General features: G+C 38.2%; 64 protein-coding genes (1 of these 64 cut by a window edge). 11 read left to right on the top strand and 53 right to left on the bottom strand.

The window, feature by feature from the left end; genetic code table 11:
* On the top strand, positions 1-267 hold the 3' portion of the coding sequence (locus FEDK69T_RS10200) for a hypothetical protein (RefSeq protein WP_023574085.1). It extends 183 nt beyond the left edge of the window; the window shows 267 of its 450 coding nt (coding positions 184-450); its start codon lies off the left edge, out of view; it ends in the stop codon at positions 265-267.
* 62 nt (positions 268-329) lie between these two features.
* Here the strand turns inward: FEDK69T_RS10200 and FEDK69T_RS10195 are convergent, their stop codons facing one another.
* The 36 genes from FEDK69T_RS10195 to rpsL all read right to left on the bottom strand — a co-directional run bounded on the left by FEDK69T_RS10195 (position 330) and on the right by rpsL (position 23,482).
* On the bottom strand, positions 330-1,613 hold the full coding sequence (locus FEDK69T_RS10195; protein ID WP_023574084.1) for a citrate synthase: 1,284 nt from the start codon (positions 1,611-1,613) through the stop codon (positions 330-332).
* 260 nt (positions 1,614-1,873) lie between these two features.
* Positions 1,874-3,211, bottom strand: a complete 1,338-nt coding sequence (locus tag FEDK69T_RS10190) for a peptide-N-glycosidase F-related protein (RefSeq protein ID WP_023574083.1) — start codon at positions 3,209-3,211, stop codon at positions 1,874-1,876.
* Between the two features lie 434 nt (positions 3,212-3,645).
* Positions 3,646-4,941, bottom strand: a complete 1,296-nt coding sequence (gene eno / locus FEDK69T_RS10185; RefSeq protein WP_023574082.1) for a phosphopyruvate hydratase — start codon at positions 4,939-4,941, stop codon at positions 3,646-3,648.
* A gap of 38 nt (positions 4,942-4,979) precedes the next feature.
* A complete protein-coding gene (carA, locus tag FEDK69T_RS10180) occupies positions 4,980-6,086 on the bottom strand; it encodes a glutamine-hydrolyzing carbamoyl-phosphate synthase small subunit (RefSeq protein WP_023574081.1) in 1,107 nt (368 codons plus the stop codon).
* Positions 6,087-6,409: 323 nt separating this feature from the next.
* Positions 6,410-6,895, bottom strand: coding sequence for a 50S ribosomal protein L17 (gene rplQ / locus FEDK69T_RS10170; RefSeq protein WP_023574079.1), 486 nt, complete (start codon positions 6,893-6,895; stop codon positions 6,410-6,412).
* A gap of 62 nt (positions 6,896-6,957) precedes the next feature.
* Positions 6,958-7,950 carry a DNA-directed RNA polymerase subunit alpha gene (locus FEDK69T_RS10165; protein WP_035656363.1) on the bottom strand — a complete coding sequence of 331 codons (993 nt, stop codon included), beginning with the start codon at positions 7,948-7,950 and terminating at the stop codon, positions 6,958-6,960.
* A gap of 25 nt (positions 7,951-7,975) precedes the next feature.
* Complete coding sequence (rpsD, locus tag FEDK69T_RS10160) at positions 7,976-8,581, bottom strand: 30S ribosomal protein S4 (protein ID WP_023574077.1); 606 nt, start codon at positions 8,579-8,581, stop codon at positions 7,976-7,978.
* An 86-nt stretch (positions 8,582-8,667) separates the two neighbouring features.
* Complete coding sequence (rpsK, locus tag FEDK69T_RS10155; protein ID WP_023574076.1) at positions 8,668-9,051, bottom strand: 30S ribosomal protein S11; 384 nt, start codon at positions 9,049-9,051, stop codon at positions 8,668-8,670.
* Between the two features lie 11 nt (positions 9,052-9,062).
* Positions 9,063-9,437 carry a 30S ribosomal protein S13 gene (gene rpsM, locus FEDK69T_RS10150; protein WP_023574075.1) on the bottom strand — a complete coding sequence of 125 codons (375 nt, stop codon included), beginning with the start codon at positions 9,435-9,437 and terminating at the stop codon, positions 9,063-9,065.
* Positions 9,438-9,439: 2 nt separating this feature from the next.
* Positions 9,440-9,556 (bottom strand): type B 50S ribosomal protein L36, encoded by a 117-nt coding sequence (gene ykgO, locus FEDK69T_RS15720; RefSeq protein WP_002987490.1) that lies wholly within the window; start codon positions 9,554-9,556, stop codon positions 9,440-9,442.
* Positions 9,557-9,567: 11 nt separating this feature from the next.
* A complete protein-coding gene (gene infA, locus FEDK69T_RS10145) occupies positions 9,568-9,783 on the bottom strand; it encodes a translation initiation factor IF-1 (protein WP_007136545.1) in 216 nt (71 codons plus the stop codon).
* A 5-nt stretch (positions 9,784-9,788) separates the two neighbouring features.
* Positions 9,789-11,135, bottom strand: coding sequence for a preprotein translocase subunit SecY (secY, locus tag FEDK69T_RS10140; RefSeq protein WP_023574074.1), 1,347 nt, complete (start codon positions 11,133-11,135; stop codon positions 9,789-9,791).
* A gap of 14 nt (positions 11,136-11,149) precedes the next feature.
* Positions 11,150-11,602 carry a 50S ribosomal protein L15 gene (gene rplO / locus FEDK69T_RS10135; protein WP_023574073.1) on the bottom strand — a complete coding sequence of 151 codons (453 nt, stop codon included), beginning with the start codon at positions 11,600-11,602 and terminating at the stop codon, positions 11,150-11,152.
* An 11-nt stretch (positions 11,603-11,613) separates the two neighbouring features.
* A complete protein-coding gene (rpmD, locus tag FEDK69T_RS10130; protein ID WP_023574072.1) occupies positions 11,614-11,796 on the bottom strand; it encodes a 50S ribosomal protein L30 in 183 nt (60 codons plus the stop codon).
* 12 nt (positions 11,797-11,808) lie between these two features.
* Positions 11,809-12,333: a 30S ribosomal protein S5 gene (gene rpsE / locus FEDK69T_RS10125; RefSeq protein ID WP_023574071.1), complete on the bottom strand. Its 525-nt coding sequence runs from the start codon at positions 12,331-12,333 to the stop codon at positions 11,809-11,811.
* 5 nt (positions 12,334-12,338) lie between these two features.
* Positions 12,339-12,689: a 50S ribosomal protein L18 gene (rplR, locus tag FEDK69T_RS10120; RefSeq protein WP_023574070.1), complete on the bottom strand. Its 351-nt coding sequence runs from the start codon at positions 12,687-12,689 to the stop codon at positions 12,339-12,341.
* Between the two features lie 11 nt (positions 12,690-12,700).
* On the bottom strand, positions 12,701-13,243 hold the full coding sequence (gene rplF / locus FEDK69T_RS10115) for a 50S ribosomal protein L6 (RefSeq protein ID WP_023574069.1): 543 nt from the start codon (positions 13,241-13,243) through the stop codon (positions 12,701-12,703).
* A gap of 15 nt (positions 13,244-13,258) precedes the next feature.
* On the bottom strand, positions 13,259-13,657 hold the full coding sequence (gene rpsH, locus FEDK69T_RS10110) for a 30S ribosomal protein S8 (RefSeq protein WP_035629579.1): 399 nt from the start codon (positions 13,655-13,657) through the stop codon (positions 13,259-13,261).
* A 77-nt stretch (positions 13,658-13,734) separates the two neighbouring features.
* Positions 13,735-14,004: a 30S ribosomal protein S14 gene (gene rpsN, locus FEDK69T_RS10105; protein ID WP_023574067.1), complete on the bottom strand. Its 270-nt coding sequence runs from the start codon at positions 14,002-14,004 to the stop codon at positions 13,735-13,737.
* A gap of 3 nt (positions 14,005-14,007) precedes the next feature.
* Positions 14,008-14,559 (bottom strand): 50S ribosomal protein L5, encoded by a 552-nt coding sequence (gene rplE / locus FEDK69T_RS10100; RefSeq protein ID WP_035629576.1) that lies wholly within the window; start codon positions 14,557-14,559, stop codon positions 14,008-14,010.
* A 2-nt stretch (positions 14,560-14,561) separates the two neighbouring features.
* Entirely contained in the window at positions 14,562-14,876 is a 315-nt protein-coding gene (gene rplX, locus FEDK69T_RS10095) for a 50S ribosomal protein L24 (RefSeq protein ID WP_023574065.1), read from the bottom strand.
* Between the two features lie 12 nt (positions 14,877-14,888).
* Complete coding sequence (gene rplN, locus FEDK69T_RS10090) at positions 14,889-15,257, bottom strand: 50S ribosomal protein L14 (RefSeq protein ID WP_007803649.1); 369 nt, start codon at positions 15,255-15,257, stop codon at positions 14,889-14,891.
* A gap of 2 nt (positions 15,258-15,259) precedes the next feature.
* Complete coding sequence (rpsQ, locus tag FEDK69T_RS10085; RefSeq protein ID WP_023570336.1) at positions 15,260-15,517, bottom strand: 30S ribosomal protein S17; 258 nt, start codon at positions 15,515-15,517, stop codon at positions 15,260-15,262.
* A 17-nt stretch (positions 15,518-15,534) separates the two neighbouring features.
* A complete protein-coding gene (rpmC, locus tag FEDK69T_RS10080) occupies positions 15,535-15,726 on the bottom strand; it encodes a 50S ribosomal protein L29 (RefSeq protein ID WP_023574064.1) in 192 nt (63 codons plus the stop codon).
* 11 nt (positions 15,727-15,737) lie between these two features.
* The gene (gene rplP, locus FEDK69T_RS10075) at positions 15,738-16,157 is read right to left on the bottom strand and encodes a 50S ribosomal protein L16 (RefSeq protein WP_035629573.1); all 420 of its coding nucleotides are present in this window, start codon (positions 16,155-16,157) and stop codon (positions 15,738-15,740) included.
* A gap of 19 nt (positions 16,158-16,176) precedes the next feature.
* Positions 16,177-16,911, bottom strand: a complete 735-nt coding sequence (gene rpsC / locus FEDK69T_RS10070) for a 30S ribosomal protein S3 (protein WP_023574062.1) — start codon at positions 16,909-16,911, stop codon at positions 16,177-16,179.
* 8 nt (positions 16,912-16,919) lie between these two features.
* Positions 16,920-17,330 carry a 50S ribosomal protein L22 gene (gene rplV, locus FEDK69T_RS10065; RefSeq protein ID WP_023574061.1) on the bottom strand — a complete coding sequence of 137 codons (411 nt, stop codon included), beginning with the start codon at positions 17,328-17,330 and terminating at the stop codon, positions 16,920-16,922.
* Between the two features lie 6 nt (positions 17,331-17,336).
* Entirely contained in the window at positions 17,337-17,615 is a 279-nt protein-coding gene (gene rpsS, locus FEDK69T_RS10060; RefSeq protein WP_023570340.1) for a 30S ribosomal protein S19, read from the bottom strand.
* Between the two features lie 9 nt (positions 17,616-17,624).
* A complete protein-coding gene (gene rplB, locus FEDK69T_RS10055; protein ID WP_023574060.1) occupies positions 17,625-18,449 on the bottom strand; it encodes a 50S ribosomal protein L2 in 825 nt (274 codons plus the stop codon).
* A 6-nt stretch (positions 18,450-18,455) separates the two neighbouring features.
* On the bottom strand, positions 18,456-18,746 hold the full coding sequence (gene rplW, locus FEDK69T_RS10050) for a 50S ribosomal protein L23 (RefSeq protein WP_023574059.1): 291 nt from the start codon (positions 18,744-18,746) through the stop codon (positions 18,456-18,458).
* Between the two features lie 7 nt (positions 18,747-18,753).
* Positions 18,754-19,383, bottom strand: coding sequence for a 50S ribosomal protein L4 (gene rplD, locus FEDK69T_RS10045; protein ID WP_035629569.1), 630 nt, complete (start codon positions 19,381-19,383; stop codon positions 18,754-18,756).
* Complete coding sequence (rplC, locus tag FEDK69T_RS10040; protein WP_035629567.1) at positions 19,383-20,000, bottom strand: 50S ribosomal protein L3; 618 nt, start codon at positions 19,998-20,000, stop codon at positions 19,383-19,385. The genes rplD and rplC overlap by 1 nt, the downstream gene beginning before the upstream one ends.
* Before the next feature lie 113 nt (positions 20,001-20,113).
* A complete protein-coding gene (rpsJ, locus tag FEDK69T_RS10035) occupies positions 20,114-20,419 on the bottom strand; it encodes a 30S ribosomal protein S10 (RefSeq protein WP_023579610.1) in 306 nt (101 codons plus the stop codon).
* An 11-nt stretch (positions 20,420-20,430) separates the two neighbouring features.
* Positions 20,431-22,587, bottom strand: a complete 2,157-nt coding sequence (fusA, locus tag FEDK69T_RS10030; protein WP_023574056.1) for an elongation factor G — start codon at positions 22,585-22,587, stop codon at positions 20,431-20,433.
* A 10-nt stretch (positions 22,588-22,597) separates the two neighbouring features.
* Positions 22,598-23,074: a 30S ribosomal protein S7 gene (gene rpsG / locus FEDK69T_RS10025; protein ID WP_023574055.1), complete on the bottom strand. Its 477-nt coding sequence runs from the start codon at positions 23,072-23,074 to the stop codon at positions 22,598-22,600.
* A gap of 24 nt (positions 23,075-23,098) precedes the next feature.
* A complete protein-coding gene (gene rpsL / locus FEDK69T_RS10020) occupies positions 23,099-23,482 on the bottom strand; it encodes a 30S ribosomal protein S12 (RefSeq protein WP_007136570.1) in 384 nt (127 codons plus the stop codon).
* Positions 23,483-23,661: 179 nt separating this feature from the next.
* Here rpsL and FEDK69T_RS10015 point away from each other — a divergent pair, with 179 nt between their 5' ends.
* Entirely contained in the window at positions 23,662-25,326 is a 1,665-nt protein-coding gene (locus tag FEDK69T_RS10015; protein WP_023574053.1) for a BamA/TamA family outer membrane protein, read from the top strand.
* Positions 25,327-25,448: 122 nt separating this feature from the next.
* Positions 25,449-26,183 (top strand): 23S rRNA (guanosine(2251)-2'-O)-methyltransferase RlmB, encoded by a 735-nt coding sequence (gene rlmB, locus FEDK69T_RS10010; protein ID WP_023574052.1) that lies wholly within the window; start codon positions 25,449-25,451, stop codon positions 26,181-26,183.
* A gap of 241 nt (positions 26,184-26,424) precedes the next feature.
* On the opposite strand, the gene FEDK69T_RS10005 is transcribed toward rlmB, so the two are convergent.
* Positions 26,425-27,114: an alpha/beta fold hydrolase gene (locus FEDK69T_RS10005; RefSeq protein WP_035629563.1), complete on the bottom strand. Its 690-nt coding sequence runs from the start codon at positions 27,112-27,114 to the stop codon at positions 26,425-26,427.
* 60 nt (positions 27,115-27,174) lie between these two features.
* The gene (locus FEDK69T_RS10000) at positions 27,175-27,975 is read right to left on the bottom strand and encodes a rhomboid family intramembrane serine protease (RefSeq protein ID WP_035629560.1); all 801 of its coding nucleotides are present in this window, start codon (positions 27,973-27,975) and stop codon (positions 27,175-27,177) included.
* A 214-nt stretch (positions 27,976-28,189) separates the two neighbouring features.
* Here FEDK69T_RS10000 and FEDK69T_RS09995 point away from each other — a divergent pair, with 214 nt between their 5' ends.
* Positions 28,190-29,467, top strand: coding sequence for a replication-associated recombination protein A (locus FEDK69T_RS09995; RefSeq protein WP_023574048.1), 1,278 nt, complete (start codon positions 28,190-28,192; stop codon positions 29,465-29,467).
* Between the two features lie 10 nt (positions 29,468-29,477).
* Here FEDK69T_RS09995 and FEDK69T_RS09990 read toward each other — a convergent pair whose 3' ends face one another.
* The 8 genes from FEDK69T_RS09990 to FEDK69T_RS09955 all read right to left on the bottom strand — a co-directional run bounded on the left by FEDK69T_RS09990 (position 29,478) and on the right by FEDK69T_RS09955 (position 36,345).
* Entirely contained in the window at positions 29,478-30,176 is a 699-nt protein-coding gene (locus FEDK69T_RS09990) for a hypothetical protein (protein ID WP_023574047.1), read from the bottom strand.
* A gap of 2 nt (positions 30,177-30,178) precedes the next feature.
* Positions 30,179-30,868: a YjjG family noncanonical pyrimidine nucleotidase gene (locus tag FEDK69T_RS09985; protein WP_023574046.1), complete on the bottom strand. Its 690-nt coding sequence runs from the start codon at positions 30,866-30,868 to the stop codon at positions 30,179-30,181.
* 82 nt (positions 30,869-30,950) lie between these two features.
* Entirely contained in the window at positions 30,951-31,487 is a 537-nt protein-coding gene (locus tag FEDK69T_RS09980; RefSeq protein ID WP_240473153.1) for a hypothetical protein, read from the bottom strand.
* Positions 31,480-32,694: an ABC transporter permease gene (locus FEDK69T_RS09975; protein ID WP_035629557.1), complete on the bottom strand. Its 1,215-nt coding sequence runs from the start codon at positions 32,692-32,694 to the stop codon at positions 31,480-31,482. Before FEDK69T_RS09975 ends, FEDK69T_RS09980 begins: the two co-directional genes overlap by 8 nt.
* Complete coding sequence (locus FEDK69T_RS09970) at positions 32,691-33,320, bottom strand: ABC transporter ATP-binding protein (protein ID WP_035629725.1); 630 nt, start codon at positions 33,318-33,320, stop codon at positions 32,691-32,693. The genes FEDK69T_RS09975 and FEDK69T_RS09970 overlap by 4 nt, the downstream gene beginning before the upstream one ends.
* A gap of 87 nt (positions 33,321-33,407) precedes the next feature.
* On the bottom strand, positions 33,408-34,100 hold the full coding sequence (radC, locus tag FEDK69T_RS09965; RefSeq protein WP_023574041.1) for a RadC family protein: 693 nt from the start codon (positions 34,098-34,100) through the stop codon (positions 33,408-33,410).
* A gap of 186 nt (positions 34,101-34,286) precedes the next feature.
* Complete coding sequence (locus tag FEDK69T_RS09960; RefSeq protein ID WP_023574040.1) at positions 34,287-35,642, bottom strand: UDP-N-acetylmuramate--L-alanine ligase; 1,356 nt, start codon at positions 35,640-35,642, stop codon at positions 34,287-34,289.
* A 19-nt stretch (positions 35,643-35,661) separates the two neighbouring features.
* Positions 35,662-36,345 (bottom strand): tetratricopeptide repeat protein, encoded by a 684-nt coding sequence (locus FEDK69T_RS09955; protein ID WP_035629554.1) that lies wholly within the window; start codon positions 36,343-36,345, stop codon positions 35,662-35,664.
* A gap of 83 nt (positions 36,346-36,428) precedes the next feature.
* Between FEDK69T_RS09955 and FEDK69T_RS09950 the strand changes: the two genes are divergently transcribed.
* Positions 36,429-37,619 carry a carboxypeptidase-like regulatory domain-containing protein gene (locus FEDK69T_RS09950; protein ID WP_023574038.1) on the top strand — a complete coding sequence of 397 codons (1,191 nt, stop codon included), beginning with the start codon at positions 36,429-36,431 and terminating at the stop codon, positions 37,617-37,619.
* A gap of 202 nt (positions 37,620-37,821) precedes the next feature.
* Here the strand turns inward: FEDK69T_RS09950 and FEDK69T_RS09945 are convergent, their stop codons facing one another.
* Complete coding sequence (locus tag FEDK69T_RS09945; RefSeq protein ID WP_023574037.1) at positions 37,822-39,972, bottom strand: S46 family peptidase; 2,151 nt, start codon at positions 39,970-39,972, stop codon at positions 37,822-37,824.
* A gap of 666 nt (positions 39,973-40,638) precedes the next feature.
* Here FEDK69T_RS09945 and FEDK69T_RS09940 point away from each other — a divergent pair.
* Complete coding sequence (locus FEDK69T_RS09940) at positions 40,639-41,379, top strand: DUF6261 family protein (RefSeq protein ID WP_131494722.1); 741 nt, start codon at positions 40,639-40,641, stop codon at positions 41,377-41,379.
* Positions 41,380-41,493: 114 nt separating this feature from the next.
* On the opposite strand, the gene obgE is transcribed toward FEDK69T_RS09940, so the two are convergent.
* The 4 genes from obgE to FEDK69T_RS09920 form a co-directional block, all read right to left on the bottom strand.
* Positions 41,494-42,501, bottom strand: a complete 1,008-nt coding sequence (gene obgE, locus FEDK69T_RS09935; RefSeq protein WP_023574035.1) for a GTPase ObgE — start codon at positions 42,499-42,501, stop codon at positions 41,494-41,496.
* A gap of 147 nt (positions 42,502-42,648) precedes the next feature.
* A complete protein-coding gene (locus FEDK69T_RS09930; protein ID WP_035629551.1) occupies positions 42,649-43,878 on the bottom strand; it encodes a hemolysin family protein in 1,230 nt (409 codons plus the stop codon).
* A 65-nt stretch (positions 43,879-43,943) separates the two neighbouring features.
* Positions 43,944-44,516: an adenylate kinase gene (locus FEDK69T_RS09925; protein ID WP_023574033.1), complete on the bottom strand. Its 573-nt coding sequence runs from the start codon at positions 44,514-44,516 to the stop codon at positions 43,944-43,946.
* A gap of 66 nt (positions 44,517-44,582) precedes the next feature.
* The gene (locus FEDK69T_RS09920; protein WP_023574032.1) at positions 44,583-45,113 is read right to left on the bottom strand and encodes a phosphoribosyltransferase; all 531 of its coding nucleotides are present in this window, start codon (positions 45,111-45,113) and stop codon (positions 44,583-44,585) included.
* Positions 45,114-45,291: 178 nt separating this feature from the next.
* On the opposite strand from FEDK69T_RS09920, the gene FEDK69T_RS09915 reads away from it, so the two are divergent.
* Positions 45,292-45,825 (top strand): hypothetical protein, encoded by a 534-nt coding sequence (locus FEDK69T_RS09915; RefSeq protein ID WP_023574031.1) that lies wholly within the window; start codon positions 45,292-45,294, stop codon positions 45,823-45,825.
* A 36-nt stretch (positions 45,826-45,861) separates the two neighbouring features.
* On the opposite strand, the gene FEDK69T_RS09910 is transcribed toward FEDK69T_RS09915, so the two are convergent.
* Positions 45,862-49,239, bottom strand: a complete 3,378-nt coding sequence (locus FEDK69T_RS09910) for an SBBP repeat-containing protein (protein ID WP_023574030.1) — start codon at positions 49,237-49,239, stop codon at positions 45,862-45,864.
* 249 nt (positions 49,240-49,488) lie between these two features.
* Between FEDK69T_RS09910 and FEDK69T_RS09905 the strand changes: the two genes are divergently transcribed.
* The 4 genes from FEDK69T_RS09905 to FEDK69T_RS15500 all read left to right on the top strand — a co-directional run bounded on the left by FEDK69T_RS09905 (position 49,489) and on the right by FEDK69T_RS15500 (position 55,407).
* On the top strand, positions 49,489-50,646 hold the full coding sequence (locus tag FEDK69T_RS09905) for a 5-(carboxyamino)imidazole ribonucleotide synthase (RefSeq protein WP_023574029.1): 1,158 nt from the start codon (positions 49,489-49,491) through the stop codon (positions 50,644-50,646).
* 81 nt (positions 50,647-50,727) lie between these two features.
* The gene (purE, locus tag FEDK69T_RS09900; RefSeq protein WP_023574028.1) at positions 50,728-51,213 is read left to right on the top strand and encodes a 5-(carboxyamino)imidazole ribonucleotide mutase; all 486 of its coding nucleotides are present in this window, start codon (positions 50,728-50,730) and stop codon (positions 51,211-51,213) included.
* Between the two features lie 171 nt (positions 51,214-51,384).
* Complete coding sequence (locus FEDK69T_RS09895; RefSeq protein WP_023574027.1) at positions 51,385-53,412, top strand: M3 family metallopeptidase; 2,028 nt, start codon at positions 51,385-51,387, stop codon at positions 53,410-53,412.
* Positions 53,413-53,883: 471 nt separating this feature from the next.
* On the top strand, positions 53,884-55,407 hold the full coding sequence (locus FEDK69T_RS15500) for a T9SS type A sorting domain-containing protein (protein WP_023574026.1): 1,524 nt from the start codon (positions 53,884-53,886) through the stop codon (positions 55,405-55,407).
* Positions 55,408-55,531: 124 nt separating this feature from the next.
* On the opposite strand, the gene FEDK69T_RS09885 is transcribed toward FEDK69T_RS15500, so the two are convergent.
* Positions 55,532-56,368 (bottom strand): T9SS type A sorting domain-containing protein (locus FEDK69T_RS09885; RefSeq protein ID WP_035656361.1); only part of this gene is annotated, 837 nt, incomplete at its 5' end.

Genomic DNA, 56,368 nt, shown 5'->3' with positions numbered 1-56,368 from the left:
GATATTCCGGACAGAATGGATAATTTCATTGATGCAGCAAAAGAAAAAGCTTCACATGCTGCTGACTGGGTTGAAGACAAAGCACACGATGCGAAAGAAGTTTTATCAGGTGTAGTGGATAAAGCCGAAGACACTATTAGCAATTTAACCGGCAATTCCAATTCCTCTCAAGAAACTAAAGATACAGTTTCTAACACAGAGGAAATCAAGGAAAAGCAAGTTGAAGAAGCCAATAAAAAACCGGATGATGAAGAAAAAACAATTTAACATCATTTATATTAATAAAAAAGTCCCGATTGCTCGGGACTTTTCAATTATAATACTAAATATTATCTTTCATTCATTTCCTTAAAAGGACGTAAAGCATATCCTGTATACACCTGACGCGGACGACCAATCGGCTCTTTGTTCACGCGCATTTCTTTCCACTGTGCAATCCACCCCGGAAGACGTCCGATAGCAAATAATACTGTAAACATATCTGTTGGAATTCCTAAAGCACGGTAAATAATACCTGAATAGAAATCTACGTTAGGATATAAGTTTCTTGATTTGAAATACTCATCCTGCAATGCAGATTCTTCTAATTTTTTAGCAATATTAAGAATCGGATCATTAACGCCTAATTCAGCCAACACTTCGTCTGCCGCTTTTTTGATAATTTTAGCTCTTGGATCGAAGTTTTTGTATACACGGTGTCCGAAGCCCATCAAACGGAACGGATCGTTTTTATCTTTAGCTTTAGCAAGGAACTTATCAGCATCTCCTCCATCTTTCTGAATTTCTTCCAACATTTCCAACACTGCCTGATTAGCTCCGCCATGGAGTGGTCCCCAAAGCGCAGAAACACCTGCTGAAATTGATGCAAACAAACCTGCATGAGAAGAACCAACTATTCTTACTGTCGAAGTAGAACAGTTTTGCTCATGATCAGCATGTAAGATGAATAATTTATCCAATGCATTCACTACAACTGGATTAACTTTGTATGGCCCTGTCGGCAACTCAAACATTAAACGCAAGAAGTTGTCAACATACCCTTTAGTATTATCGTAATAATTCAAAGGATATCCCATACATTTTCTGTAAGTCCACGTTGCAATCACAAGGAATTTACCCATTGTCTTGCAAACCGCCTCATACATTTCTTTCTCATTCTCAACATTTACCACTTTAGGATTGAATGCTGTTAAGGCACTTGTCAGTGAAGACAACACGCCCATTGGGTGGGCCGTTTTAGGAAAACCATCAATGATGTTTTTCATTTCCTCATTCACCAACGTGTATTTACGAATATCATTCTCAAACTGCTCTAATTGTTGTTTGGTTGGCAATTCTCCAAAAATCACCAAATAAGATACTTCCAAAAAACCAGCTTTCTCAGCTAAATCCTCGATAGCATACCCCCTGTAACGAAGGATTCCTTCTTCTCCGTCAAGGAAAGTGATTTGACTTTGGCATGAGCCTGAATTTTTATATCCCGGGTCTAATGTGATAGCGCCGGTTGCAGCACGTAATTTTTCAATATCGATAGCAACCTCATTCTCACTTCCCACGATAACTGGAAACTCATATTTGTTGCCATCAATTTCTAATATTGCAGTTTTAGACATGTTGTATTAGGAATTAAATGTAATTGTTTTTTGTTGAAGGCGAATTTAAGAAATTACATTCTAATTAAAAAGAAAATATCGACATGAAATTAATTAATTATTTCTGAAATAAAAAAATGAGATTCATAAAAATTAGCAACAACATAACTGTCATTTCTACTACAGCACTCCAAATTAAAAAACCCACGAAACAATTTTCGTGGGTTTTTTAATTTGTTTAAAATAGAGAATATTCAACAATTTTTAAAATTGAAAAAAAATTACTCTTTAATTATTTTTTCAGAAAACACTCCGTTTTCAGCTTCAATTCTCAAAAAATACACACCTTTCGAGTTATTCGAAATATCAATTTTAGAATTAAGGTCATTGACAACTTTAGAATCAATTAGCCTTCCTTGAGCATCAAACAATTGTAATGTTTTTATAGTATTGTTGCAATTTATATTGACAATTCCCTTAGTAGGGTTTGGAAAAACATCATACGACACAACATCGTGATCTACCACACCTAACGTAGCACCCTCTCCCTGCAAATACACAGAAACAGGAATATAACCTTGACCATCAACAAAAACGGCAGTGGGGACAGAAATTTTAAACGAGTGCGAACCTGCGGCTAAATTACCCAAATCAACTGTTCTGATAGGAATAACTGCACCTGGACACCAATTGCTAAAAGATTGCCAAACAGCATTAGTCCTTGGAGAGGGGCCATAGATACCATTTCCCTGCGTGTTATAAATCCTATAAGGTTCACAAGTAGGCTCTCCTGGTAAATAATTCAAAATTTGATTATTATCTAAGTAGATATAATGCTGACGTCTGTTATATTCTTCTCCTCCATTATTAGCGCCATGATTTGATGTAATCAAGTGAAACTTTGAATTACGTATTGCAGATGACAGCGTAAAGTTTACTGTTCTTACGGTTTGACCAAGCACATCTGTAGCCGCAGCTTGATAATTATTCAAATCTTTTTTGAAATTCAAAGGCAGCAGAGACACATTATCTTCAACGAATGAAAACCCACTTGTGATAAAATTCACGGTACCAAAAAACACATCATTCCTGCCTGAGCAACCAGCAATTTGTGTTTGAGCAGCGTACGGAACTCCAAACAATTCAAATTCCACCCAGAAATCATACAACGCATTGAGAGAAGGATCCGTCAATATTTTAGCAACATTATCTACGTTAAAAGTATAAGGAACCATATTTGGAGCCACATTTTTATTCATAAAGGGAGTAATATACCTTCCTAATTCTAATCGTTTAGTAGTAGCCGGATTGTAGCTTGTTGCACCTTTTGGAACTAAGGCCAGATTCACATTGCCTATTCTATCGTAATTATCGCATGCCGCAGATATAGATACATTTATAGACAATGTGCTTCCTATCTGGGCCAATTCGCTTGCCGTCATTTTTCTGGTAAACAAATCATTTCTTAACCTAACAACACCCGCTGGTGTTGGTGCTGACACTAACCCCGCATAACCATCATAAAAAAGCACATTTGAATATATTGGAATTGTAGTTTGAGCCACTGAAGCAGAACTCCAACCTATAATCAAAAGAACTAATTGGTAAATTTTTTTCATAAATTAATAGTTTTTTATTAACCACAAATCTAAAATTAAATACAACCAAATCGTTTCTAAATCTGTCCCATGTTTTGTTTTTTAACGATTTTCTTTTTATTTGTTTATTTTTTTAACAACAACTTCCCAAGCTTCTTCACTATAAAATTCTTTGATAATATTCTGTTATTCGGCCTGATTGAGAGACAAACTTCTTTGATCTATAATTAAAGAATACCGCCAAATCGACAAACATATGCCCCCAATAACAAACCAAAGAGTGTAGCAAACATAAAATTCTTTCTCTCTTAGAATAAAAAAAAAAAAAAAAAACTTATTGCCTACAAAACTTATCTGATTAAAAAACAACCCGACAAAACACACAACCTGTTTGTTACCAACAAAAAAACCTGACAGGTTTCCCTATCAGGTTTAATACTTTTTATACTAAAAAACTATTTTTTTATTTTGAATGCTTTTTCTTTCGGAAAATAAGCCACTTCAGCTAATTCTTCCTCAATGCGCAACAGCTGATTGTATTTTGACATACGGTCAGAACGGGAAGCTGATCCGGTCTTGATTTGACCACAGTTTAAAGCCACTGCTAAATCAGCAATCGTATTATCCTCAGTTTCTCCGGAACGGTGAGACATTACCGAAGTATAACCAGCATTGTGTGCCATATTAACTGCTGCGATAGTTTCAGTCAGAGTTCCGATTTGGTTTACTTTAATTAGGATAGAATTTGCGATATTCTGCTCGATTCCCTGAGAAAGACGCTGTACATTGGTTACAAACAAATCATCCCCAACCAATTGCACTTTGTCTCCGATTTTCTCTGTCAAGTATTTCCAACCAGCCCAGTCATCTTCGTACATACCGTCCTCGATGGAAATAATTGGATATTTAGCACATAATTCAGCTAAATAATCAGCTTGCTCTTCTGATGTTCTGATTTTACCCGTTTCACCTTCAAATTTCGTGTAATCGTATTTACCGTTTACGTAGAATTCAGAAGCCGCACAGTCTAAAGCAATCTTAATATCATCACCAAAAGTGTAACCTGCATTTTCTACCGCCAATTTGATAGAATCCAAAGCATCTTCTGTTCCTCCAGCTAAGTTTGGCGCAAATCCACCTTCGTCTCCTACAGCTGTAGAAAGGTTTCTATCGTGTAATACTTTTTTAAGGTTATGGAAGATTTCCGTACCCATTTGCATCGCATGTGTAAAATTCTGAGCTTTCACCGGCATGATCATAAACTCCTGGAACGCGATAGGCGCATCAGAGTGTGAACCTCCATTGATAATGTTCATCATTGGAACCGGAAGCGTGTTAGCAGAAACACCACCTACGTAACGGTACAATGGCAATCCTAATTCGTTAGCAGCAGCTTTTGCCACAGCCAATGACACTCCAAGAATTGCATTCGCACCCAAATTGGATTTGTTCGGCGTACCATCCAATTCGATCATCATTTTATCAATCGCATTTTGCTCAAAAACCGACATTCCAACCAATTCCGATGCAATAGTCATATTCACGTTCTCAACAGCTTTCAAAACCCCTTTACCCATGAACGCTTTTCCGCCGTCGCGTAATTCTACCGCTTCATGTTCTCCGGTTGATGCACCTGATGGTACAGCGGCTCTTCCTAAAATGCCGTTTTCTGTAATAACATCCACTTCAACCGTTGGATTTCCTCTTGAATCTAATATTTGTCTTGCGTGAACTTTGATAATCATGCTCATAATACTGTCTTTTATTTTGCTATCGCTAATGCGAATTATTATTTACTTTCTTTGATATTGTCTACAAACTGATCGAATAAATAACGGGCATCGTGTGGTCCCGGACTTGCTTCAGGGTGATACTGCACCGAGAAAACCGCTTTGTTTTTCATGCGCATACCGGCAACTGTTCCATCATTTAAATGCAAATGCGTGATTTCGAAATCAGGGTGTTGTTCCAACTCTTCTCTGTTTACCGCGAAACCGTGGTTTTGAGAAGTGATTTCACCTCTGTTAGTGATTACATTCATCACCGGGTGGTTGATACCGCGGTGACCGTTGAACATTTTATAGGTTGAAATCCCGTTTGCCAAAGCTAATGTTTGGTGCCCTAGACAAATCCCGAAAACCGGTTTGTTTTCCGCGATGATTTGAAGCGCAACCTGTTGTACACCTTTCAATGGTTCCGGATCACCAGGACCGTTCGACAAGAAGTAACCATCAGGATTGAAAGCTTTCAACTCTTCAAATGTCGCGTTGTACGGGAATACTTTAATATAACAGTCTCTTTCTGCCAAACAACGAAGGATGTTGGTTTTGATCCCTAAATCCAAAGCTGCTACTTTATACGTTGCGTTTTCGTTACCGAAGAAATAAGCCTCTTTCGTTGAAACGGCAGATGCCAATTCCAAACCTTTCATGTTTGGCACATCGGCCAATAATTTTTTCAATTCTTCAACCGGAGTTCCGTCAGTACAGATTACGGCGTTTTGAGCACCATGGTCACGGATATAAGAAACCAAAGCTCTGGTATCTACATCGGAAATAGCAACCAGGTTTACTTTTTCGAAGTATTCCATCAAACTTCCTTCCGCGTCTGGTCTTGAATAGTTAAAACTGAAGTTTTTACAAACCAAACCTGAAATTTTGATACTGTCTGAATCGGTTTCATCGGCATGTACACCGTAGTTTCCAATGTGTGCGTTGGTCGCCACCATGATCTGACCGAAGTAAGAAGGATCGGTAAAGATTTCCTGATATCCTGTCATCCCGGTGTTGAAGCATACTTCTCCGAATGTTTTCCCTTCGATTCCGATAGATTTTCCGTAAAAAACCGTTCCGTCATTTAACAAAAGAAGTGCTTGATTTCGATTTGAATATTTCATCTCTGTAGTTGTGTTGTAAAAAGTTGTGCAAATTTAATTCAAATTCTGCCGTTAAAAAAATTTCGTTTAAAAGAAGCCGAAAGTTTTTCTTTAGCCTCGATGGGAGCGGCATCTTTTCTGTCAGGCAGGTTCTACAAAACCTGCCTGACAGAAAAATACAGCGGACAGCGGGAACATGGCAAAAAAAATGCCCAAAGTCGCGCTCCAAATGGACCCGACCTTACTAGGCACTCCCCTCAAAAAGGAGAAAAATTGGCAAAAAAAAAGGACAAACTCTAAAAAGTTCATCCTTAATTTTTATTGAAAAATCAATTGTTTCATGATTATTCAGTAGCTTCAGTGTTTTCCGTAGCCTCAGCTGCAGGAGCTTCTGGAGTAGCTTCAGTTTTTTTAGCTCTACCACGACGAGTAGTTGCTTTTTTAACTTCTTTTTTACCTCCGTTGTACAATTCGTTGAAGTCTACTAATTCGATCATTGCCATATCAGCGTTATCCCCAAGACGGTTTCCTAACTTGATGATACGAGTATATCCACCTGGACGGTCTCCTACTTTCGCAGCAACTTCTCTGAATAACTCAGTAACACCATATTTGTTTCTCAAGTAAGAGAAAACGATACGACGGTTGTGAGTTGTATCTTCTTTTGATTTTGTAATAAGTGGCTCTACGAATTGTTTTAAAGCTTTAGCTTTAGCAACTGTAGTATTAATACGCTTGTGCTCGATTAACGAACAAGCCATATTAGCAAGCATCGCCTTTCTGTGACCAGTTTGTCTGCTTAAATGATTTACTTTTTTTCCGTGTCTCATGACCTAGTTTTTTAACCTTCATCTTGCTTCAATCCTCTTGGGAGCGCAAAATATGAAGTAATTTATTCTTTATCTAATTTGTATTTAGCTAAATCCATTCCGAAATTCAAACCTTTAACAGCAACTAATTCGTCTAACTCTGTTAATGATTTTTTACCGAAGTTACGGAACTTCATTAAATCATTTTTGTTGAATGATACTAAATCACCAAGTGTTTCAACTTCAGCCGCTTTCAAACAATTTAATGCTCTTACCGACAAATCCATATCAACAAGCTTAGTTTTAAGCAATTGTCTCATGTGCAATGACTCTTCGTCATAGGATTCCGTTTGAGCAATTTCATCAGCCTCAAGCGTGATTCTTTCGTCAGAGAACAACATAAAGTGATGAATCAATGTTTTAGCTGCTTCTGTTAAGGCATCTTTAGGATGGATTGAACCGTCAGTGATGATTTCAAAAACCAATTTTTCATAATCGGTTTTTTGCTCTACACGGAAGTTTTCAATTGAATATTTTACATTCTTTACCGGTGTATAGATAGAGTCTGTAAAAATAGTTCCTATAGCTGCGTTTTGTTTTTTGTTTTCTTCTGCAGGAACATAACCACGACCTTTCTCGATAGTTAATTCCATGTTGATAGTGATTTTACTATCAAGGTTACAGATAACCAATTCCGGGTTCAACACCTGGAAACCTGAGATGAATTTTTGGAAATCACCTGCAGTTAATTGGTCTTTACCTGAGAAGGAGATAGATACAGATTCGTTATCGATATCCTCAATCTGACGCTTGAAACGTACTTGTTTAAGGTTAAGGATAATTTCCGTAACATCTTCAACCACCCCAGAAATAGTAGAGAATTCGTGTTCAACACCTTCTATACGTACTGAAGTAATTGCATAACCTTCCAAAGAAGAAAGCAAAACACGTCTTAATGCGTTACCAATAGTCAATCCATAACCCGGTTCTAAAGGTCTAAATTCAAGTTTACCTTCAAAATCGGTTGAATCGATCATGATAACTTTATCGGGCTTCTGAAAATTAAATATTGCCATATTTATTTCGACTGATGTCTAATTATTATTTGTTGTACAACTCTACGATTAACTGCTCTTTAATGTTTTCTGGAATCTGAAGTCTTTGAGGTACAGAAACAAAAGTACCTTCTTTAGTGTCATTATTCCAAGTAATCCATTCGTAAACAGCGCTAGAATTAGATAACGAACGTTCGATAGCCTCAAGAGATTTTGACTTTTCACGAACGGCAACTTTATCACCTGGTTTTAAGTGGTAAGACGAAATGTTTACTACCTCTCCATTTACAGTGATGTGTCTGTGACCAACGATTTGACGAGCCGCACGACGAGAAGGAGCAATACCCATTCTGTACACAACGTTGTCTAATCTTGCTTCACAAAGTTGTAAAAGGATTTCACCTGTTACCCCTTTAGACGCAGCTGCTTTTTCATATAAATTTCTGAATTGTTTTTCAAGAATACCGTAAGTGTACTTTGCTTTTTGCTTTTCCATTAACTGTACAGCGTACTCTGATTTTTTACCTCTCTTTTTGGCTAAACCATGTTGCCCTGGAGGGTAATTTCTTTTTTCGAAAGCTCTATCGTCTCCGAAGATTGCTTCGCCGAATTTACGAGCAATTTTTGTTTTTGGACCAGTATATCTTGCCATTGCTAAAAATTAAAAAAGGTAGGGATTATGAATTCAGGTCGCATCCTCCGATAATCTTTTACTCCTACCTTGGTTATACTATAAAATTAAACTCTTCTTCTTTTCGGAGGACGACATCCGTTGTGCGGCATTGGAGTTACGTCGATGATTTCAGTAACTTCAATTCCTCCGTTGTGAATAGATCTGATGGCAGATTCTCTACCATTTCCTGGACCTTTAACGTAAACTTTTACTTTTTTAAGACCAGCTTCTAACGCTACTTTGCTACAATCTTCTGCGGCCATCTGAGCTGCATATGGAGTGTTCTTTTTAGAACCTCTAAAGCCCATTTTACCAGCTGAAGACCAAGAAATAACTTCACCTTTCTTGTTAGTCAAAGAAATGATGATGTTGTTAAAAGTCGCATTAATATGTGCTTCGCCCGTTGATTCAACGATAACTTTACGTTTTTTTGTACTTGCCTTAGCCATACTACTACTTATTATTTAGTTGCTTTTTTCTTGTTAGCAACAGTTTTTCTTTTACCTTTTCTTGTTCTGGAATTGTTCTTAGTTCTTTGTCCTCTTAAAGGAAGACCAGCTCTGTGACGGATTCCTCTGTAACATCCGATATCCATTAAACGTTTGATGTTTAAAGAAACTTCAGAACGTAACTCTCCTTCAATTTTGTAATAAGAAACGGCATCACGGATAGCTCCGATCTCGTCGTCATTCCAATCTTGAACTTTTTTATCCTCGCTAACGTTAGCTTTTTCTAAGATATCTTTAGCTCTGCTGCTACCAATTCCGAAGATATAGGTTAGAGCAATAACTCCTCTTTTGTTTTTAGGTATATCTACCCCTGCTATTCTTGCCATAATTATCCTTGTCTTTGTTTAAATCTAGGATTCTTTTTGTTTATAACGTATAATCTTCCTTTTCTACGCACGATAATGCACTCGGCACTTCTTTTTTTAACTGATGCTCTTACTTTCATTTTAATAGCCTTTAGTATCTATAAGTAATTCTTGCTTTTGACAAATCGTAAGGGCTCATCTCCAGTTTCACTTTATCACCAGGTAATAATTTGATGTAATGCATTCGCATCTTCCCGGAAATATGAGCAATTACTATATGTCCATTTTCTAATTCTACACGGAACATCGCATTTGACAATGCTTCAATGATTGATCCGTCTTGTTCTATTGCTGATTGTTTTGCCATAAAAATTAAGCTACCGCTTTTCTATTTTTACCACTTTTCATCAATCCATCATAATGCTTATTCAATAAATAAGAATTTATTTGTTGAATAGTATCGATTGCAACTCCCACCATAATTAACAATGATGTTCCGCCATAAAACATAGCCCATCCTTGTTGAACACCGATCAAACTTACCGCAATAGCTGGGAACACAGCAATCAAAGCAAGGAATAACGAGCCCGGAAAGGTTAGCAATGACATGATTTTATCAAGATAATCACCTGTTTCCACACCTGGTTTGATACCCGGAATAAAACCGCCACTTCTCTTCAAGTCGTCAGCCATTTTATTTGTAGGTACCGTAATCGCGGTGTAAAAGTAAGTAAAAATTATGATTAACAAAGCAAAAACTAAATTATACTGCCATCCAAAGATATTTTGGAAGCTGGTAGTAATAGTCTGAGCGGCATCTGATGTAGATAAACCAGCTACTGCAGCAGGAATAAACATGATTGCCTGCGCAAAGATAATCGGCATAACTCCGGAAGCATTAAGCTTTAACGGAATCCATTGTCTGTTACCTCCCATTGCATCCTGTTCGAAATCTCCTGTTGCAGTTCGTCTTGCGTACTGAACCGGAATTTTTCTAACAGCCATGGTCAATAAGATACAGGCAATAATGATCAATAACCAAATAATTACCTCAAGAACAATTAACATTGGTCCACCGTTATTCTCAGTTACACGGGAAGAGAATTCCTGAATGAATGCCTGTGGCAAACGAGCCAAGATCCCTACCATGATCAATAACGAAATACCGTTTCCGATTCCTTTATCGGTGATTTTTTCTCCTAACCACATTGCGAATATCGTACCTGTTGTCAAGATGATAACAGATGAGAATATGAATGAGAAAGAGTTAAACCCTAATAAGAAAGCATCTGCCGGTAATTGTTTGTACAGGTTATAAATGTAACCCGGTCCTTGCAATAAAGTAATACCGATAGTTAACCATCTAGTGATTTGGTTAATTTTCTTCCTACCACTTTCTCCGTCTTTTTGAAGTTTTTGCAGGTAAGGGATAGCAATACCCATTAACTGCACAACGATAGACGCAGAAATATATGGCATGATACCCAATGCAAATACAGATGCTTGCGAAAACGCACCACCTGTAAACACATTGATTAACCATCCTATACCTTGATCAGTTTGAGTCGATAAATTTTGCAATTTAGTAGCATCAATACCTGGCAATGTTACTTGTGCACCAAAACGGTACACAACTAACATTCCTAAAGTAATTAAAATTTTATTTTTTAATTCTTCAATTTTCCAAACATTGACAAACGATTCTATAAACTTCTTCATCGTGGTATATTAGTTTATAAAGTTACAGCTTCTCCACCTGCAGCCTCGATAGCCGCTTTTGCAGTCGCAGTAAATTTGTGAGCAGTTACTTTTAATTTTGTTTTAAGCTCTCCTCCTCCTAATATCTTTACAAGCTCATTTTTGGTTGCCAAACGGTTTTCAACTAAAACTGCGAAATCCACAGTATCAGTAACAATTCCGTTATCAACAAGCAACTGTAATGTAGAAAGGTTTACGCCTTGATATGCTACACGGTTGATGTTTTTGAAACCAAACTTAGGTACACGTCTTTGAAGTGGCATCTGACCTCCTTCAAATCCAATCTTTTTAGAATAACCAGAACGAGATTTTGCTCCTTTGTGACCACGTGCAGCAGTACCACCTTTTCCAGAACCTTCTCCTCTACCTAATCTTTTATTCTGATTGTGAGTTGACCCTTCAGCCGGTTGTAAGTTACTTAAATTCATAACTATTAATGTTATTTAGTTTCTTCTACAGAAACCAAGTGTTTAACTTTATTTACCATTCCAAGGATAGCAGAATTTGCATCATGCTCCACAACTTGTCCTAATCTTTTAAGACCTAAAGCCTCAAGCGTTCTCTTTTGAGTAAGAGGACAGTTGATTTGACTTCTAACTTGTTTTACTATTATTTTTGCCATAATTTCCTTGAATTAACCTTTGAATACTTTTTCTAAAGACACTCCTCTTTGTTTTGCAACAGTGTGAGCGCTTCTCATTTGTAATAAAGCGTCAAAAGTAGCTTTAACAACATTGTGAGGGTTTGAAGAACCTTGAGATTTCGACAATACGTCGTGAATACCTACAGACTCCAATACTGAACGAACTGCACCACCGGCAATTACTCCAGTACCGTGAGAAGCTGGCATCAATAATACTCTTGCTCCACCAAATTTACCTTTTTGTTCGTGAGGCACAGACTGACCACTCAAAGGAATTCTCACTAGATTTTTCTTAGCATCTTCTACTGCTTTTGCAATAGCCTCAGAAACATCTTTAGATTTCCCTAAACCGTGACCAACTACACCGTTTTCATCACCTACCACTACAATAGCGGAGAAACCGAAAGCTCTACCCCCTTTTGTAACTTTAGTAACACGATTCACACTAACCAAACGATCTTTTAACTCAAGACCACTAGGTTTTACCAGTTCTACGTTTTTATAATTATGATACATAATTCTTAGAATTTAAGTCCGGCTTCTCTAGCGCCTTCAGCTAATGATTTAACACGTCCGTGGTATAAATTTCCACCTCTGTCAAAAGTGATGGTTTCGATACCTGCTTTTAAAGCCTTCTCCGCGATCAATTTTCCAACTGATGCAGCCGTTTCTATTTTAGTTCCTTTAGTTACACCAGCTTCTCTTGAAGAGGCAGCAGCTAAAGTTACACCGTTTACGTCATCTATGATTTGAGCATAGATTTCCTTGTTACTTCTGAATACAGACAAACGAGGTTTCGCAGCAGTTCCGCTAACGATCTTTCTGATTCTGTACTGTATTCTCTGTCTTCTATCCGATTTTGTTAATGACATAGTCTTAGTTTTTAAGCTGATTTACCTGCTTTTCTTCTTAATACTTCACCCACAAACTTAACTCCTTTTCCTTTGTACGGCTCTGGTTTACGGAAACCTCTGATTTTCGCAGCAACCTGACCTAAAAGTTGTTTGTCGTGTGAAGCTAGTTTAATGATTGGGTTTTTACCTTTCTCAGAAACTGTTTCTACTTTAACTTCCGGAACTACTTCAAGAACGATGTTGTGAGAAAAACCTAAAGCGATATCCAATTTTTGACCTTGGTTAGCTGCTCTATAACCTACTCCCACTAATTCTAATTCTTTAGTGAAACCTTCGGATACACCAACAATCATATTGTTGATTAAAGCTCTGTATAAACCGTGTTTAGAACGCTCATTTTTTTGATCTGAGGATCTTTCCACGATTACATTTCCTTCTTCAATTTTAACAGAAACATCTGAAAACTCTTGAGAAAGTTGACCTAATTTTCCTTTTACTGTAACTACACCTTCGTTAACTTCTACAGTTACACCCGCTGGAATTGCAATTGGACTTTTACCTATTCTTGACATTGTTGAATCTTTTTATTAGTATACGTAACAAATAACTTCTCCACCAACATTCAATTGCTTCGCCTGTTTCCCGGTCATTAAACCTTTTGAAGTAGAAACGATAGCAATACCTAAACCATTCAAGATTCTAGGTAGTTTAGCGGCACCTGCGTACTTACGTAAACCTGGTTTACTAATTCTTTGGATATCTTTAATTACAGACTCTTTAGTATCTTTGTCATACTTAAGAGCGATTTTGATAGTACCTTGAACTGTACTGTCATCGAATTTGTAACTTAAGATATATCCTTGGTCGAATAAAATCTTAGTGATTTCCTTTTTCAAATTAGAAGCAGGGATTTCAACCACTTTGTGGTTAGCACGCACTGCATTTCTGATTCTTGTCAAAAAATCTGCAATAGGATCTGTATACATATGTATAAAATTGCGATTGTGGTTTTCGATAGGCACACGCCTATCGAACCTTCAATCAATTAATAAACTTTTTTAAATTACCAGCTGGCTTTTTTAACCCCTGGAATCAATCCACTATTAGCCATTTCACGGAAAGTAACACGTGAAATACCGAATTGACGCATATACCCTCTTGGTCTTCCAGTTAATTTACAACGATTGTGTAAACGTACCGGAGAAGCATTTTTTGGCAGTTTTTGTAATCCTTCATAGTCTCCAGCTTCTAATAAAGCTTTTCTCTTTTCAGCATACTTTTCTACCAACGCTTGTCTTTTAACCTCGCGGGCTTTCATTGATTCTTTAGCCATGTCTTAATTCTTTTTAAAAGGTAAACCTAATTGAGCTAATAATGATTTTGCTTCTTTGTCTGTGTCTGCAGAAGTTACAAAAGTAATATCGAAACCAGCGATTTTGTTTACTTTATCAATATCAATTTCAGGGAAAATGATTTGCTCAAGTACACCTAAGTTGTAGTTTCCTCTTCCGTCAAAACCTGTAGCTTTGATACCACCGAAATCTCTTACACGTGGTAAAGCAGAAGTAATTAAACGATCCAAGAACTCATACATTCTTTCTCCACGTAAAGTTACTTTAGCCCCAATCGGCATACCTTTTCTCAATTTGAAAGACGCAACGTCCTTTTTAGAGATAGTAGCAACAGCTTTCTGACCAGTAATTTTTGTTAACTCTTCAACTGCGTGATCAACTAATTTCTTATCTGACACAGCAGCACCAACACCACGGCTGATAACGATTTTCTCAAGTTTAGGAACCTGCATCACGTTTTTGTAACCGTACTCCTCTGTAAGAGCAGCAATAACTCTGCTCTTATATTCTTCTTTTAGTCTAGGTATATAAGTCATGACTATAATACTTGATTAGATTTTTTAGAAATTCTCACTTTCTTATCTCCTTCAACTTTAACTCCTACTTTAGTCGCCGACTTAGTTTTAGGATCAATTAAAGCGATGTTAGAAATATGAATAGGAGCTTCTTTTTTAACGATACCACCTTGAGGGTTTTTAGCACTTGGTTTTGTATGTTTAGAAACCATGTTTACACCTTCAACTACCGCTTTATTTTTCTCGCGAAGAACACGTAAAACTTTACCTTCAGCACCTTTATGGTCACCTGCGATAACTTTTACCACGTCTCCAGATTTAATTTTTAGCTTTATCATTGTCTAAACGAATTAAAGCACTTCTGGTGCTAATGATACAATTTTCATGAATTGTTTTTCACGAAGTTCTCTTGCTACAGGACCAAAAACACGAGTTCCTCTCATTTCACCAGCAGCATTCAACAATACGCAAGCGTTATCGTCAAATCTGATGTATGAACCGTCGGCTCTTCTCACTTCTTTTTTGGTACGTACAACAACTGCAGTAGAAACAGCACCTTTCTTAACGTTTCCGTTTGGTGTTGCATCTTTAATAGATACTACAATTTTATCTCCAACAGAGGCATAACGACGTTTCGTTCCTCCTAAAACACGGATTGTCAAAACTTCTTTTGCTCCCGTGTTATCTGCTACTTTTAATCTCGATTCCTGTTGTACCATAATTACTTCGCTCTTTCAATGATTTCAACTAATCTCCAACATTTTGATTTAGATAAAGGTCTTGTTTCCATGATCTTTACTGTATCACCAATATTGCAATCGTTTGTTTCGTCGTGCGCAACGTATTTTTTAGTTTTTAACACGAACTTACCATATAATGGGTGTTTTACTCTTCTTGTTTCAGAAACAACAATAGATTTCTCCATTTTGTTGCTAGTAACCACACCAATTCTTTCTTTTCTTAAATTTCTTTTTTCCATCTTTCAGAAGAATACAATTATAGTAACTCTCTTTTAGTTAACTCAGTCGCTACTCTTGCAATTGATCTTCTTACAGCTCTTAACTGTAATGGGTTTTCAATTGGAGAAATTGCGTGAGCATTTTTTAGGTCGGCATATGTCTTCTTTAACTGACTAAGTTGTCCTTGTAACTCAGCTGCAGATAGATCTTTAATTTCTGATTGTTTCATAATAAAATTGATTATGCTTCGAAATCTCTAGCAACGATAAACTTAGTTTTAACAGGCATCTTTTGAGCCGCAAGACGTAATGCTTCTTTTGCAACCGCCAAAGGCACTCCGCCTACTTCAAACATAATTCTACCTGGTTTAACAACTGCAGCCCAGTATTCAACTGCACCTTTACCTTTACCCATACGTACTTCAAGAGGTTTCTTGGTGATAGGTTTGTCTGGAAATATTTTGATCCATAATTGTCCTTCACGTTTCATGTAACGAGTTGCAGCGATACGCGCAGCTTCGATTTGACGAGAAGTAATGAATGAATAATCTAAAGATTTGATACCAAACATTCCATTTGAAAGCTCGTGTCCTCTTTGAGAAACGCCTTTCATCTTACCTTTCTGTACCTTACGGTATTTTGTTCTTTTAGGCTGTAACATTTTTCTTTAGTTTAAATAATTACTTTCTTTTGCGTTGGTTTGGTTTACCACTTCCTTTAGAAGCACCAGAAGATCCTGAAGGTTTAGACTGTTTTTTGTCCATACCTACTAACGGAGAAAGATCTCTTTTTCCGTAAACTTCACCTTTCATGATCCACACTTTGATACCCATTCTACCATAAGTAGTATGAGCTTCACCTAGTGAGTAATCGATGTCAGCTCTGAAAGTTGATAGAGGAATACGTCCTTCTTTGAACATTTCTGAACGTGCCATTTCAGCACCGTTCAAACGACCAGAAATCATAACTTTGATACCTTCAGCGTTCATACGCATAGCGGCAGCAATAGCCATTTTGATTGCACGTCTGTAAGAAATACGACTTTCAATCTGACGAGCGATACTTGTAGCTACTAAATAAGCATCAAGTTCAGGTCTTTTGATTTCAAAGATGTTGATTTGAACCTCTTTGTCAGTAATTTTCTTAAGCTCCTCTTTCAACTTGTCTACCTCTTGACCACCTTTTCCGATAATGATACCAGGTCTAGCAGTAGTGATAGTAACGGTTACAAGTTTTAAAGTTCTCTCGATGATTACTTTAGATACACTAGCTTTTGATAAACGAGCATGGATATACTTACGGATTTTAGCATCTTCTGCTAATTTATCACCGTAGTCATTTCCACCGTACCAGTTTGAGTCCCATCCTCTGATGATCCCAAGGCGATTTCCGATTGGATTTGTCTTTTGTCCCATACTGCTTATTAATTGCTTTGTGTGTTATTAATATCTCCAATCACGATTGTAACGTGGTTAGAGCGTTTTCTGATTCTGTGAGCACGACCTTGTGGAGCTGGACGAAGTCTTTTCAACATCATACCACCATCTACTGTGATCGTTTTTACGAATAAACCTGCTTCCTCCATATTAGCATCTGCGTTTTTAGCTTGCCAGTTGGCGATAGCTGATAACAACAATTTCTCTAATTTACGAGAAGCTTCTTTAGAACTGAATCTTAAGATATTTAAAGCGTTTTCAACTTTCTGACCTCTTACCAAGTCTGCAACTAAGCGCATTTTTCTAGGTGAAGTAGGGCAGTTATTCAATTTTGCAAAAGCAATAGACTTATTAGCCTCTTTTCTTGCATCAGCTGTTTCTCTTTTACGAACTCCCATAGCTTCTTATTTTTTACCTTTATTTTTTGCACCGGCATGACCTCTAAAAGATCTTGTTGGTGAAAACTCTCCTAATTTATGACCTACCATGTTTTCTGTAACGTAAACTGGTACAAATTGACGACCATTGTGTACTGCGATAGTCTGTCCAACGAAATCTGGAGTAATCATTGAAGCCCTAGACCAAGTCTTAACAACTCCTTTGTTACCTTTTTCGATATTTTCCTGAACTTTCTTCTCTAATTTAAAGTGTACGAAAGGTCCTTTTTTTAATGAACGTGCCATATCTACTTATTATTTCTTTCTACGTTCTACGATATACTTATTACTCGGGTTAACTTTAGAACGAGTTCTATAGCCTTTAGCAGGTAAACCTTTTCTTGAACGTGGGTGACCTCCAGAAGAACGTCCTTCACCACCTCCCATTGGGTGATCAACAGGGTTCATTGCTACCGGTCTAGTTCTCGGTCTTCTACCTAACCATCTTGATCTACCAGCCTTACCTGATACAACCAACTGATGGTCTGAGTTAGAAACTGCTCCAATTGTTGCTGAACAAGTCAACAAGATCAATCTTGTCTCTCCTGAAGGCATTTTGATTGTAGCATATTTTCCGTCTCTTGCCATTAACTGAGCGAAAGTTCCAGCCGAACGAGCGATTACAGCTCCTTGACCTGGTCTTAATTCGATACAAGAAATAACAGTACCTAGAGGAATTTTGCTTAAAGGTAAAGTATTACCAATTTCCGGAGCTGATTCAGGACCAGAAACTACAGTTTGTCCTACTTGTAATCCATTCTGAGCGATGATATACGTTTTAGCACCATCTGCATAGTGCAATAACGAAATAAATGCTGAACGGTTTGGATCGTACTCGATTGTTTTCACTGTAGCAGGAACTCCTACTTTAGTTCTTTTAAAATCAACAACACGGTACTTTTGTTTGTGACCACCACCTGTGTAGCGCATGGTCATCTTTCCTTGACTATTTCTACCTCCAGAGTTTTTTTTCGGTGCGATCAAAGAACGCTCCGGCTTATCAGTTGTAATAGTGTCAAAGCTATTCACAACTCTAAAACGCTGACCCGGGGTAATAGGTTTTAATTTTCTAACTGACATTTTCTATTAGATATTAGTATAAAAATCTATTGTTTCTCCTTCTTGTACTTGAACTACTGCTTTTTTGTAAGCACTAGTCTTTCCACTGATTAAACCACTCTTAGTGTATTTAACCGATCTATCAGCTCTGTAATTCATTGTGTTCACAGCAACTACATTCACACCAAAAGCAGCTTCAACAGCATTTTTGATCTGGATTTTGTTTGCTCTTTTGTCAACAACAAAACCAAAGCGGTTGAAAGTTTCTCCCTCTTTGGTGATTTTTTCAGTAATGATAGGTTTAATTATGATACTCATAGCCCTATTATTTGCTTAAATTTTCTACAATTCCTTCTACTGAACCTTCTAAAAGCACTAAACTGTTTGCGTTTAAAATCGCATAAGTGCTTAATTCTGAAGAAGTTACAACGTTAGAAGCTTTTAAATTGCGTGCCGACAAATATACATTTTTATTTGATTCACCCAACACGAATAAAGATTTTTTGTTTTCTAACCCTAAAGCTTTCAATACGTTAATGAAATTTTTAGTGTTTGGAGTTTCAAAATTGAAGTCTTCAAGAACTACTAAATTTGATTCTTTTACTTTTAAAGAGAAAGCTGATTTACGAGCTAATCTTTTTAAAGCTTTATTCAATTTGAAAGAATAGCTTCTCGGTCTTGGACCAAAAACTGTACCTCCACCTTTAAACAAAGGATTCTTTACAGATCCAGCACGAGCTGTACCCGTACCTTTTTGTTTTTTAATCTTACGTGTACTTCCGGTTACTTCAGCTCTTTCTTTAGCTTTGTGAGTACCTTGTCTTTGATTTGCTAAGTATTGCTTAACATCAAGATATACAGCATGATTATTAGGCTCAATTGCGAATACAGAGTCAGCAAGTTGCACTTTACGACCTGTATCTTTTCCGTTGATATCTAATACTTTTACTTCCATTACTTCTGAATGATTACGTAAGAGTTTTTGTGTCCAGGAATCGCTCCTTTAACTACAAGTAGGTTCTTATCAGCCACTACTTTTAAAACTCTAAGGTTTTGAACTGTTACATTTTCTCCTCCTGTTCTTCCCGCCATACGCATTCCCTTGAATACTCTTGATGGATAAGACGATGCTCCAACAGAACCTGGCGCTCTTAAACGGTTGTGCTGACCATGAGTAGCTTGTCCAACCCCACCAAAACCGTGACGTTTAACAACCCCTTGGAAACCTTTACCTTTAGACACACCTTGTACATCTACAAATTCCCCTTCAGCAAAAACTTCAACAGTGATAACATCACCTAATTTATGCTCCGTTACGAAATCCTGGAATTCAACGACTTTCTTTTTTGCAGAAGTACCTGCTTTTTTAAAGTGACCTAAGTCAGCTTTTGTAGCATGTTTTTCTGTTTTGTCATCGAAACCAAGTTGCAACGCTTCATACCCGTCAACCTCATTGGTTCTGACTTGGGTAACGACACACGGACCAGCCTCAATTACAGTACAAGGAATGTTTTTCCCGTTCTCATCGAAGATACTAGTCATGCCGATTTTTTTTCCAATTAACCCAGACATATAAAACTAATTATTAATTATTTATTAAAACTTTTTGTTTTTAGAGTGCGCAAAAGTAAGCATTAAGTTTTGAATTACAAAACTTAATGCTTAAATACTTTTAAATGCGGTACTTATACTTTGATCTCTACTTCAACACCACTTGGCAACTCTAACTTCATTAGAGCGTCGATAGTTTTTGAAGAGGAAGAGTAGATATCTAATAATCTTTTGTATGAACTTACCTCAAACTGCTCTCTAGATTTTTTGTTTACGTGCGGAGAACGCAATACAGTGAAAATCTTTTTGTGAGTTGGCAACGGAATAGGACCAGTTACAACAGCTCCTGTACTTTTTACAGTTTTTACGATTTTTTCTGCTGATTTATCAACCAACATATGATCGTATGATTTTAATTTTATTCTGATTTTTTGACTCATTTTCTTTAGAATTAAGCGTTTCCTTTTGCTTTTTTGATAACTGCTTCTGAAATATTAGAAGGCGTTTCAGCATAGTGTGAAAACTCCATTGTTGAAGTTGCTCTACCTGATGACAATGTTCTTAATGTAGTTACATAACCGAACATTTCAGATAATGGCACATCAGCTTTGATCGTTTTAGCACCAGCTCTGTCACCCATATCATTCACCTGACCTCTACGACGGTTCAAGTCACCTACGATATCACCCATGTTTTCTTCTGGAGTAATAACTTCGATTTTCATGATTGGCTCAAGAATAACAGCTCCAGCAGCTTTTCCAGATTCTTTGTATCCCATTTTAGCAGCCAACTCGAAAGAAAGCGCATCGGAATCCACCGGGTGGAAAGATCCATCCAACAAAGTAACTTTTAAACTGTCTACAGCGTATCCTGCTAAAGGCCCTTGCTTCATAGCTTCACGGAAACCTTTTTCAACCGCAGGGATATATTCTTTAGGAACGTTACCACCTTTTACCTCATTAACAAACTGTAATCCAACAAATGGCTTACCATCTACCATATCAGCAGGTTCGATTCTAAATACGATATCACCAAATTTACCACGACCTCCAGATTGTTTTTTATAAGTCTCTCTGTGTTGTGCCGATTTAGTGAAAGCTTCTTTGTACTCAACTTGAGGCTCACCTTGGTTCACTTCAACTTTGAATTCACGTTTCATACGATCCACCAAGATATCCAAGTGAAGCTCACCCATACCAGAGATAATCGTTTGACCTGAAGCCTCATCAGTTCTAACCGTAAACGTAGGATCTTCTTCTGCTAATTTAGCTAAAGCCATACCCATTTTATCTACGTCAGCTTTTGTTTTAGGCTCAATCGCGATACCGATTACCGGATCAGGGAATTTCATTGACTCAAGTATGATTGGGTGTTTTTCATCACACATTGTATCTCCAGTCTTGATATCCTTAAATCCTACAGCAGCTCCAATATCTCCAGCCTCAATATATTCGATTGGATTTTGTTTGTTAGCATGCATTTGGTAAATACGAGAGATACGCTCTTTGTTTCCTGAACGTGTGTTCAAAACATAAGAACCAGCATCTAAACGACCTGAGTAAGCACGGAAGAAAGCTAAACGACCAACATAAGGGTCAGTAGCAATTTTAAATGCTAAAGCCGCGAAAGGCTCTTTTACATCCGGACGACGTAAGATTTTAGTTTGATCTTCTTCTAATAAATCAGCATCATCAGGGTGAATACCTTGAATACCTTCTTTATCCAAAGGAGATGGTAAATATTTACAAACTGCATCTAACATGAACTGAACTCCTTTGTTTTTGAAAGAAGAACCACAAATCATTGGAATGATTGCCATGTCGATTGTAGCAGCACGTAATGCATTGTTGATTTCTTCTTCAGTAATAGAGTTCTCATCCTCCATATACTTATCAAGAAGGTTCTCATCATACTCAGCAACCGCTTCGATTAATGCAGAACGGAATTCTTTAACTTCCGCTACCATATCAGCAGGGATGTCAACAATATCAAAAGTAGCTCCTTGTGTTTCATCATGCCATACGATAGCTTGATTTTTCACTAAATCCACTACTCCTTTAAAATCACTTTCTTCACCGATTGGTAATGTAATCGCAACTGCATTAGACTTTAACATGTCTCTAACTTGCTGACATACATTCAAGAAGTTAGAACCCTGACGGTCCATTTTGTTTACGAATCCCATACGTGGCACTCTATATTGATCTGCAAGTCTCCAGTTAGTTTCTGATTGAGGCTCAACACCATCAACAGCACTAAACAAGAAAACCAATCCATCCAATACACGTAACGAACGGTTTACCTCTACAGTAAAGTCAACGTGTCCTGGAGTATCAATAATATTAAAGTGATAAGGTTTTGATTCAGGTAATACCTTACCTTGCTCAGTTGGGAAATTCCATTCACACGTTGTAGCAGCAGAAGTAATGGTAATACCTCTTTCCTGCTCTTGTGCCATCCAGTCCATTGTTGCAGCACCTTCGTGCACTTCACCAATTTTGTGTGACTTTCCAGTATAAAACAAGATACGCTCAGTTGTTGTTGTTTTACCAGCATCAATGTGAGCCGCAATCCCGATATTTCTTGTGTATTTTAAATCTCTAGCCATTTCTTATGAATTAAAATCTAAAGTGAGAGAATGCTTTGTTAGCTTCTGCCATTTTGTGAGTATCCATTCTTTTCTTAACAGCAGCACCTTCTTCTTTAGCCGCAGCCAAGATTTCAGACGCTAATTTGCCTGCCATTGATTTTTCATTTCTTCTTCTTGCATAAAGAATCATCCATTTCATCGCCATAGAGATTTTTCTGTCTGGACGAATTTGCATAGGAATTTGGAAAGTAGCTCCACCCACACGACGTGAACGAACTTCTACGTGAGGCATAACATTCGTTAATGCATCTTTCCAGATTTCTAATGATGATTTCTCAGCATCTTGCTTTTTAGATTCTACGATATCAATTGCATCATAAAATACTTTGAAAGCTGTTGATTTTTTACCGTCCCACATTAAGTTGTTTACAAAACGCGTTACCAATTGATCATTAAATCTTGGATCTGGTAAAAGAGGTCTTTTTTTGGCCTGTCTTTTTCTCATGTCTTTTTCTTAAAAGTTTTTAAATTACTTTTTAGCTTCTTTAGGGCGTTTAGCACCGTACTTAGATCTTCTTTGCGTTCTTCCCGCAACACCTGACGTATCAAGCGCTCCACGAACGATATGATATCTAACACCTGGTAAATCTTTTACCCTTCCGCCTCGCACTAATACTATCGAGTGCTCTTGTAGATTGTGTCCTTCTCCTGGGATGTAAGCATTCACTTCATTACCATTAGTCAAACGTACACGCGCAACTTTACGCATTGCCGAGTTTGGTTTTTTTGGTGTAGTAGTGTAAACACGCGTACAAACCCCTCTTCTTTGAGGACAAGAATCTAAAGCAACCGATTTACTCTTCTTAGTGATCTGAGTTCTTCCTGTTCTTACTAATTGTTGAATTGTTGGCATAATTAAATACTAAAAATTTCTTGTTTTTAAATTCCCGACACTTTTCGGGGCTGCAAATGTAGGGATTAATTTTTAGAAAACAAACCTTAAATATTTAATTTTCAATACAATTATGGATCAAAGCAAAATCCCATACCCAAAATCCATTTTTTACGTTATTTTTACCAAAACATTTTCACTTGAAACGACTTCTTCTTTTTATATTTCTGATTTTATGCGGCTTTTCCTTAAAAGCACAAAATCTGCACCTGAAAATCGAAGGGATTTCAACCGAAGAAAACAAAATCATCGACAGCATCGGCTACAAAAAACTGCACGAAAACACTAAATCCATTCTTGACGAAACCAGCAATCTGTCTGCTACACTACTCAAAAAAGGATATTTAGAAAGTCAATTACTGAATCAGAAAAAAGTAAACGACAGTTCCTTCGTATTTTTCTATTCCGTCGGAAAACAAACCTCACGCATACATATATATATAGGTACACTTTCAGAAGAAGAAAAAAAATTGCTAGAGTTCCAATCCGACACCATAACCCTTCCTATTTCCGAAATCGAAAACTTCATGAATTCCAATCTGGCCAAATTGGAACAAAAAGGCTACTCGCTAAGCGAACTACAACTAACCAATCATAAAAAAACAGGCAACCAACTTTCCGCTGTATTGCAAATCAAAACAGAAAAGAAACGAAACCTGAACGACATCGTAATTGTAGGCTACGACAAATTCCCGGAAGGCATCCGAAGAAATCTGACCAAACAATACAGAAAACAACCTTTCAGTCAGGAAACCTTAAAAAAACTAAACAACGATTTTAAATCGCTCCCTTTTGTAACACAAATCAAATATCCCGAAATCCTATTCACCAAAGACAGCACGAAAGTCTATGTATATCTCGAAAAAACTAAAGCGAATCGTTTCGATGGTTTCATCGGCTTTGCCAACGAAGAAAATTCAGGGGTGCGCTTTAACGGTTATCTCGACCTGCTTTTAAACAACGCTTTAAACTCAGGTGAAAAGTTCAACCTATACTGGAAAGGCGACGGAAAGAAACAAACCACATTCAACATCGGAACGGAAATTCCGTATATTTTCAAAAGTCCGCTGGGCATTAAAGCCAATCTGAAAATATTCAAACAAGACAGCCTTTTCCAAAACACGACAACCGACATCGATTTAGGCTACTTCTTCAATTATAATTCCAGAGTGTACCTCGGCTATCAATCGGCCGAATCGGTAGATATCCAAAAAACAACTTCCGGCACTATAAGCAGTTTTTCCAACTCGTTCTGGACTGCATCCTACCTGTTCTCCGATATCGATCCGGATGATTTTATGTTTCGGGAAACCGCAAATATCAACGTAAAATTCGGAACCGGGAGACGCTCGTCCGAAACAGCAACCAACAGCCAGTATTTTACGCAACTCAACGCGCATTATAATTTCTACCTGAATAAAAAAAATCTCATTTTTGTCAAAAACCAGAGTTTTTATCTTCAAAGCGATACCTATCTCAGCAACGAACTGTACCGTTTCGGAGGAATCAATTCCATTCGCGGATTTAGCGAAAACAGTCTTCAAGCCAACCTCTACACGGCTTTCATCACCGAATACCGTTATGTGTTGACACCCGGCTTATATGTACATTCCATTACAGATTACGGCATTTTCCAGGATAAAACATCCAACATTAAAGAAAACCTGCTCGGACTCGGGTTTGGCTTCGGACTCCTAACCAAAAACGGCTTATTCAATTTAATCTACGCCAACGGAACCACAGGCGATCAGGCCATAAAACTTTCCAACTCCCTTGTCCATCTTAGTTTCAAAAGCGTTTTTTAAAAGAGACCATTCGATTTTTAGACTACTTAAAATATTAGAAGAAATATGATATTCAGATAACTCAACAATCTAAAAATCTAAAATTCCAACAATCTAAAAATCTAATATACTATCTTTGCCCCATGGAAAAAGAAAACCTAATATTCGGAATCAGAGCCATCATAGAGGCGATCAACGCAGGAAAAGAAGTTGACAAAGTTTTTATTCAAAAAGACGCACAAGGCGATTTGATGCAGGATTTGATGAAAACGATGAAAAAAAACAACATCAATTTCTCTTATGTTCCTGTAGAAAAACTAAACCGATTAACTTCAAATAACCATCAGGGCGCCGTGGCAACCATCGCTCCTATTTCGTTTGTATCATTGGAAACTATGGTAGAGAACGTAATCGAAAGCGGCAAAAAACCATTGTTCCTGATTTTAGATCAGTTGTCAGATACCCGTAATTTCGGAGCTATCATCAGAACTGCCGAATGTACAGGTGTAGACGGAATCATAGTCCAGAAACAAGGTTCAGCCCCTGTAAACGGCGATACGGTTAAAACCTCTGCCGGCGCAGTATTCAACGTCCCTATCTGCAAAGTAGATCACATTAAAGATGCGATTTTCTACCTTCAGGGTTCCGGAATCAAGACAGTGGCTGCTACCGAAAAAACAGAGCAAAACATTTACGATATCGACTTTAGCGAGCCTGTTGCAATTATCATGGGAAGCGAAGACCGCGGCGTGAATCCGTCGGTTTTAAAAATCGTGGACGAAAAAGCAAAACTACCTATGTTCGGCTCAATCGGATCACTAAATGTATCTGTAGCTTGTGGGGCGTTTTTATACGAAACCATCCGTCAAAGAAGCTAACATGAGATAAAAATAATTGAGAAAGCCCGGAGCGAATGTTTCGGGCTTTTTTGTGGTCGTCGTTCCCGCTCTTACCTTTAGTTCCCTCCTTGCGTCGGGAAGCTACCGGCTCCATCGGGGCTAGTTGGGTTACCATTTTCTGATTTGGAAGGAAATTATTACTACAAAGCCGGACAAAACTTTAATTTCAGTCTATCATTACAACTTGTTTCACCACAGAGTGCACGGCAGGACAAACCGCTTAATTAAAAAAGTATTCGATTTCTCGCGACAGCTTATCCTGATTTACTTTCTCAAAAGCATGTACCGTATCAGGCACAACCCATAACTGGTTATTCGTTTTTGACTTATATAGCGCCAACGTTTCATCAAAACTCACCATAGCATCTTTATCTCCCACAGAAAAAAGGATAGGTTGCTCCAAACTACCTACTTCAGCCAGTGTAAGAGGTGGCTGCTGCCCCATAGCCAGCATCATTTCAGCCGTTTCTTTAACTAATTTCGGAGCTTTATCAACCTGATGTATTACTTGTAAATGCTGGATAAATTTAGGCACCTTCTGCTCCATTTTCTCCCAATCCAACATAGCCGCTTCTTTTTTACTGCTTTCTGGATTCCAGTCAAACTTAGTAGCCAGCGTAAATATTTTACCAACCATATCCGGATAATGTTTCGCCAGATACAAAGCCACATAACCACCCATACTGTATCCAAAAATAGCTACGTTACTAAGCTTGTGTTCCTCCAAAAAAGCAAGCACCTGTTGAGCAAAAGAAGAAATGCTCAACGCTTCATGATCATTCATCGGAGAATTGCCATGACCAATAAAATCAAGAGTGTAGACTTGGTAACGGTCAGATAGCTTTGTTTTTAAGGCTTCGAACTGGGCTTGAGAACCCAGTGCTCCATGTAGAAGTAGTAAAGGCTGCATAGTCGTAATGATTAAAAACCAAATATACACCTTTGAAGGATTTTTTACACTTTGTTTTTATTATTGATGATGTTCTTTATCAGCAACATCATGACCTGAAACTTCATCTTTTGACTCATTCGATTCCTTCCAAAAATAAATCACAGGCAAATTCGATATAAAATAGGAATATTGTTCCTCGACAGGATCTGGTTTTGGTGTAGGCATAAAATTTCCGTTCTCATCAAAATGCTTCATGAAAGGATCAAGGCTTGGGTCAAAATCCGGCCGCTCCCAATCGTACTTTATCGGTTTCTGATAATCCTGAGTTTTAATGAAATATGACAATAAAAATCCCGAGATAAATCCCGCCATATGTCCTTCCCACGAAATATTTTCCTCAGGAGAAGGAAAAAGATACCAAACCATTCCGCCGTACAGAACCACTATCGTTAGCGATAAAGCCACCAATCGATAGTAACCTGACTGAACTCCCTTGAAGAACATAAAGCTGACGAGCACATAAATCAGTCCGCTGGCACCAATATGAATACTCTCCCTCCCTATCAGCCACGTTCCGAATCCCGACATTAAAATCCCCCAAATCAAAACCTGAAGGCTCTGTTCGCGGTAAAAATAACGTAAGGCCATCACCAGCAGGAAAATCGGAATTGAATTATTATACAAATGCTGTAAATCGCCATGCAGAAACGGGCTAAAAACGATTCCCTTCAGTCCCGATAGCGAGCGTGGGTAAATCCCGAAGTCATACAAACTCATCTTGAAACGGATTTCAAACCAAAAAACCACCCATATGGCCAATAAAAACAAAAAGGGCCAAGCAATCACAGATGCGGAAAATTTAAAATCAGATTCTTTCATAAGTGGAATTTGCGGAAAGATTATCAAAAACAAATCCAAAAGCAATTTAATGAAGTTTTGTCATAGTCAATTTGAAGATTAGAAAATGAGATAATTTGAAAATTATTTAAAAACCGGTTTAATATAGCTAAATTTGTTCCATTGCCTAAATGATCGATTAAAATTCATTTTTACATTTTCAAATCTTCAAATTATCGCATTTTCAAATTAAAAAATGGAAGCACCTTTAGCCGAGCGCATTCGTCCGAAGAATTTATCGGAATACATCAGTCAGTCGCATTTAGTGGGTGAACAAGGTTCGCTGACCCATCAGATTGCCCGCGGGATCATTCCGTCCCTGATTTTATGGGGACCTCCGGGAACAGGCAAAACCACATTGGCGCAGATAATGGCAGAGGAAAGCAAACGGCCATTTTACACTTTAAGCGCCATCAATTCGGGCGTTAAAGATATTCGCGATGTGATTGACAAAGCCAAACAGAGCGGCGGATTATTCACTGCCAAAAATCCGATTTTGTTTATTGATGAGATCCACCGCTTCAGCAAATCACAACAGGATTCCTTACTGGCCGCGGTAGAAAAAGGATGGGTTACGTTAATCGGTGCCACTACTGAAAACCCGAGTTTCGAAGTGATTCCCGCTTTATTGTCAAGATGTCAGGTCTATATTCTAAATGCCTTTTCAAAAGAAGATTTGGAAGCCTTATTGCATCGAGCTATGGAAACCGACGTTATCCTAAAAACAAAAGACATTAAGCTCAAAGAAACCGAGGCATTATTACGGCTTTCGGGTGGTGATGGGCGAAAACTTCTCAATATTTTCGAACTGATAGTGAATGCCTCCGATTCGGATTCGATTGAAATCACCAACGAAAAAGTAATGCAGTTAGTGCAGAAAAATACGGTACTGTATGACAAAACCGGTGAGCAGCACTATGATATTGTATCAGCATTTATAAAATCCATACGCGGAAGCGATCCAAACGGAGCGGTTTATTGGTTGGCTCGAATGATTGAAGGTGGAGAAGATGTGAAATTCATTGCCCGAAGAATGCTGATCCTAGCCTCGGAAGATATCGGAAACGCTAATCCAACTGCGTTGATTATGGCCAACAACACTTTCCAAGCGGTAACCACCATTGGCTATCCGGAAAGCAGAATTATCCTGAGTCAGTGTGCCGTCTATCTGGCGACTTCAGCAAAAAGCAATGCGAGTTACATGGCAATTGGGAATGCACAACAAATGGTAAAGCAAACGGGAGATTTACCTGTTCCGCTGCATCTACGCAATGCACCTACCAAACTGATGAAGGAATTGGGCTATGGAGATGAATACAAATATTCACATGATTTTCCCAATAATTTTGCGGAACAGGAATTTTTACCGGAAGCACTTTCCAACACCACTTTTTACGAACCGGGAAATAATGCTCGCGAACGCGAACTGCGTCAGTTTTTAAAAAATCGCTGGAACGAGAAATACGGATATTGAAATACTTCCCTTAAAACTTAATTTCTAACTTCTCAGAAACCAGTTTGTCGTTTTGGTAGTATTCAAAAACCCATTGGTTATTGGAATTAAAAACAACGCCTTGCTGATTTTCTTTCTGTCCGATATAAAAATTACTTTTCGAAGTTTTCAAAAGTTTCATCACCACTTTTGGAGAGGAATCCACCAATTGGAATCCGTTCAGAATAGGCTGTGCAAAAAGTTGCGCACTTACCACTGTCGGTTGAATGACTTCACTCGTTTTTACAGGCATTTTTACAACATCCTGATTTGGCTTACTTTTTAAAATTTCAAGAGATTTTCCCACCGTCCGAAATGCCTGTACATATCCTTTTGCATAATCTTTTTCTCGGCTAACCCCTTCTTCCGAAACATACACTACCTGGTTTCTGCAATCTTTAAGCTCAATCTTAATTTTTGTTGAAAGCAAAGTATTATTCTCAAGCATATCAGCAAAAAGAGCCCTGCAGCGGTTTTCTGCCAATTCCTGTGGAAAAACATCGCCATCATAATAAACCTCATAACCTTGGTTTTCGAAGACCGTTTTAGTTAATGCATTAAGATTATACATGTTGGCTTCTTTTAAGAAACTGAACTTTTTGGGAACTATGATGTATTTATAATCACTTACATCTTGCGAAAAAGCAAACGATGTAAACAATAAGGCAATTAGTAAAGTTATTTTTTTCATTCTTACAATATATTTTTTAATTCTGAAAGATGATAAATCTGAGGAAAATCATGTTGTAGCTCAGTCCGGGCTTCATTAAAAAACAAAGCATCAATACCTATATTTTTAGCGCCTTCCATATCCGCTTCCAAGCTGTCCCCTATCATCAGACTTGTGTGTTTTTTGGCTTTAGCCAACTCCAGAGCATATTCAAAGATTCCTGGGTGAGGTTTTTTCACTCCGGCCATTTCCGAATTGGTCACCGTATCAAAATAATGCTCAATTTTAGCATTTCTCAGTTTTCCATTTTGTACTTCCTGAAATCCGTTAGTTATGATATGCAAATTGTACTTCGGCTTTAAATACTCCAAAACATCGAGGGCACCATCAAACAAATGGTTAAACATAGGAAGGTATTTGATATATTCTTCGGAAATCAAATTAATATCCTCATCATTGATTTCAAAAGCAACCAAATCGAATACTTCTTTAAGGCGCATAAAACGAAGAGTCACATGATCGATTTTATCATCACGGTACAATGCCCAATATTTCATATTTACCGGAACATAATACTCAAGAAAAGCTTCTACATCCACAGCAATACTGTTCTCGGCAAAAACCTTTTTAAATGTCAGTGCCGAATTACGCTCAAAATCCCAAAGCGTATGGTCTAAATCAAAAAAAATGTCGGTCTTATTTGTAAATCGCATAGTTTAATTTCAATTTCATTATTCAGGTTCATTACTATGCAACATTCAATTTCAACAACTGAATACTGCCACTATGACTATCTTATTTCCCCTTGACAATCACCGCGTCTTCGATATGGTAAATCCAATCATCCACATTCGAATCGTTGTAACGAAAAGTCCCTTCAAGGGTTACGTATTGATCCGTTCTCAGTTTTGGATTTCCTCCTCTAAATTTAATTCCCATTATCGTTTCCGGCCCTGATTTTCCACAGAAAAAACAAGAAGCGAAAACATTTTTGCTCAACGCATAACTTTTATTATCAATCGGAACAATAAAACCGCTCATTACGATTCGTTTCTTTTGTGTCTGTTTCAGTTTCGTATTAATTACTGGAAACTGTACTTCTCCGTAAACTTTGTCCTGTTTTTTCAGAAACTTGATTTCACCTAGTAACTTCCACGTTAACGTATCAGGATTTTTCTGCATAAATGCATTATCACTGGAAAAAGAAACAAAACCAGCTTTCTCTAACTTAGCATTATTGGTTTCCGGAGTTTTTCCCTTCGAATCATAAAAAGTTTCCAAAACAAGAAGTGCTGTTACTAAAACGGTTACTAATATATATGGTTTACGCATTTGACAATGTTTTTGAAATATTGAGTCGGTACGCCTTTATTGCAGGAATAATGGCTGCCAAAAGTCCGACAAATATAGTTACTAATAATAAAACCCCCTCCTTATCCCAAACAAACTCCAACGGATTGAATGCAATTTTAAATTCCTCATCCGATGATTTGGAAATAAATAGCAATGCTACCCTACCAAGAATTGTTCCAAAGACAAATCCAATAACGCACAAAACAAGACTTTCAATAATGATAGCCTGCAAAAGCTGAAAACGGGATGCTCCCTGAATACGCAGCAAAGCAAACTCATATTTTCGCTCTTTCAGCGTATTGAACAAGGCAATGAAAATACTTATACCGGAAATAAGCATAATCCCATATGCTAAATATTGTAATGCTTCCAAACCAATCCCGAAAAGTGTAAACAGACGGTTGATTTCAATAGCCGGGGAAGCAGCCTGCATTTTGGTGTTTTGTGCAATCAGTCTCGGCCAAAGGACAATTCCCATCTTATTTCGGAATTTAATCAGAACGGCTGTAATTTCCTTTCCTTCTTCAGAATTGAGCGCTGCTTCGTGATTTGCTTCACCTTCCTCATGGTCGTGTACATCATGCATTGCCCAGACACTTTTGACATTGGAAAGAATCAGATTATCGACCACTTTTCCGGTTTTCGATGCGATCCCCACCACCTTATAAGCAGCTTCCTCGTGTTTTTCGCCTTCTTTGGCATCCCCGTGAGAACCAAAAAAAGTATCACCTACTTTCAATTGCAACTTATCCGCAATTTCACTTCCAATAACCACTTCAAATGTATTTGCGAACATTTTGCCTTTTTCGACCTTTCCGCCAAACTTAGCCAGATAATCGGGTGTCGTTCCTAAAATCTTAAAACCTAAATAATTATCACCATACGCCAAAGGAATCGCTGATTTCACGAACGGGTTCTGCATCCAGGTTTTTGCCTCAGTATAATCTATATTTCCCGTTGGAGCATCCATCTGATATACGGAAGACAAAATTAATTGCAACGGACTACCTTGGGCACCTAACACCAGATCAATATCATCGGCATTACTGGAAAATTGTTCTTCGAATTGTTTTTGAAGTAAGATCAAAACCGTAATAATGGCAACGCTCGACATCAGCAAAATGATGCTCAAAACTGTACTTAATGGTTTAAACCACGTATTTCTCCATGCTAGCTTTCCGATCATGACAATGAAATTTGGTTGGAGAATCGTTCCTTTAATCGTGAATCATGGGTTACGATTACCAAAGCGGTTTTGAATTCTTTCGCTAATTGCTCAAGCAAATCAGCTACTTTGAAGGCATTTTCGTCGTCCAGACTTGAAGTCGGCTCGTCAGCCAATAATAATTTCGGTTCGTTGATTAAAGCCCTGGCAATAGAAACACGTTGCTGCTGCCCGACACTGAGCTGCGATGGCAATTTGTGCAGATGATTACCTAAATCCAAGTGTTCCAAAAGCTGTTTTGCCTTTTCCATTTTTTGCTTTCCTGTAGCCAGCCATGACGCTAAAGCTACGTTTTCCAAAACGGTAAATGCTTCTATAAAATGAGATTGCTGCAAAACTAACCCTATATTTTGTCCACGAAAATGATCCAATTTACGTTCGGAAAAAGAGTTAATCACAGTGTTATCAATGACAATCTCTCCCGATTCGGGACGTAATAAACCTCCCAGAAGATGGAGCAATGTGGTTTTACCAACACCAGAGTTTCCTGTTACAAGCAAAGTTTCCCCTTCATTGCAAACAATATCGGGAAAAGCAAACATCATGGATTTACCGTATGAAAATGTGATTCTTTTTGTACTTATCATTTCGGTTTTTTCGTATTCGGAATCCAAATCCGATTCCAGCGCAATTTATAAAATTGGAAGCGAATAAAATATTAAAGAACCTTAAATCTATAAAATCCCGTCATCGGCAAAACTGAAATAGCTTTTCTCAGTAACAATAACATGATCCAATACTAAAATATCGATGTGCTTGCCGGCTTCTTTTAATTTTCGGGTAATCTGTTTATCGGCTTCGCTGGCTATTAACGTCCCCGAAGGATGATTGTGAACCAAGATGACAGAAGTAGCATTGTGCTCTAAAGCCGTTTTGTAAATTATGCGGGTATCTACAACCGTTCCTGTGATGCCGCCTTTACTGATTTGCGTTTTGTAAATTACTTTATTGGAATTATTCAGAAACAAAACCCAGAATTCTTCGTGTTGCAATTCGCCGATAATGGGTTGCATGATTTCGAAAACTGCTTTACTTGAGGTGATTTTGGATAATTCAAGACTTTCTTCGGATTTCCGTCTGCGACCTAATTCAGCGGCAGCTACAATCGATATCGCTTTTGCTTCGCCAATACCTTTGAAATTCATCAGTTGTTTTACAGATAATTTTCCAAGTACGTTTAGATTATTGTCTACCGAAGCTAAAATGCGCTTGGAAAGCTGAACAGCACTCTCATTACGACTTCCAGAGCCAATCAGAATGGCAATTAATTCCGCATCGGTTAGAACCGCTTTTCCTTTTAGCATAAGTTTTTCTCTTGGTTTATCGTCTTCAGCCCAGTATTTGATGGCGAATGTTGTTTGTTCCATGGCGTATATTTTTTAAGTTATTTCTCACAACACAAAGAAACAACAAATTTTTCTTTCGCCATATTGCCCCAAACAAAAAATCACCGGACGGAAAACGCCCGATGATTGTTCATAATGTGGGTGCCGGACAGGTCTTAGAGGACTATTTGTTTTCCTATAAAACGTTGGGCATTATAAATATTTCAACTAATTGATTAACCCCTTCACATCATCAAAATTCAATCCGCCGTAATTTCCGGAACTCATCAATAACAAAGCTGAATCCTCTAAATCGCGATTGAATAAGAAGTTCTTGAATTCTTCCGGATTGGTATAAATAATCAAATCATTGCGTCTGAAAGCCTGTGCAATCTGATCATATGTAACCTCTTCCAATTGTTTTATTTTCACCGCATCAGGCGAATAGAATACCACTGCTACATCCGCATGGTTCAATGCCCCTTCATACTCTTTTAAGAACTCGGCGTTCAAACTGCTGTAGGTATGTAATTCCAAACAAGCCACTAGGGTTCGGTTCGGATATTGTTCTTTCACCGCTTTTGTTGTTGCAGCTACTTTACTTGGCGAATGTGCAAAATCCTTGTAAGCGACTTTCGTTTTGCTTTCAGCGATTTTTTCCAAACGTTTGGAAGCCCCTTTAAAACTGGCAATTGCCTCGTAGAAATCGGCTTCATCAACGCCCATGTTCTGGCAGATCCATTTGGCTCCTGCTAAATTATTCAGGTTGTGTGCACCAAAAACTTCAATCGGCATTGGCCCTTCAGGAGTTTCTAAAAGCGTCACGCCATTTTCTACCGAATATTCCGGTGTTTGGTACGCAATTTTACGGATTGGGTTCGTCGCAGCTTCCGCTACGCGTTTCACTTCCGGATCGTTTTCATTGTATACCAAAATACCGCCGTTTGTAATTTTTTGGATGAAGATTTCAAACTGTTCCACATAGTTTTCATACGTCGGAAACACGTTAATATGATCCCACGCAATTCCGCTAATCAAAGCGATATTCGGCTGGTACAGATGGAATTTTGGTCGGCGGTCCATCGGAGAAGACAAGTACTCATCCCCTTCCAATACGATAAAATCGTTTTCTTCGGTCAAATGCACCATGGTATCAAATCCTTCCAATTGTGCCCCTACCATATAATCCACATTGATTCCGTGATAATGCATAACATGCAGGATCATTGAAGTAATTGTTGTTTTACCGTGAGAACCTCCGATTACAACTCTCGTTTTATTTTTCGATTGCTCGTATAAAAATTCTGGATATGAATAAATTTTCAGGCCTAATTCCTGCGCCTTCAACAACTCGGGGTTATCGGCTTTGGCGTGCATCCCAAGAATAATTGCTTCAATATCCGAAGTTATTTTTTCAGGAAACCAACCCATTTCTGCAGGCAATAATCCTTTCTTTTCCAATCTTGACTTTGAAGGCTCGAAAATCGCATCATCGCTTCCGGTTACCTGATATCCTTTGCTATGTAACGCTAAGGCTAAATTGTGCATTGCCGCACCGCCTATGGCAATAAAATGTGTACGCATTTGCTTAATTATATGTTATTTACGTGTTGACACCCGCTTTAAGTTTTTTAGCTTTTTCAACATCTTTTAATTTATTCAAATATAAGTCATATAGTTTTTCAAAAGTGATTTTGGAATGACCAATTTCATGTGCCTTTTTCAGATTGATTTCTGCCTTATTGTATCGTTTGAAATAAACGTCAATATACCCTTTAGCCAAATACCCATCCACTTTGGAAAGCTGCATCAATTCACCAGCATACTTCTGCGCCTTAGTTTCGCTGCCCCCAACAATTCCTGGCAATTCAATATAAAAGACCACCAATGCCCATCGGGTATCGATATGCTTTGAGTCCAATCGGGCAGCGGTTTCGAAAGCACTTTCAATCTCGTCAATCATCCCAAATGCTTTAAACTTATTGGATTCCTTGGCTTTCATTCCCAAAGCGCCTCCGAATTTATAATGATAATTGGCATTTTTGGGGAACTGTGTTTTTAATTTTTTGTAGTATCCAACAGATACATCCCATCGTCCCTGATGCGCGGCAATATCACCCAAATATTCTGTAGTTTTGGGGTCTGAGCCTTTTTGTCGTGCATAATTTTCAAAAAGGAGTTTCGCCAAAGTGTACTTCTTCTCTTCGAAAAGCGTTTTGCCTTTATCGAAATCGGATTGAGCACAGACGAGCATCGGAAAAAATAACACAAAAAGAAATTGCCTCATGTTTCAAAAATAGGAAAATGAAATCAAAATTAGTTTATTTTTTATATTTGCAATTCACTCTCTTATTCTGAACAGAATCCATTATGAAGCGACAGTACCAATTCCTATTGCTATTTATTTTGTTTCAATTGAATTTATTGGCCCAAACCAAAATTTCAGGTATTGTAAGAGATAAAGACACCAAAGAACCTTTACATGGCGCTTCTATTTTTGCTCCGCAGACTACAAATGGCGGAGCAACGGATGAAAAAGGGCTGTTCTCGTTTACATTAATAGAAGGACAAACACAGGTTTTAATCAGTTATGTGGGTTATGAAAGCGTGATTGTTCCGGCGAGTTCTTTTACTGCTACAGACAGGGCAAATGTCATTTACCTAAGCCCCACCGTTAACAATCTAAAGGAAGTGGTGATTAAGAAAATCAGCGCCAAGCAAAGAAAAAAGTATATGGAAATTTTCAACCGGGAATTTATTGGGTTGGGAAAGATAGCGGAGAAAACAAAAATCCTGAATCCGGAGGTACTGCAGTTTGACATGAACAAAGAAAATACTCTTTTGATAGTAACGGCGGATGCCCCTATTCTAATGATCAATGAAAAAACTGGTTATTTCATCTCTTATGAATTGGCGTATTTTGAGAGCAGGGCGCTTAAGGAAGAACACAACCAGAAACTCACTACTTTTTTTGGATATCCCTTTTTTAAGGACATCGTTGCCGAAAAAAAGCTGGACACAAAAGAAGTGACCAAAAGCCGTTTAAAATGCTATAAAGGATCTACCATGCACTTCATCCGAAGTCTCTACAATGGCGTCATGGAAAATGAGGGATTTTCTGTAACTAAATTTACAAGGGAACTAAATCCGGACTACCCTTCACAGGACAGTATCATCAAGATGATGGATAATTTCAGACGAACCGGAAAGATTCCACAAATACCGTTAAAACACAAAGTCACATATGATAAAGAATACCAAAAAGTGCATCAGCTGGTATTTGAAAGAGAAGGTAAAAAGTATTTTTATTTTACCGATTTTTTATCTGTAATATTCCGAAGAGCAAAAGAGGAAAACAAATATACCGAATACTATCATCGGGCAGAAAGCGAGTTTCAGACCTCACAGTTAAAATTAATGGAAGACACACCAATTGAAATTTATGCGGACGGAACATATGCTGAAGTGGATCATCTAGGAAGTTTCGGTTATATGGGATGGAAGAAAATGGGAGAAATACTTCCGTTTGATTACCAGCCTGAACAGGAGTTTTCCAATTAAACTTTCCAGACACAAAAGACCTTCCCTCATTAGCCCCGATAGCAGTGACATTCTTTTATGAAGTAACACGGAATAAAAGATAAACGTCCCGATAGCTATCGGGAAGCGGGAACAGGGAAACCAAAAAAGCCCGAACCATCAGCTCCAAAAAAAATCCGGATACATTGCTGCATCCGGATTCTCAATCCTCTGTTAAGGAGTATTATTTTATGATTGTCATTTCATCTACGATGTGTTTAGCACCTGAGAAGTTCTCAATTACCCACAATACGTAACGAATGTCACAGTTGATTGTTCTTTGTAATTTCGTATCGAAGATTACGTCACCTGCCATAGCTTCGATGTTACCGTCGAAAGCAAGACCGATCAACTCACCTTTTCCGTTTAATACCGGAGAACCTGAGTTACCGCCTGTGATATCGTTGTCAGTTAAAAAGTTCACATGCAATGAACCGTCTTTGTCAGCATAACGACCGAAATCTTTGTTTTTGTTCATTTCCAATACTTTTCCAGGCAAGTCAAACTCTTTGTCACCTTTTTTGTATTTTTTAACCTGACCATCTAAAGTTGTATAGTTGTTAACTTTAGCATCATTACGTTTGTCTGCAGGTAAAGAGCGAACTTTTCCGTAAGTTAAACGCAATGTTGAGTTTGCATCCGGATATTTGATAGTTCCGATTTTAGACTCACGTAAACCTTCTACCAATTTACGGAAAGCCGCACCGAAATCGTTTTGTGCTTTTGCAACTTCGTCAGATTTAGTGTTGTAGTGCGTCATCAAATCATTGGACAATTTCATCAATGGATCGTTTGTGATCAAACCTTCGCTCGGTGCATCCAAGAACGCTTTGATTCTGTCTTTAGAAGACAAGATACTCAAATCGAAAGCAGCATTAACGTATTTAGAGAAATCGTTGTTGTTTGCTTTTCCTAATTCAGCCACAGCCGGAGCAATTGCATATCCTGTTGATTTCGTAGCATACAATTTCAATTGTGCAGCCATGATATCTTTTTCAGCAGGTATGTGAGCCTCTTTGAACATTTCGTCAGTCATTTCAAGGATAGCCGGAGCCATTTGAGCGCGCTTAGCAGCATCAGCTTTAGCATAGTTTTCCAACTGTTTTCCTAAACCTCTTGAAATTGTCGCGTAAGCACTTGTTCTGAAAAGCGTCATTAAATAGTTGTCATGACGTGACTTTTCGTTTGTCAACTTGTAATAGTTGTTGATAGTAGCTACTACGTTTCCGTATTTCGCTTTGTTTTCAGGCTTGTTAGCCCATTTGTTGAATTTCGCTTCCTGAGCTGCTTTAGTTTTAGCTGTACCGAATTTTGTTAACGCGTCGATCATTCCCTGACGGTTTTTCCAGTAGTTTGCCACACCTGCATATTTAGAAGCATATACCAAGTTCAAAGCATCACTCTGATCCATGTATTTTTTCATGTTATCCATACCGGTTTTAGAACCTTCTACCCAAGCAGGATAAGCATATTTTACGTTTTGTTCGATTCCTGCAGCAGGCATCCAACGGTTAGTTCTACCAGGATATCCTAAAATCATTGCGAAATCGTTTTCTTTAACACCTCCGATGTTTACCGGCAAATAATGTTTAGGTTTAATCGGCACATTCTTTTGAGAATAGTCTGCAGGATTTCCGTTAGCATCTCCATAAACACGGAACATTGAGAAATCTGCAGTGTGGCGAGGCCACTCCCAGTTGTCAGTATCTCCACCAAATTTACCTAAGCTCTCTGGTGGTGTACCTACTAAACGAACGTCTTTATAATCTTGGTAAACGAAGTAGTAGAACTCGTTTCCTTGAAAGAAAGAACGAACAGAAACAGTATATTTTCCGCCTTCGTTGTTTTCTTTTTCGATTTTAGCGATTTCAGCGTTGATTGCTTTTTCACGCTCAGCTTCTGTCATTTGATCGTTTACAACTGACAAAATTCTCTTTGAACAGTCATCCATACGTACGAAGAAACGAACGTATAAACTTGATGGTTTTAATTCTTCAGCTCTTGAGTTTGCCCAAAAACCATTTTTAAGGTGATTTTTTTCTGCTGTAGACAATTCAGCGATCGCATCGTATCCACAGTGGTGGTTAGTTAATACTAATCCGTCTTTAGAAATGATCTCAGCCGTACACCCTCCGTTAAACTGAACAATAGCGTCTTTTAAACTGTGGTGGTTAATACTGTAGATTTCTTCAGCTGTAAGCTGCAATCCCATTTTTTGCATATCTCGGTGGTTCAAACGCTCGATGAACATCAAAAACCACATTCCTTCGTCGGCTTTTACACTTGCCGGAACAAGCATAATCACTGCGATCAGAGATAAAAGTAATTTTTTCATAGTTAAATTTATTTTTAGTAGCGCGAAGATACTTTTTTTTGGTAATTGGCTGAAAATAATGATTTAGAAATATTTTTCATTAAGAAAATTTTAACAAAAAATCTTCATAACGAAAAATAAAAAGATGCCCTAATGAGCATCTTTTTTAAGTTCCCATCCCAAATCTATTATCAAAATCAGATTTAGAAGTATCAAATTATAAACATAATCAAACTGCAACAAGCCTACATCACATTATTTTTTGTCATTCCCAAAACAAATTAAAAGGAATTTGCCCTTCAAAATAATTTAGTCTCCTTAAAACCTTCTCAAACTTCATCTAAATTACATCTCTAGAAAAAATATGCAAGATATTACTGTAATTTATGGAAAAAAATTACGCTTTGTCGATTTTTTATAACACATTGACAGATTTTTAACTTTTCTTTAAATAAAAATGAAAAAGTGAAAATATTTTTTTATAAGTTTACACATATCACAACACAACCAAAAACAAATTATTATGAAAACCTGTCACTCACCGCCCAACCGGTCATAAGAATTCAGAATAGTTTCACGACAGTAGAAACATACATTTCTGAAAAAAGGAAATCTTATAAAGACAATACGGACTTTTCCGAAATTTTAAAAAACAAAACAAAACAAAATTTTAAAAAAAACATCGACATGATAAATTCTATCACACTTAACAGTTTGAGAAACGCTGAATTCATCCAATTCTGCAAAGATTTCACTTCTATCGTTGCTAACAGCAGCCTTACCGTTCACAGCCTACAAATACAGCATGACGCCATGATCAGAAAAATCTCTGAAATGGAAACAATGTTTAAAAACACAACACCAAGCCCTATCACTCCAGAGTTAGAAGAATTGGATTGGTCCAGAAACAAAAACATTATGGGAATATTTGGCATCATTAACGCTTACACTTGCCATTTCGACCCTACTTACAGCTATGCTGCTACTTTGCTACAGAACAACATCAAACTGTATGGTTCAGATATCACGAGAGAGACTTATCAGTCGGAAACTGCTATAATCAGCAATATTATTTCGGATTGGGAAACAAAACCTGAATTGACATCAGCCATCGGCACACTGAATTTGGGCCAGTGGGTCATCGAACTAAAAAAAGTCAATCAAACATTCAGTGACACTTATCACAGATACACTCAGGAGTTTACCAACAATTACCCTGGGACTTTTAAAAGCAAACGCAACGAAATGGTTTCAATTTACTATGATCTTTGCAAATATCTGTCTGCTTTTTCAGTAGTACAACCAACATCATGGGGCGGGAACACCATCCATGAAGTTAACACGTTGATTAATCAATACAACCAAGTTATCGTTGGGCGTACAACTTCAGTAAAAACAGAAAAAACTGTTCCTGTTAGTTCAAATTAATCAAATTACAACCTGACAAATCCAATAGTTTATCAAGACTTTTGTTTTCAACGGTTGCACCCAAATAAAAAGCGTTCCCAAAAGGAACGCTTTCTTATTTTATAACCTAACAGCTTATATTTCTACATTCAACATCTGCCATAATTTATCTTTCAGTTCTGTAAGACCTTGTTGAGCGACTGATGAAATAAACATATATGGAATTCCTTTAAACTCTTTATCCAAATGCTTTTTCATTTCAGCTTTCAACTCATCATCCAGCATATCAGATTTTGAAATAACCACCAAGCGGTCTTTATCCAACATCTCCGGGTTGTAGCGACGTAATTCATCCAACAGGATATCGTATTCTTTTTTAATGTCCGGTGCATCGGCCGGAACCAGGAACAACAGTGTTGAATTACGCTCGATATGACGAAGGAAATAATGCCCTAAACCTTTACCTTCCGCCGCTCCTTCGATAATTCCAGGGATATCAGCAATTACGAACGACTGGAAATCACGGTAAGCCACAATTCCTAAATTCGGTTTCAGCGTGGTAAACGGATAATCGGCAATTTTTGGTTTTGCGGATGTCAACACCGATAACAAAGTGGATTTTCCGGCATTCGGGAATCCAACCAAGCCAACGTCTGCCAATACTTTCAATTCCAGCGTCACATCGATTTCTTCCGACGGCATACCCGGTTGGGAATATCGTGGTGTTTGATTCGTGGAACTCCTGAAATGCCAGTTACCCAATCCGCCTTTTCCACCTTTAGCGAGAATTTTTTTCTCTCCGTGTTCTGTGATTTCAAACAAAACCTCATCAGTTTCTTTATCACGGACTACAGTCCCCAAAGGTACTTCGATGTATTTATCTTCACCGTCGGCTCCGGTACTGCGCGCACTTCCACCGTCTCCTCCGTGCCCTGCTTTGATATGGCGGGCAAATTTCAGGTGAAACAATGTCCACAATCCTTTATTTCCAACCAGATACACGTGTCCACCGCGACCTCCGTCACCTCCGTCCGGGCCACCTTTTTCAATAAACTTCTCTCTATGCAAATGCGTAGAACCTTTACCTCCTTTTCCGGAAGCAACGTATATTTTTACGTAGTCTACAAAGTTCCCTTCTGTCATTTCTTCTTTTCGTTCTGTTAATTAGCTTATAGCCAGCGAAAGTTCAAATTTATATTGGTTAATAACTATCAACCTTCAAACCTCCTGTTATATTCTCTTTCTGTTATAATACGGACAACTGCTCTTTCTTATGCAGCTGACACATATTTATTCACCATCCTTTAAAAGGCGAACCAATACTTTATCAATTTTGATTCCATCCATATCGACGACTTCCAACTCCATTTTGTTCCATATAAGCTTTTCACCCTCTTTTGGAATATATGTCAACTCCGTCATGATCAAACCGCTTACAGTCGTTACGTCGTAATCGTTAATTAGATCATCTAAATCGAAATATGTTAAGAAATCATGCAACGAATAATGTCCGTCAACCAACCAAGTCCCGTCTTCACGAGCTATTAACTGAAATTCCTCTTCGTAAAATTCCGCTGCATCACCCACCAATGCCTCAAGGATATCGTTAAGGGTGATAATACCCTGGCAGATTCCGTACTCATCGGTTACCAAAGCATAATGTACTTTGGATTTTTTGAAATTCTCTAACGCTTTATAAGCCGATGTATGTTCTATGAGATATACCGGTTCTTTGGCAATTGTTTTTAAGTCAAACTCACCTTTTTCGAAACTGGCAAACAAGTCCTTCAGTAAAACCACGCCAACTACTTCGTCGAGATTTTCAACACAAACAGGATATACCGAATGCAATTCATCCAAAACCTTTTCTTTCAATTCCTGAATGGTTTCATCCAGAGAAAGATAAACCACAGACTTTCTGTGTGTCATCAGTGAATTTACTTTTCGGTCACCGATATGAAACACACGCTCCACGATATCTTGTTCAATCTCCTGCACTTCACCAACTTCGGTTCCTTCTTTAATGATGGCTTTAATTTCCTCTTCCGTTACTTTGCCATCGGCTGTAGGCTTGATTTTGAAAACATCAAGCACAAACTCGGTGGAAACAGTCAGCAACCAAATGAATGGCATTGTTATGACTGAAACAGCTTTCATAGGCACTGCTACAGCTTTTGCGATTGTTTCAGGGTAATTCAGACCGATTCGTTTAGGCAACAATTCTCCTATAACCAAAGAAAAATAAGTTAGGACCACTACCACAATTCCTACTGAAAGACTAGGTGAATAAGGGCGAAGCATTTCAAAACCTTCTAAAAACAACTTAACATCTCCGGTTATTCTTTCACCACTGTAAATACCGGTAAGAATCCCAATAAGGGTTATTCCGATTTGTACCGTGGACAGGAATTTATTAGGCGAATTGGCTAATTCTAAAGCCGTTTTCGCACTGGCATTTCCCTTTTTTGCCGCAGATTCAAGACGGTTTTTTCGTGCTGAAATCAATGCAATTTCGGACATAGAAAAAACACCGTTAAGTAATATTAAAAAGAAAATTATGAGTATTTCCATGTTTGTTTTTTAGGTTACAACGTGTCTATCACAGCGCTCAGTCGCTCTGTAATTTCTGCAATAGACCCAATACCGTTTACGGCATGAAATTTATTCTGCGCTCTGTAAAAATCCATTAATGGAGCCGTTTTTTCATTGTATTCCTCATAACGGTTACGGATTTTTTCAGCATCCTGGTCATCTACTCTTCCGGAAGTTTTTCCTCTTTCCAAAATACGCTCCACCAAAACATTATCGTCCGCTTCTAAAGCAATGGTTGCCGTTACTTCCCAGTTTTTGGTTTTTAAAAACTCATCTAAAGCATTGGCTTGCGGGATTGTTCTTGGAAAACCATCAAAAAGAAACCCTTTAGAATCCATATTTTTCTCTACTTCATCCTGTAACATTTTAATGGTTACACTATCCGGAACCAATTCTCCGTTATCGATATATCCTTTGGCTTCTTTCCCTAAAGCGGTGTCGTTTTTCATATTGAAGCGAAAGATATCACCTGTGGAAAGATGGATTAAATTGTATTTTTCTTTTAAAAATTCTGCTTGTGTTCCTTTTCCTGCGCCCGGTTTACCGAACAAAACAATGTTGATCATTTTAAAAAATTGTAATTTGTAGTTATGTTGTTTTTGTTATTCTTTATTTAAAATCAAATCTTTCAATCACTTAAGCTGATAGACTTCCGGAAGGTTTCTCCCCAAACCGTCATAGTCCAGCCCGAAGCCCACGATAAATTTATCCTCTATTTCGATACCAATATAATCAATTTCTATGTCTTTTTTGTAAGCTTCCGGCTTCAAAAATAAAGTAGCAAATTTTAATTGCTTAAGGTTTTTATCCGCAAACAGAGCATGTAACTCTTCGACAGTATTTCCGGTATCCACGATATCTTCTATAACAACTACCGTTCTGCCAGACAAATCCTGATTCAACCCAATAAGTTGTTTTACCTGATTGGTCGTTTCCATGCCGTCATACGATGCCATTTTAACAAAACTGACTTCGCACGGCCTCTTATAGTGCTTCATAAAATCCGAAACCACCATAAACGAACCATTCAGAACACCAATAAAAACAGGGATTTCTCCATTTAATTCAGCCGCCACCTGTTTGGCCATGCGTTCGATTGCCCAATCCAGTTCTGCAGCAGAAATATAAGGAACAAATCGTTTGTCGTGAAGTTGAATTTCCATTTTTACATCAGGGAATAATTGGCAAAGATAATTATTTTTAGGTATGAGTTGTGTATTATAAGTTATGATTTATGAGTTAACCCTTTTTAGCCGAAAAATTCATCTCTTTCAATACCCGAAATTTGTCATTCTTTCAAATTCGCTTACATTAGCACTGCCATAAGCATTCATTTGTAAAATGAAGGAGTTTTTATTCAGTCGATTAGAAAAAAGCAACGCCGGCACTGATTGCCGAAACGGGCTTCGTGATTTCATTTTTGACCATCCGGAACATCTGAAAGACCTGATTGCATTCGGCACCGACCTGAAAAACAAAAATCATCACAAAGCGGTTTGGATTATCGAAATGGTTGCCGAAGTAAAAACCGGAATACTTCTGCCCCACATCGACAGCATCTGCGAAACAATATCAGCATACAAAAACGATTCTGCAATAAGAGGAATGTCGCGTGTGGCTTTTTTTCTGGGGACTTCAAAAAACATAACGCTTACAGAATTTCAAAAAGAAAAACTCATCGAAATATGCTTGGACTGGCTTATCCGGGATGAACGGGTTGCCTGCAAAGTATATGCGATGAAAACACTTGTTCATTTCGGTAAAAAAGAACCATGGATCAATGAGGAATTGAAAGAAATTCTCGGCAGGGATTACGTATGGCAATCAGCAGGATATAAAGCCGCGGCAAGGGAGGTTTTGGGAAGAATCAAATAAAAAAAGCTCTTGAGTCCATCACAAAAAACAGGGACGCTATTTCTTAAGCACTTTAAAATCCTGTCTGTAACCATCATAATCAATTTCCACAAAATATAATCCTTCAGAAACTTGCGCCAAACTTAAAGAGACTTGTTGCTCACCAAAAAAACGATTAACAGAAATGGTTTCACCCAATATGTTTGTGATTTTCGAAGTGATTTCAGAAAACGCATGTGGAAACTGGATTTTAAAATCCCCATTCGTTGGATTTGGATAAAGCACCAGTCCATTCAAACTGCCCGGATTATCAACTCCTAAAACCGAATGACATTCGGAAGCAACCTGACAATTATTATCGGTAATAATCACGGCATAATTTCCGGCTACAGAAGGACTGAACGACTGACTCGTCGCCCCATTTATAAAAGCGCCACCATTATTACAATCAATCCACTGATAAGCATCAGCGACTGCGCTTGCTGTCAGCGTATTACCTACCAAAGAGATTGTGTTATTCAGATTTCCGCACAAACTGTATTTAGCTAAAAACATATTATTAACATTGAGGCAAGTCAGCGCAGTAATGCCGCTTGTCGCATCAAAATCACCTTCACCTGAAAAATCACCAGTAAGCAACAACTTATTGTTTTTTAGAGACAATGATGTACCAGAATCGTATCCGTCACCCCCTATGGATTTAGCCCACAGAAAATTACCATTATTGCCATACTTAGCAAAAAAAACGTCAGGGGTCAAAGCCGATGAAATCAAAATATTCTGATTTTGCACATTCGGATCAAAGTCAATTCTATTCATAAAATACCCGGTCAGATAAACATTCCCTAAAGCATCTGTACTGACATCATTCGCTTCCACAGAACTACCTTGACTGCTGGCTCCTTTTACCCAAATAAACCCCCCATTACTTCCATACTTAGCAAAATACAGATTTGCGGCTTCCTGTCCATCCAAATTACCATTGCTCCCGCCTGGATTTAAATTGATATTACCGAAACCGAATGTACCAGCCACTATCAAATTTCCAGTTGGATCAATTGCAATCGATTTTGCTTTTATAGGCGCCTCCCCTTGAGGTACTTTTACCCATACAAAATCCCCATTTGGATTATACTTCACCAAGAACGCGTTGTATGCCTGATTGAGGGCACTATTATAAACTACTGTTGGGATTCCCGGATCAAAATCGGTTGCCCCGGAAAAAAAACCAGCGCAGTAGAAATTACCGCTATTATCACACACAACAGAATTCGGCATAATTTGTTCACTATTATCGATACGCTTCGCCCAAACATAATGCCCGTTAACGTCATATTTAGCTATGAATGCATCAGAAGAGCCATCAGAGACCAGGGTCGCCGTACCTGCATCAGGGTCGAAATCACCTGTTCCGTAAAAATATCCGGACACCAAAACATTCCTTTGTGGATCCAAGGCAAAGGAATGAGATATTACGCTCGAACCTACAGCCTTTGCCCAAAGATATTTCCCGTCAGAATCATATTTTGCCAGAAAAAGTTTAGAAACGATTTCATCACCCTCAGTCCCGTTTAGGATTGAAATTCCGGCACCGGGATCAAAATCAATTTCTCCCGAAAGAGTACCTGACACATAAATATTTTCATCCTGATCCAAAACCATAGAAGAAACAAGAGCCATCCCTTCTCCTTCTAAACGCTTTGCCCATAAATAACCGCCGGCATCATTATATTTTGCCATGAACATACTTCCTGAGTTCGCAGCATTTAAAAAACTTTGGTTTGGCCCTAAATCAAAATCACAGGAACCGTAAAAATAGCCGGCCGAATAAACATCCCCATCACTGCCTTGCTCTACACAAACCCCTGTTTGAAAGCTTTCTCCTCCATAACCTCCGATTGCAACGGCATTTAGATAATTACCGGAACTGTCAAAACGCCCCCAAAAAGCATTACTGTAACCTTGACCCGAAGTAATATTCACAATCCCTGGGCCAGGGTTAAAATCAGCAGTCCCAAAAAAAACTCCCGTAAGAAACACCTGTCCATTATTACCTGCAGCCAGGGAAAATCCTTTTTCATAAACCGGTGAAGTATGTTCTCCCGGCGAAGGGTTTACCCCTCCTAACGATTTGCCCCAAATGTAGTTCCCTGTGATATCGTACTTTGCCCAGAAAACATCATTGTATCCGTTCGAAGTTAAACTCGCCGTTCCTGCCCCTGGATCAAAATCGGAAGTTCCAAAAAACCATCCTGTGATATAAATAGCATTATTATCCAATAGAAGAGAAAAAGCTTCTTCATAACCTGCTCCGCCAATAGGTTTACTCCATAAATAAAAGCCGGAAGGATTGTACTTTGCAATAAAAACATCACCTGCACCCAGCGATGTATGAGTTACTGTACCGGCATTTGGATCAAAATCGACAGTTCCGGAAAACACACCTGTAATGTAAATATTTCCTGCTGAATCCAATTTCACCGCATTTACATCATCATTCGCGCTTCCACCTATTTGTTTTGCCCACAAATAACCGCCTGAACTATTGTATTTTGCAATAAAAGCATCCTCACTCCCCTCAACCGAGTTCAGCAGGTTGATCCCAGCATCCGGATTAAAATCACAACTATATAAAAAATTCCCAGCTATCAGCACATTCCCTGCAGAATCCGCTGCAATGGAATTTATATACTCATTTCCCTGATTACCTGCAATCGATTTTGCCCAAACATAGTTGCCATTGCTGTCATATCGGGCAAAAAAACCATCCAGGCCCTCTGCGGCAATCAAAACATTTACACCAGGTCCCGGATTAAAGTCGGCCTGGGTATCAAAAACACCTCCAATGTATATGTTATTATTGGCATCCAAAAAGAGAGACTGTATTTTCGCATACGAATTCCCGCTTCCTCCCATAGTTTTAACCCAAACAAAATTTCCGTTTGAATCGAATTTTGATATAAAAATATCCGACAATCCATCCGGTGAAACGGTTACCACAGCAGGTCCAGGATCAAAATCGACCGTACCATAGAAAGCGCCACTGAGAATAAGATCCCCATTACTGTCCAAAGACAGATTAAACGCTTGATCACTATCTGGAAGTGCATTTATTGAAAAGCTTGTTCCTGCAATTTTTTTTGCCCAAATCAAAGTTCCGTTGCTTTCATATTTTGCCAAAAAAAGACTCCCGCTTCCGGAAGTCAGATTGTATGCATTTCCACTGAAATCAAAATCGGCTGTGCTTTCAAAATATCCTAAAACAAATACTTTCCCAAAATCATCAACAACAATTTCCTTACCATTGGATTCCCCACCGCTTATAGGAGTACCTGTCGTATTAAAAGCCCATTCAAACGCAGGGTCATCCTGAGCATGCACAACAAACTGAATCCCCATCAGAAAAAACCAAAAAAAACAGCATAACTTTTTCATAATGTGAGATTTACAATTTTACAAATTTAAATCATTAATAAAAAAAACATTCACCGTTTCAAGTGATTTTTCATAATAATAGATGAAAAACAATTTTAAACGGTCTTCTCCAAAATTTAGATCAATGCAATTCTTTTTTCACTTCTTATCTAATCAAAAAATCCTCAAAAACATGTCTAATATTTAAATTAGTATCACAATTGTTAATTATCAATGGAGTAAGTATCTTTGCACACAAACAACAGCACAATGAATTATTTCTCATCCGATTTTAAATTAGGTATTCTTGGTGGCGGGCAATTAGGAAAAATGCTTCTTGCCGAAACCAGAAAATTCGATATTCAGACATACGTTTTAGATCCGAGCGACGAGGCACCTTGTCAATTCGGGGCGACCAAGTTTTTCAAAGGCAGTTTAATGGACTACGACACCGTGTATCAATTCGGTAAAGCAGTTGATGTATTAACCATCGAAATTGAAAACGTAAATCTGGATGCGTTAGACGCTTTGGAAGCAGAAGGAAAAAAGGTGTATCCATCACCAAAAACCTTACGGATGATTCAAAATAAAGGCCGTCAAAAGGATTTTTATGCCGAAAACAATATCCCTACATCATTCCACATTCGTTTTGCTGACCTTACCGGTTTAAAAAATGCATTGGATAAAAACGAAGTAACATTCCCGTTTGTATGGAAATGCGCCGAGTTTGGTTATGACGGAAACGGTGTAAAAATTGTTCGTTCCGCTCAGGATTTAACCGACTTGCCAGAAGTGGAGTGCATCGCGGAACAAATGGTCCCTTTCAAAAATGAATTGGCCGTAATTGTTGCCCGAAATGTTTCCGGCGAAATCAAAACGTATCCGGTGGTGGAAATGGAATTCCATCCCGAAGCCAATCAGGTGGAATACGTAATCTGCCCGGCGAGAATTGACGACAAAGTAGCCGACAAGGCAAGAAATGTAGCTTTAAAAGTTTCGGAAGCCTATAACCACATCGGACTTTTAGCCGTAGAAATGTTCCAAACAGAAGACGATCAAATCCTGGTTAACGAAGTGGCACCACGCCCTCACAATTCAGGTCATTACAGCATCGAAGCCAGTTACACTTCGCAATTCGAGCAGCATATCCGTTCCATTTTGGATTTGCCTTTAGGAAACACTGACAGTAAAGTAGCCGGAATCATGGTTAATTTAGTTGGTGCAGAAGGTTTTTCAGGTCCGGTAGTTTATGAAAATATCGAAAAAATTATGGCTATTGACGGTGTAACACCTCACATTTACGGAAAAAGAGAAACCCGTCCGTTCCGAAAAATGGGACACGTAACCATCGTAAACGAAAACATGGCCGAAGCACGAAAAATTGCAGAGGAAGTTAAAAACAATATCAGAGTAATCAGTGTTCAGTAAGCAGTATTCATACGGCAGAATACAGAACAAAGATTATTTAGATTTATAACGATTACAGAAAACAAATAACCAAACACAACAATGAGTAAAGTAGCCATCGTAATGGGAAGTGTTTCCGACATGCCAGTCATGCAGGAAGCCATTGACATATTAAAAAATTTCGGCATTGAAACCGAAGTTGACATTGTTTCCGCTCACAGAACTCCGGAAAAACTTTTCGATTTCAGCAAAAATGCACATACCAGAGGTATTTCAGTAATTATTGCAGGTGCAGGCGGTGCCGCACATTTACCAGGGATGGTAGCATCGATGAGTCCGCTTCCAGTAATTGGTGTACCGGTGAAATCCAGTAATTCCATTGACGGATGGGACAGTGTTTTATCCATTTTACAAATGCCGGGCGGTGTTCCTGTAGCTACAGTAGCTTTAAACGGCGCTAAGAATGCAGGTATTTTGGCTGCACAGATTATAGGAAGTCACGACAAAGCCGTATTGGATAAAATGATTGATTATAAAGAAGGATTGAAACAGGCTGTACTAACGGCAGCAGAAAACCTTAACAAATAAAAGTGAAAAAAGCCCCTGTGGCTGGGACTTTTTTCGGGGTCCACAGACTAATGGGTTAAAATTAGCCGGTGTTTATTGTTCTTATTTTGGGAGCAAACAGGGTATTAAAATTCGGATTCCAAATTTTACTCGATAAAAATATAAATTTTACCGATAAACTGCAAATAAAACATGAAGATTTTAACAACTAAATTCCTAACCAAGCATAATACTGCACCTTTTTCGAAAATTAAAATCGAAGATTATGCTCCGGCCATCACTAAAGGCATTGAACTAACGCGAGCTGAAATAGATGAGATCGTAAATAATCCGGATAAACCTACCTTTGAAAACACCATTGAAGCATTGGAATTTTCCGGCCAGACATTGGATCGCATTACCAGCATTTTTTTCAATCTGAATTCTGCAGAAACCAGTGACAAAATGCAGAAAATTGCACAGGAAGTTACTCCGATGCTTACCGAACTAAGCAACGATATTACTTTAAACACTGCTTTATTCGAGCGCATCAAATCGGTTTATCAGCAAAAAGAAAGTCTGAACCTAAACACGGAACAGGCTATGCTTTTAGATAAAAAATACAAAAACTTCTCGAGAAACGGAGCACTGCTGGCAGAAGACAAAAAAGCCCGTTTGCGCGAAATCGATACGGAATTGGCCAAATTGAAACTGACTTTTGGTGAAAATGTATTGGCAGAAACCAATGCCTATCAATTACATATTACAAACGAAGCCGATTTAAAAGGATTACCGGAAGGCACCATTGAAGCCGCTCGTTCTTTAGCAAAAAGCAAGGAAAAGGAAGGCTGGATTTTCACTTTGGATGTTCCAAGCTACCTGCCGTTTGTTACCTATGCCGAAAACAGGGAACTTCGTAAAGAACTTGCCATCGCTTACGGTAAAAAAGCATTCCAGAACAACGAATTCGACAATAAGCAAAATATTTTAAAAATTGCCAATCTTCGCCACGAACGTGCCAACTTATTAGGTTATAAAACCCATGCCGATTTTGTACTGGAAGAACGCATGGCTCAAAATCCGGAAAAAGTAAATTCTTTTTTAAATGATTTACTTTCCAAAGCGAAACCGGCTGCCGAAAGAGAATTCAAACAGCTGACCGATTTTGCCAAAAACCTTGACAGCATTGATCATTTGGAAAAATGGGACAGTTCCTATTATTCAGAAAAGCTGAAACAGGAATTATTCAATCTGGACGATGAAAAACTGAAACCGTATTTCAAATTACAGAACGTTCAGAATGGCGCCTTTACTATCGCCAACAAACTTTTCGGATTGACATTCACGGAAGTTTTCGACATCGACAAATACCATGAAGATGTACACACTTTTGAAGTTTCGGACGCCTCCGGAAATTTAGTTGCCATATTCTATTCCGATTTCTTTCCGAGAAAAGGAAAACGAAATGGCGCCTGGATGACTTCATTCAAACCACAATTTGTAAAAGAAGGCGTTAATGAAAGACCTCATGTTTCCATCGTTTGTAATTTCACCAAACCGACCGAAACCAAACCCTCGTTGTTAACTTTCAATGAAGTAACCACATTATTCCACGAATTCGGACACGCTTTACACGGAATGTTGGCCGATACTACCTATCCGAGTTTATCGGGAACGTCTGTATACTGGGACTTTGTGGAATTGCCGAGCCAGGTAATGGAAAACTGGTGTTATGAACCCGAAGCATTGGCTTTATTTGCACACCACTACGAAACCGGCGAAATTATCCCGCAGGAATTTGTAAATAAAATAAAGGAAAGCGCCAGCTTTTTAGAAGGAATGGCCACGCTTCGCCAATTAAGTTTTGGCTTGTTGGATATGGCATTCCATGGAAAAAATCCGAGCGATATAAAAGATGTCAAAGTTTTTGAAAAAGCTACCATGGAAGACACCGCTTTATATCCCGATGTTGCCGAAAATTGCATGAGCGTTTCGTTTTCGCATATTTTCCAGGGCGGATATTCGTCTGGCTATTACAGTTACAAATGGGCCGAAGTTTTGGATGCTGATGCGTTTTCCTATTTTCAGGAAAAAGGCATTTTCAATAAGGAAGTAGCCGATAAATTCAAAGACAACGTACTTTCAAAAGGCGGAACAGACCATCCGATGACCTTATATAAAAAATTCAGAGGACAGGAACCTAAACCGGAAGCCCTGTTAAAACGCGCCGGATTGATTTAAAATTCTGATTTAAGAATTTAAAACCGAAGTTTATACTTCGGTTTTTTTGTGGCGCTTAAATATTGAATGTGCAAACAATCATTAATGACAAAAAAGGCTTATTATCTTTTTTAAGATGTTTCGTTCCCCTTCTGCTACTTTGATCTTTTTCTTGTTCCACAGTTTGACAAATGTTATTTATTTTTTTGGTAACCTATTTCGAGATTTTACATCTTTTTAATAATTATCTAATCGCTTAGATTACTAAAAACTTGATAGACAGTCAAACAATCACTAACTTTATACTACTCTAATTTTATAGAAATCAATCACTTATAAAAAGAGGGGCAGAAAAAATTTTACCTAACAACAGAACTTCCCTCCTTACTCATTAATCTCCCCGCATCTGCTATAATTTTTTTGAACGTCATAGCTCCCAAGCTATTATATGTTAATGAAACACACATACTTTAGAATTTAAAATTCAAAATCATGAAAAAAATTACATTAGCTGTGTTTTACTTATTTTGTTTAGCAGCAAGCGCACAAGCGCCCGCAATTAAATGGCAGCACACTTATGGAGGAATTGGATATGACAGTGCTACGTCCATACAAACAACTCAGGACGGAGGTTACATTTTGGCTGCTGGATGGTTCGGAAATGTATGTGGTTCAGGGAATGGCTCTACCAATGGAGCAGCGATTAAAATAGACGGCTCAGGCAAACTACAATGGCATACCTGCTTTGAATTGCCGGGTTTTGACTATCCGCTATCAATCCAAAATGTCCCTAATGGAGGATATATCATGTTGTCTGTAACCGACTGGAATGCATATGACTTTGTGTTAGACCCGCATGTGATGAAAATAAGCAATGCCGGAACAGTGGAATGGAGCCAGCTTTATTCAAACTTTTTCGCTTTTGGTGTTATGAATATGAATTACTTTGATACTGTACCAAGAGGCTCAATACAAAACACTCCTGATGGCGGCTACATAGTAGCAGGCAGCAAGGATTATGATTTTTATAACTATCCTTATAGCACAGATTGTGCAATAATAAAACTTAGCAGTAGTGGTACTATTCAATGGCAGTCTACCGTAGGAGGAGATAATGATGAGTTTGCCTCCTCAATTCAGAGTACCCCTGATGGCAATTACATTTTTGCCGGAGGAAGCAATTCCAATAATGGTATTTTTTCTGATAACCACGGACTAACAGATTTTGTGGTTGTCAAAATAAATAATACAGGCAATGTTCTGTGGAAAAAATGCTTTGGAGGAAGCAATAATGAAATAGCAAGTTCCATTCAGGTCACTCCGGACGGTGGTTATATTGTTGCAGGTTACACCAATTCAAACAATGGAAATGTATCTGGAAATCATGGCAATATGGACGCCTGGATAGTCAAAATCAACCCAATTGGCGATATTATGTGGCAGAGATGTTTGGGAGGCAGTGGCGCCGATAATGCAAATTTCATTCAAACCACCACAGACGGTGGATATATTGTAGCAGGTTATACACGTTCAAACGATGGAAATGTATCTGGCAACCACGGTGAAATGGATGGCTGGGTAGTTAAATTGGATACTAATGGCAATATTAAATGGCAAAAATGCTTAGGAGGAAACGCTAATGATGACATAAGATCAATCCATGCTACCGCGGATGAAGGATATATTTTAGCTGGCTCGACATTTTCTAAAGATGGAGATGTAACTTCCAATAATGGGGAAAGCGATATCTGGGTTGTAAAATTAGATCCTGAAAATCTGAGTACTGCAAGTTTTAACAGTTCAAATATCCGTTTACATCCCAACCCTGTAAATGATTTTCTTCATTTTTCCGAAGAACTTCAAACAATTGTAATTTTTAATATAAACAGTCAAAAAATAATTCAGGCCAGTAACGTGAAAAAAATTGATTTGAGTGAACTTCCTGCCGGAATGTATTTTATTAAAACTGAAAGTAATGCCGGAAACATTACCGTATCCAAAATATTAAAGAATTAACCAGAACTCAATTCTACATTACAATTCAAACAAGCAAGGAACTTTATTGCAAAAAAAAGGCTGCCTTTACAGGCAGCCTCTTCCAAGTAAACTAAAAAACTTAAACTACTTCAAACTTAAACTACTATTTCTTAATTACTTTTATTGTTTTGACAGCATCGTTTGAAATCACTTTCACAAGATAAGTCCCTGTTGGTAATCCAGACATATCTAAAGTACTTCTAACATCATTGTCAGATTTTTGTCCTACCATTTGACCGGTGATAGTATACACCTCAATTGAAGAGATCGTTTGAGCACTCTCAACATTTAAGATATCCCTAACCGGGTTAGGATATACTTTCAGGTTTGACAAAGCGAAATCATTCACTCCTAAAGTCACCGTAGCTGTAACTGCCAAATACGAAGTACTTCTACAACCATCTACAGTCTGCATCGCATAGTAAATAGTTCCGTTTGTTAACTGAGTCCCAGCAGTAATTGCGTTGATTCCCGCTAAAGCATCAGCTGCTGTCGGATACCAAACAATACCAGGTCCATTAGGCGTTAAATCTTCAATAGTATTATCCGAAGGTGCTGCCCCTGAAATCGTTTGTGTTGAAGATCCAGTAGGTGCCGGAGTCGTATTCACCGTAATAGTCATTGTAGTCGGCGCAGCACACTGATCCAAATTTGGTGTAAACGTATATGTAGTTGTTGCCGTATTGTTTAATACCGGGAACCAAGTTCCTGCAATTCCGTTATTAGACGTTGTAGGCAATGCCGATAATGTTGATCCCGAACAAATTGCAGCTACCGGAGTAAACGCAGGTATTGTCGCAGGATCTACTGTAATTGTCATTGTAGTCGGCACAGCACACTGACCCAAATCTGGTGTAAACGTATACGTAGTTGTTGCCGTATTGTTTAATACCGGAAGCCATGATCCTGCAATGCCGTTATTAGACGTTGTAGGCAATGC

It is taken from the genome of Flavobacterium enshiense DK69 (assembly GCF_000498495.1).
GTDB classification, from domain to species: Bacteria; Bacteroidota; Bacteroidia; order Flavobacteriales; family Flavobacteriaceae; genus Flavobacterium; species Flavobacterium enshiense.
The sequence above is the reverse complement of the archived record's forward strand: the minus strand, read 5'-3'. Positions and strand labels throughout refer to the sequence as shown.

Bases quoted from the DNA above. Each gene is read 5' to 3' on its own strand.
- FEDK69T_RS10195 (WP_023574084.1), bottom strand. From the start codon at position 1,613: ATGTCTAAAACTGCAATATTAGAAATTGATGGCAACAAATATGAGTTT.
- FEDK69T_RS10190 (WP_023574083.1), bottom strand. From the start codon at position 3,211: ATGAAAAAAATTTACCAATTAGTTCTTTTGATTATAGGTTGGAGTTCT.
- eno (WP_023574082.1), bottom strand. From the start codon at position 4,941: ATGAGCATGATTATCAAAGTTCACGCAAGACAAATATTAGATTCAAGA.
- carA (WP_023574081.1), bottom strand. From the start codon at position 6,086: ATGAAATATTCAAATCGAAATCAAGCACTTCTTTTGTTAAATGACGGA.
- rplQ (WP_023574079.1), bottom strand. From the start codon at position 6,895: ATGAGACACGGAAAAAAAGTAAATCATTTAAGCAGACAAACTGGTCAC.
- FEDK69T_RS10165 (WP_035656363.1), bottom strand. From the start codon at position 7,950: ATGGCAATATTTAATTTTCAGAAGCCCGATAAAGTTATCATGATCGAT.
- rpsD (WP_023574077.1), bottom strand. From the start codon at position 8,581: ATGGCAAGATATACTGGTCCAAAAACAAAAATTGCTCGTAAATTCGGC.
- rpsK (WP_023574076.1), bottom strand. From the start codon at position 9,051: ATGGCTAAGGCAAGTACAAAAAAACGTAAAGTTATCGTTGAATCAACG.
- rpsM (WP_023574075.1), bottom strand. From the start codon at position 9,437: ATGGCAAGAATAGCAGGGGTAGATATACCTAAAAACAAAAGAGGAGTT.
- ykgO (WP_002987490.1), bottom strand. From the start codon at position 9,556: ATGAAAGTAAGAGCATCAGTTAAAAAAAGAAGTGCCGAGTGCATTATC.
- infA (WP_007136545.1), bottom strand. From the start codon at position 9,783: ATGGCAAAACAATCAGCAATAGAACAAGACGGATCAATCATTGAAGCA.
- secY (WP_023574074.1), bottom strand. From the start codon at position 11,135: ATGAAGAAGTTTATAGAATCGTTTGTCAATGTTTGGAAAATTGAAGAA.
- rplO (WP_023574073.1), bottom strand. From the start codon at position 11,602: ATGAATTTAAGTAACTTACAACCGGCTGAAGGGTCAACTCACAATCAG.
- rpmD (WP_023574072.1), bottom strand. From the start codon at position 11,796: ATGGCAAAAATAATAGTAAAACAAGTTAGAAGTCAAATCAACTGTCCT.
- rpsE (WP_023574071.1), bottom strand. From the start codon at position 12,333: ATGTATCATAATTATAAAAACGTAGAACTGGTAAAACCTAGTGGTCTT.
- rplR (WP_023574070.1), bottom strand. From the start codon at position 12,689: ATGTCATTAACAAAATCGGATAGAAGACAGAGAATACAGTACAGAATC.
- rplF (WP_023574069.1), bottom strand. From the start codon at position 13,243: ATGTCAAGAATAGGTAAAAGTCCAATTGCAATTCCAGCGGGTGTAACT.
- rpsH (WP_035629579.1), bottom strand. From the start codon at position 13,657: ATGTATACAGATCCTATTGCAGATTTTTTGACAAGAATCAGAAATGCA.
- rpsN (WP_023574067.1), bottom strand. From the start codon at position 14,004: ATGGCTAAAGAATCAATGAAAGCCCGCGAGGTTAAAAGACAAGCGTTG.
- rplE (WP_035629576.1), bottom strand. From the start codon at position 14,559: ATGACTTATATACCTAGACTAAAAGAAGAATATAAGAGCAGAGTTATT.
- rplX (WP_023574065.1), bottom strand. From the start codon at position 14,876: ATGATAAAGCTAAAAATTAAATCTGGAGACGTGGTAAAAGTTATCGCA.
- rplN (WP_007803649.1), bottom strand. From the start codon at position 15,257: ATGGTACAACAGGAATCGAGATTAAAAGTAGCAGATAACACGGGAGCA.
- rpsQ (WP_023570336.1), bottom strand. From the start codon at position 15,517: ATGGAAAAAAGAAATTTAAGAAAAGAAAGAATTGGTGTGGTTACTAGC.
- rpmC (WP_023574064.1), bottom strand. From the start codon at position 15,726: ATGAAACAATCAGAAATTAAAGATCTATCTGCAGCTGAGTTACAAGGA.
- rplP (WP_035629573.1), bottom strand. From the start codon at position 16,157: ATGTTACAGCCTAAAAGAACAAAATACCGTAAGGTACAGAAAGGTAAG.
- rpsC (WP_023574062.1), bottom strand. From the start codon at position 16,911: ATGGGACAAAAGACAAATCCAATCGGAAATCGCCTTGGGATCATCAGA.
- rplV (WP_023574061.1), bottom strand. From the start codon at position 17,330: ATGGGAGTTCGTAAAAGAGAAACAGCTGATGCAAGAAAAGAGGCTAAT.
- rpsS (WP_023570340.1), bottom strand. From the start codon at position 17,615: ATGGCACGTTCATTAAAAAAAGGACCTTTCGTACACTTTAAATTAGAG.
- rplB (WP_023574060.1), bottom strand. From the start codon at position 18,449: ATGTCAGTTAGAAAATTAAAACCTATTACCCCGGGTCAGCGTTTTAGA.
- rplW (WP_023574059.1), bottom strand. From the start codon at position 18,746: ATGAGTATCATAATTAAACCTATCATTACTGAAAAAATCACCAAAGAG.
- rplD (WP_035629569.1), bottom strand. From the start codon at position 19,383: ATGGAAGTAAAAGTATTAGATATCAACGGAAAAGATACAGGTCGTAAA.
- rplC (WP_035629567.1), bottom strand. From the start codon at position 20,000: ATGTCTGGGTTAATTGGAAAAAAAATCGGCATGACTAGTATCTTCGAT.
- rpsJ (WP_023579610.1), bottom strand. From the start codon at position 20,419: ATGAGTCAAAAAATCAGAATAAAATTAAAATCATACGATCATATGTTG.
- fusA (WP_023574056.1), bottom strand. From the start codon at position 22,587: ATGGCTAGAGATTTAAAATACACAAGAAATATCGGGATTGCGGCTCAC.
- rpsG (WP_023574055.1), bottom strand. From the start codon at position 23,074: ATGAGAAAAAGACAGGCCAAAAAAAGACCTCTTTTACCAGATCCAAGA.
- rpsL (WP_007136570.1), bottom strand. From the start codon at position 23,482: ATGCCAACAATTCAACAATTAGTAAGAACAGGAAGAACTCAGATCACT.
- rlmB (WP_023574052.1), top strand. From the start codon at position 25,449: ATGGAAAAAGAAAACCTAATATTCGGAATCAGAGCCATCATAGAGGCG.
- FEDK69T_RS10005 (WP_035629563.1), bottom strand. From the start codon at position 27,114: ATGCAGCCTTTACTACTTCTACATGGAGCACTGGGTTCTCAAGCCCAG.
- FEDK69T_RS10000 (WP_035629560.1), bottom strand. From the start codon at position 27,975: ATGAAAGAATCTGATTTTAAATTTTCCGCATCTGTGATTGCTTGGCCC.
- FEDK69T_RS09995 (WP_023574048.1), top strand. From the start codon at position 28,190: ATGGAAGCACCTTTAGCCGAGCGCATTCGTCCGAAGAATTTATCGGAA.
- FEDK69T_RS09990 (WP_023574047.1), bottom strand. From the start codon at position 30,176: ATGAAAAAAATAACTTTACTAATTGCCTTATTGTTTACATCGTTTGCT.
- FEDK69T_RS09985 (WP_023574046.1), bottom strand. From the start codon at position 30,868: ATGCGATTTACAAATAAGACCGACATTTTTTTTGATTTAGACCATACG.
- FEDK69T_RS09980 (WP_240473153.1), bottom strand. From the start codon at position 31,487: ATGCGTAAACCATATATATTAGTAACCGTTTTAGTAACAGCACTTCTT.
- FEDK69T_RS09975 (WP_035629557.1), bottom strand. From the start codon at position 32,694: ATGATCGGAAAGCTAGCATGGAGAAATACGTGGTTTAAACCATTAAGT.
- FEDK69T_RS09970 (WP_035629725.1), bottom strand. From the start codon at position 33,320: ATGATAAGTACAAAAAGAATCACATTTTCATACGGTAAATCCATGATG.
- radC (WP_023574041.1), bottom strand. From the start codon at position 34,100: ATGGAACAAACAACATTCGCCATCAAATACTGGGCTGAAGACGATAAA.
- FEDK69T_RS09960 (WP_023574040.1), bottom strand. From the start codon at position 35,642: ATGCGTACACATTTTATTGCCATAGGCGGTGCGGCAATGCACAATTTA.
- FEDK69T_RS09955 (WP_035629554.1), bottom strand. From the start codon at position 36,345: ATGAGGCAATTTCTTTTTGTGTTATTTTTTCCGATGCTCGTCTGTGCT.
- FEDK69T_RS09950 (WP_023574038.1), top strand. From the start codon at position 36,429: ATGAAGCGACAGTACCAATTCCTATTGCTATTTATTTTGTTTCAATTG.
- FEDK69T_RS09945 (WP_023574037.1), bottom strand. From the start codon at position 39,972: ATGAAAAAATTACTTTTATCTCTGATCGCAGTGATTATGCTTGTTCCG.
- FEDK69T_RS09940 (WP_131494722.1), top strand. From the start codon at position 40,639: ATGATAAATTCTATCACACTTAACAGTTTGAGAAACGCTGAATTCATC.
- obgE (WP_023574035.1), bottom strand. From the start codon at position 42,501: ATGACAGAAGGGAACTTTGTAGACTACGTAAAAATATACGTTGCTTCC.
- FEDK69T_RS09930 (WP_035629551.1), bottom strand. From the start codon at position 43,878: ATGTCCGAAATTGCATTGATTTCAGCACGAAAAAACCGTCTTGAATCT.
- FEDK69T_RS09925 (WP_023574033.1), bottom strand. From the start codon at position 44,516: ATGATCAACATTGTTTTGTTCGGTAAACCGGGCGCAGGAAAAGGAACA.
- FEDK69T_RS09920 (WP_023574032.1), bottom strand. From the start codon at position 45,113: ATGGAAATTCAACTTCACGACAAACGATTTGTTCCTTATATTTCTGCT.
- FEDK69T_RS09915 (WP_023574031.1), top strand. From the start codon at position 45,292: ATGAAGGAGTTTTTATTCAGTCGATTAGAAAAAAGCAACGCCGGCACT.
- FEDK69T_RS09910 (WP_023574030.1), bottom strand. From the start codon at position 49,239: ATGAAAAAGTTATGCTGTTTTTTTTGGTTTTTTCTGATGGGGATTCAG.
- FEDK69T_RS09905 (WP_023574029.1), top strand. From the start codon at position 49,489: ATGAATTATTTCTCATCCGATTTTAAATTAGGTATTCTTGGTGGCGGG.
- purE (WP_023574028.1), top strand. From the start codon at position 50,728: ATGAGTAAAGTAGCCATCGTAATGGGAAGTGTTTCCGACATGCCAGTC.
- FEDK69T_RS09895 (WP_023574027.1), top strand. From the start codon at position 51,385: ATGAAGATTTTAACAACTAAATTCCTAACCAAGCATAATACTGCACCT.
- FEDK69T_RS15500 (WP_023574026.1), top strand. From the start codon at position 53,884: ATGAAAAAAATTACATTAGCTGTGTTTTACTTATTTTGTTTAGCAGCA.